The following is a 57,671-nucleotide window of genomic DNA, read 5'->3' as shown; positions in this document are numbered from 1 at the left end:
GCGGGGCGAGGCGAGGCAGCCAGGTGCGCTCCTTCACGGCGTCCGGCACGCCCGACTCCAGCCGCGGCAGGCGGACGGAGAGGTGGTCCCCGAGCCGGTAGACCGCGTTGACGGTGCCCGAGGACGGGTGGCGCCGCACCGGCAGCCCGGCCCACTCGGGGAACTGCGCCGCGATCAGCCTCCGGACGAGGCCGGCGTCGGTCGGCGTCTCGCCGGCGTGCAGCGTGCCACCGGTCGCCGTGTCATCAGCCAATGTGCCGCCGGTCACTGTGTCGTCCGCCACCGTGCGGCCGGTCACCGCGCCCTCGGCGCCTTCAGTACGGTCGTCGCAGCCGTTCACGGCGGCGTCCATGCCGTTCATGGGGTCCATGCCGTCCATGCCCGAAGGCAACCAGTTCCCCGCCGCGTCCACCACCGAGTTACGGCACGGGACCCGCCCCGGTGGCCGCGGCCCTCCGCGGCGAGGGAGGGCCGCCGCCCTCCGGCAGCAGCCGCCCCCGACAGCCGCCGCCCTCCGACAGCGGCCCCGCTCCGGCCGTACCGCTCAGTAGTGGATCGCGCCCTTCGCCCCACCGCCCGCGGACACCGCGTCGCCGTTGATCGCGACGCTGAGCGGGCTCGCGAGGAAGGCGACCACCGACGCCACCTCCTCCGGCTCCACCAGGCGACCTATGGAGACGGACTCCGCGAACTGCCGCTCCACGTCCGCAGGGCTGAGCCCGGCCGCCGCCGCCCGTTCCTCGACGGCCTGGAGCATGGATTCGGTGCGCGTGGCTCCGGGATGCACCACCGTCACGTTGATCCCCTGGGGGCCGAGCTCGTCGGCCAGGTTCTTGGTCATGGCGGCGACGGCGACGTTGCGGATCGAGCCCGTCACGGAGCCCGAGTGGCGTGCGGCGAGTCCGGCTATGTTGACCACCCGTCCCCAGCCCCGCTCGGCCATCCCCGGGGTGAGGGCCCGGATGCAGCGCAGGTAGCCGCGGACCTTGACGTTGAGCTGCTCCTCCAGGTGGTCTTCCCCGGACACCGCGGTCATGATGGCCGCCGCGTTGTTGACCAGGATGTCCACGCCGCCGAGCCCGCCGAACGCGGCCTCGGCCATCGCGGAGACGGAGGCGTCGTCACCGGTGTCGGCCGCTATGCCGATCACCTGTGCACCCGTCTCCGCGCTCAGCCGGTCCGCCTGCTCCTTGACGCCCTGGGCGTTCCGCGCCACCAGGGCCACGGCCGCGCCCTCCGCGGCGAGCGCACGGCCCACCGCGAACCCGATGCCCCGGCTTCCGCCGGTGACGACGGCACGCCGTCCGGCCAGTCCCAGATCCATGTTCTCCCCTTATTGCCTCGTGTGGGTGATATCAGCAAACCATTCCGCCTCGGCGGCGCAGGCACCGGGTGCGAACCGGAGCGCGGTCTCCCACCCGTCGCCGTGCTGTTCCCGCGGCCCGCGCGAGCTGAGAGACTCCGTTGCCATTCCAGCCGAGGCCCCCGGGCCCGCCGGCGCCCGCGTCGCGCTACGCGCGTCACCGAAGCGGTCGTCGTCCCGGAGGCCCGACCCCGAAGGGAGCACATCAGTGCAGAGACCCACCGCCTGGCGCCTCTTACTCGCCACGGCACTCCTGCCGGCCGCCCTGCTGGCCTGGCCCTCGAACGCGCGGGCCGCGGCGGACGCGATCACGCCCGCCGTCTTCAACGACCCGGCCGGCACGGACACCGACCAGAGCCGGATACGCGACTACGTCCTCGGGCTGATCGACGACACCGCCGCCGGTGCCGAGATACGCGTGTCGATGTACGGGTTCACGGACGACCCGGTCGCCGACGCGCTGGTGGCCGCGGCGGCGCGCGGCGTCGCGGTGAAGGTCGTCGTGGACCACTACACGCTGGGCCTGGACGGCACCGAGTACCCGACGCTCCAGCAGGGCCTCGGCACGGACCGGTCGAAGCCGTCCTGGGTGCTGGCCTGTCCCGCCGGCCGGGCCTGCATCGCCGACCGCGGCGGTATCAACCACAACAAGTTCTTCCTGTTCTCGCAGGTGGACGGCGAGAGCAACGTGGTCGTGCAGACCTCGGCGAACATGACGAGCACCCAGCGCACCGACCTCTTCAACAACGCGGTGACGCTGTCCGACGCGACCCTGTACGCCAGCTACGTGGCGTACTTCGGCGACCTGGTGAAGTACGGCACCGCCGCGAACGGCCTCACGGACTACTACAAGTCCACCACCAGCGGCCCCTACAAGGACTACTTCTTCCCGCGCCACGAGAAGTCCGGCACGACGCCCACGACCGACCCGAGCACGGACACCGTCAAGCTGATCCTGGACAACGTGGGGTGCGCGGGCGGCACGCAGATACGGGTCGCGATGTTCGCCTTCACGCGGACGCAGGTGGCGCAGAAGCTCGTCGACCTGCAGAGCGCGGGCTGCACCGTCAGGCTGGCCTTCGACGGGCACACCGACCCGAACGGCACGCCGCACCTGCCGCCGAGCGTGGAGAAGATCGTCTCCGGGAGGCTCGCGCAGCGCGTCGAGTGCGACGACGGTCCCACCGGGATCGGGGTGCACTCCAAGTACCTGCTGGTGAACGGCACGTACGACGGCAAGAGCGGCCGGAAGATCGTCTTCACCGGCAGCCACAACTACACCTACGGCGCGCTGCGGGACAACGACGAGACGTTGCTGAAGGTGGACGATGCGGCGATCTATGACGCGTACGAGGCGAACCACGTGCACCTGATGGACTACTGCACGGGGTCCTGACGGACCCGTCCGACCGAAACCCCGGTACCGCCCGGTTCCGTGACGGTTTTCCCGCGCCCCTTTTCGGCTCCGCCGCGGTCGGGCTGTGCCACGAAAGGGGCGCGGGGAACTGCGCGAGCAAGTCCCACCGGCCGGTGGCCGGGAACGAGACCGCAAGGGGCACGACGCGCCCCTACGGGGCGCAGCCCGAGCAGGGCAACGCCCCGCCGCGGCGGAGCCGAACAGCGGGGCGCAGCCCGGAGAACCGGGGAAGGGGTCAGCCGACCAGAACGTTCACCAGGCGCCCGGGTACCACGATGATCCGCTTGACGGTACGGTCGCCGACCGCTTCCCGGATGACCGCGGTCTCCTGGACCGCCACCCTGATGTCGTCCTCGGACGCATCCGCCGGCACGCTGACGCGCCCCCGCGTCTTCGCGTTGACCTGGACGATCATCTCGACTGTCTCCGTCTGGAGCAGCGACTCGTCGGCGACCGGCCAGGACTCCTTCCAGACCTGCCTGCCCGTCAGCCGGTGGTAGACCTCGCTGGACAGGTGGGGCGCGAACGGCAGCAGCAGGGACGCCAGCGTGCTCACCGCCTCCGTGACGGTCTCCCTGCGGATGCCGTCCTGGAGCGCCTTGCTGCAGTCGTTGGAGAGCGTCATCAGCGCGGCGATGGCGGTGTTGAAGGCGTACTTGCCCGACATGTCGTCGGTGACCTTGGTGATCGCCCAGGCCGTGCGCCGGCGCAGCGCGAGGTCGCGCTCCGGGTCCTCGGCCTTGCCGATCACCTCGGCGCCGGTGCCGGTGATCTCGTCCGTGTACCGCCACACGCGCCGGAAGAAGCGGTGCACGCCCTCCAGGCCCTCGTCCGACCAGTCGCCGCCCTGGTCGGGCGGGCCCATGAACAGGACGTAGCAGCGGGCGGTGTCGGAGCCGTACTTCTCGATGATGGTCCGGGGCGAGACGACGTTGCCCTTGGACTTGGACATCTTCGCGCCGTCTTTGGTGATCATGCCCTGCGTGAACAGCTTCGCGAAGGGCTCCTGGACGGGCAGGTGGCCGAAGTCGGCCAGCGCCTTCACCAGGAAGCGCGAGTACAGCAGGTGCAGGATCGCGTGCTCGACGCCGCCGATGTACTGGTCCACCGGGGCCCAGGCCTGCATGGACTCCTGGCTGAAGGGCGCCGAGTCGTTGTCCGGGTCGCAGTAGCGCAGGTAGTACCAGGACGAGTCGACGAAGGTGTCCATCGTGTCGGTCTCGCGCCGGCCCTCGCCGCCGCACCGGGGGCAGGTGGTGCGCACCCAGTCCTCGGCGGCGGCCAGCGGGGACTTGCCCTTGGGGGCGTAGTCCTCGATGTCCGGCAGGTGGACCGGCAGCTCCCCCTCGGGCACCGGCACCAGACCGCAGCCGTCGCAGTAGACGATCGGGATGGGACAGCCCCAGTACCGCTGCCGGGACAGCAGCCAGTCGCGCAGCTTGTAGCTGACGACGGACTCGCCCTGGCCCAGGTCGGCCAGCCGCCCGGTGATCCGGGTGGCCGCCTCGCCGCTGGGCGCTCCGTCGAACTCGCCGGAGTGGATCGCCGTGCCGCGCCCGCTGAAGGGCAGCTCGGGCGTGCTGCCGTCGTCCAGCGCGACCACCGGCTGGATGGGCAGGTCGATGGCCTTGGCCAGCGCGAAGTCACGCTCGTCGTGCGCCGGGACGCCCATGATGGCGCCGGTGCCGTACTCCATCAGCACGTAGTCGGTGACGACGATCGGGATCTTCTGATCGGTCAGCGGGTGGATGGCGTACCGGCCGGTGTGGACGCCGGTCTTGGGGCGGTCCTCGTTGCCGCGCTCGGCGTTGCTGGCGCGGCGGGCCGTGTTCACGTACTCGCGGACCGCGGCTTCCTGCGCGGTGCCCGCCGTCAGCTTGTCCAGGTCCGGGTGCTCGGGGGACAGGGCCAGGAACGTGACGCCGTACAGGGTGTCCGGGCGGGTGGTGAAGACCCGGATCTCCTGCGGCTGCTCGGCCACCTTGAAGGTGACGCCCGCACCCTCGGAGCGGCCGATCCACGCGCGCTGCATGCTCTTGATGTGGTCAGGCCAGTCCAGCTGGTCCAGGTCGCGCAGCAGCCGCTCGGCGTAGTCCGTGATCCGGAAGAACCACTGCTCCAGCTGCTTCAGCTCGACCAGGCTGCCGCAGCGCTCGCAGTGGCCGTCGATGACCTGCTCGTTCGCCAGGACCGTGGCGTCCTTCGGGCACCAGTTGACGGCCGAGCGCTTGCGGTAGGCCAGGTTGTTCTTGAACAGCTGGAGGAAGATCCACTGCGTCCACCGGTAGTACTCCGGCTTGTGCGTGCTGATCTCGCGCGACCAGTCGATGGACATGCCCCACTGCTGGAACTGCTCGCGGAACGACGCGATCGACTCGTCGGTGGAGATCCGCGGGTGCTTGTGCGTGCGGATCGCGTGGTTCTCCGCGGGCAGCCCGAAGGCGTCGAATCCCATCGGGTGCAGTACGTAATATCCCTGGCGGCGCAGGAAGTGGGCGACGGCGTCCCCGACCGAGTAGTTCTTGAGGTGCCCCACATGGGGTTCCCCGCTGGTGTAGGGGAGCATCTCAAGGACGTAGGCCCGCTTGTCGGCGGGCTGGGAGTTCGAGACCTCCCAGCTGCGCTCTTCCTGCCAGACCTGCTGCCAACGCCTCTCGATCGCACGGGGATCGAATGGCGTCGATGGAGTGACCTCGGTCATGGGGTTCCTAGGGTGAACTAATCCGGGCTGATCGTCATGATGAGGAATGTATTCTATCACAGCGACAGGAAGATCGTTTCCATTAATAATGGCGCAAATGCCCAGGTGGGAAGCGTTCTTGTCGCATATCTTATTCCCCGGATTTCGTGAGGGCCGTTCCGGGTCGCGATATTCCGGTACCGAATATCGTGCGCCGTTCTTTTCTATTCCCGTGGCCATTGCCGCGGCCCCTGCGCCGGGGTGGACGGAGAGGGTTCGCGAGCGTGACCGGATGGCTACGGCGTGTGGAGAAAAGGCGGCCCCGCCCTCCGTTGCGAGGGCGGGGCCGCCGGGTCGGGCCTCGTGCGGGCTAGGAAGCCGTGTGGTGGGTGGGCCGGGAGGAGACGGCGTGGCCCGGGAGGACACTGCGGGGCGCGTGCGCGGCACCGCTCACGGCCGGGGCGCCCTTGGCGAGCGCCTTGGGGGCGAGCGCCTCGGGGGCGAGCACCTTGGGAGCGGACATCAGCTGGGGCGTGCCGGCGGGCACCCAGACCGTGGTGGTCCACGCGCTGCCCGCCGCGATGGCCGAGCTGATGGAGGTGCGCTCGGCGACCGAGTACGAGTCGTTGCCGCCGAAGGTCTGGACGGCCTGGACGCTGGAGGACTCGCTGTCCAGGTACGCCTCGGTGCCCGGGGAGAGCTCGGCGATCGTAGACCACAGGGCGGGGCCGTAGACCCCGCTGGCGGCGTTGCCGGTGACGGCGTTCTGCCAGCTCCAGGTGGACTCCACGAGGGCGGTGCTGGGCGCGTTCCACCAGAAGTGGGCCATGTTGACCGCGGTGGTCTCGGTGCTGGAGCCGCTGACGTCCCAGAAGTACCAGGGCTTCTGCAGCGGCGTGTTCTCCAGCGCCTTCCTGGCGTTGGTGCCGACGGAGACGAGGTTGGTCTTCTCCGGGTCCAGGGCGTTCATGTAGTTCTGCACGGTGCTGGGGATGCTGGTGCCCCGGGTCAGCAGGACGACGCCGGTGCCGCGGTAGCCCAGTGCGGCGGCTGCCGTGGAGGCGGTGACCGGGTCGTGGAACTCCGTGCCGTCGGCGAGGAAGATCCAGCTCGGGGTCGCGGTGATCTGCTTGGCGACCCGTGCGGAGACCCCGGCGAGGTCGGTGCCGCCCAGGCGCAGCGGCGTGTAGCCGAGGGCCTTCACCTGGCTCTCCACGGCGCTGCTGAGGAGGTTGGTGCCGCCGGTCAGGTAGACGGTGCCGCCCTTGGGCAGGGACCGCTTCAGCTCGGTGACCGCCGAGGAGTCGAGCGCGGTGGCCGACGTCATCAGCACCGGCGCCTGCTTCTCGGAGGCGAGCGAGACGGCCGGGGCCGCGTAGGTGGCGTTGGTCTTGTTGACCAGAACGGCCGACTTGGCCGGGACCAGGCCGTCGACGTGCGTGCCGCCCACCGTGTCGAAGGTCCAGCGGGACGCGGCGTCGTCGATGCCGATGGCGCCGGTGCCGTAGACGCGCACGAGCACGTTCTGGCGCAGCGGCTGCCAGGCCGGCTTGCTGCCGGTGGTGGAGAGCGTGGTGGTGGAGCCGTCGGACAGGTCGAGGACCTTCGCGGTGGTGCTGCCGGACGCCGGGTCGATCTCGTCGTACGCGATCCGGCCGCCCTCGGGGTCGAAGGACAGGTCCCTGTGGTCCACGGCGTCCGTGGTCACCTGCTTGACGTCGCTGCCGTCGGCGGCCGCGGTGAAGATCTGCAGCCGCCCGTCCACGACCCGCGTGAAGGCGAGCGTGGCCCCGTCGCCGGAGTACGACGGGTACGAGCCGTCGGAGATCAGCTCCTTGGACGTGTCGCTCGCGGGGTCGTACGTCCAGATGTCCCCTCCGGCGGAGCCGCCGCAGGGGTCGGTGCGCACGAAGGCGAGGGTGCCGTCGGGAGCGGCGGCGGGGCTGGAGTCGCAGGCGGACGACGGGCGCTGGTTCCGCCCCGACAGCAGCGGCTCGGAGGCGAACGCGCCGTCCGAGGGGCCGTAGTAGAGCTCGTCGGCCGTGCTGGAGACGACGTAGTGGCCGCCCAGCCAGAAGGTGGCGTCCTTCCAGGAGCCGCCGGGGACGCCGCCGTCCGGGGCGGGCAGGTCGATGCGCGAGGTGTCGCCCGTGGCCCGGCCGGTCATGAGCTGGCCCGGCCAGCCGGACAGCAGCCGGCTGCCGTCCGGCGCCCAGTTCGGCGCCAGGCCGGCGGAGTCGGTGAGGCCGGAGACGGTTTGCGGGTCGGTGCCGTCCGCATTGACCGTCACGACTCCGTCGGAGCCGTCGTAGAGCGCGATCCGGCCGCCGGTGACGTCGCCGGCCGCCTGCGCGCCCGGGGCTGTGACGGCTATGACGCCTGCCGTCAACGAGACGGCCGAGGTGAGCGCCGCGAGGCCGCGGCGCATGCGTGATCTCAAGGAAGTACCCCCACTGATGGTGTGTGATCGGCCGCCGAGCAGGCCGGGCCACGAGCCGCCCCCGTCGCATCGTGTTCGTGTGTCCACGGCGTCCCCTACGCCACACACGAGGAGGGCGGATGCCCTCCCTGGACCGCTCGGCAGCAGGGCGCAACTGTACCCGGAAGTAGGGTGACCTGTGAGGACATCAGGAGAAGATGGTGATGTTCGGTGGGTGCGTGAGGATGTTTCGTGCCTGACGCGTGAATCGGGTGATGTTCGAATCGGGTGACCATCTGGGGATGGGTCGCCCACGCGTGGGGTTGCAGGGGCCCGCGGGCACGCGAAGGCCGCGGCGGCTCCCCCTCCGCGCCGCCGCGGCCTCTGTCTTGCGTGGTGCGCCTGGCTCTCGTGCCCAGGTGCTCAGGTGGCTCGATGCCTGCGTTCTCAGGCGTTCCCGCCGGAGCGGAACTCGTCGAGCGGCTTGGCGGGGTCGCTCGGCGCCTGCTCCGCGTCGGCCTGGGCGGTGGCCCCCGCCTCGGGAGCGAGGGGCATGTGGTGGTCGAGCGGCTTGACGGGCCCGCCGTCGACGGCCCCTTCCGGAGCGATGGGCATGTGGTGGTCCAGCGGCTTGACCGGCCCGCCGTCGACGGCCCCTTCGGGGGCTATCGGCATGTGGTGGTCGAGCGGCTTCACCGGTCCGCCGTCGACGGCCGCGGTCGGCGGTGCGGGCATGTGGTGGTCGGACGGGTCGACCGTCTGGCCGGCGGCGACGGTGGGCGCCGGTGCCGGCATGTGGTGGTCGAGCGGCTGGACCGTTTCCTCGGCGGCGGCTGTGGCCGGCGGTGCGGGCATGTGGTGGTCGAGCGGCGTGACCGTTTCCTGGTCCTGCTGCGGCGTCACTGTCCCGAGCTTGTCATCGGCGCTCATCGGAACTCCTGAACTCGCAAGGATGGGGCGAGAAGCAGACACCCGGCGACTCCCCCGAGGGCCGCCGAGTGGATGCTCCGGGTTGTTCACCCTAGAGGTGAGGCCCCGGCGACCCGTCCGCCCCCCGACGCGACGGATCGACAGCAATGAGCGTGCCGTGTCGCGATAAACAAACGATGAACGAAACCGGGGAGCTGACGCGTGTGGCTCCGGCGGTCCCCGCCCACGCGCCTGCGAGGCGCACACCTGCCTGCGAGGCGCACGCGCCTACGAGGCGGACACCGCGCTCAGCAGGGAGCGGGCCTCGGACGCCTCCGGCGAACCGAGTTTGTCATAACTGCTGTAGATCGACAGGGCTTCTCGCAGACACGCTTCGGCGCGCAGGCTCTGGCTGATCCCCATCAGCGCCTTGCCCAGCACCGTCAGCATCATGCCGCGGCGCCACTGGCCGCCGAGTCCGCGCAGCGCCAGGGCCTGTTCGGCGTGCTCCGCCGCGCGCGCCGGACGCTCCGCGGCGAGGTGGGCCTCGGCGATCCGGGAGTGGGCCATGCCCTCCCACAGCCGCTGCCGGCTCTCGCGGAACGTGCCGAGCGAGTCGACGAGCTGCACCAGTGCCTCGTCGGGCCGTCCGGCCTGGGTGAGCGCGATTCCCAGCGCGTACTTGGCGTTGGCGAGCCGGAAGGTCGCGCCCAGGCTCGCGTAGATCTGCACGCTCTGCGAGGAGAGTTCGACGGCGGCCTCGGTGTCGTCGAGCGAGAGGTGGGCGCGGGAGAGGTTGGACAGGGCGCTCGCCTCTCCCGAGCGGTTGAGGTCGGCGCGGAAGACCTCGACGGCGTTGCGCAGGTGCGCCAGCGCGATCTCGTTGTGGTGCATGTGGAGGGCGATGATGCCGCTCTGGTTCGACACCCGGGCGATCACCAGGGCGTCCCCGGTGGCGGTACCGGCCTTGAGGGCGATCTGAGCCTCGTCCTCGGCCTTCTGGAACCGCCCGGTGAGGGTGAACACGAGCGCCAGGCACGTGCGGGCCCGGCCCTCCGCCCAGGCGTCGCCGGCCAGGTGGGCCGCCTCGCTGACCGCGACGGCGGCCACCTCGTAGCGGCGGTGGTTGGCGCCGGACTCAGCCAGGTCGTTGGACGCCATCAGCAGGTCCGCGGCGCGCCGCAGGGTGGGGCCCGTGGCGCACTGCTGCGCGCAGGCCAGCAGGCAGTCCGACTCGGCGAACAGCCAGTCGAGCGCGGCGGCGCGGCTGGGGAACGTGAGCCCCGGGTACTCGGTGCGCTCCATGTGGTCCACCAGCCGGTCGCCCGGCCGCTCGATGGCGTACACGCCCGCGGCCGTCACCAGGTAGAAGTCCAGCAGCCGGCAGAGGGCGGCGTTCCGCTCGGCGGACTGCTCGTCGCGTTCGGCGCAGGAGCGCGCGTAGAGGCGGACGAGGTCGTGGAAGCGGTAGCGGCCGGGGGCGGCGGACTCCAGCAGGGACGTGTCGACGAGGGACTCCAGGACGTCCTCGGCGCGGGAGACCGGCAGGTCGAGGACGGCCGCCGCGGCGGCGAGGGAGATGTCCGGCACGTCGGCGAGGCCGAGGAGGCGGAAGGCGCGTGCCTGGGCGGGGTCGAGCTGGCCGTAGCCGAGTTCGAAGGTGGCCTTCACGGCGAGGTCGCCGGCCTGGAGCTCGTCGAGCCTGCGGCGCTCGTCGGCGAGCTTGGCGGCCAGCAGCGTGACGGTCCAGGTGCGGCGGGCGGCGAGTCTGGAGGCCGCGATGCGGATGGCAAGAGGCAGGAACCCGCACGCGGCGGCGACGTCCAGGGCGGCCTTGCGTTCGGAGGCGACCCGCTCCGCGCCCACGATCTTGGTGAAGAGCTGGAGGGCCTCCTTCGGCGACATCACGTCCAGGTCGACGAGATGGGCACCGGCCAGGTCCACCATGCGCACCCGGGAGGTCACCAGCGTGGCGCAGCCCTCCGTGCCGGGCAGCAGCGGCCGGACCTGCGCCGCGTCATGGGCGTTGTCCAGGAGGACCAGCACCCTGCGGCCGTCCAGCACCGACCGGTACAGCGCCGCACGCTCCTGAAGGGAGTCGGGGATGCTCGCGTCCGCCACGCCGAGCGCGCGGAGGAAGGCGCCGAGCACCACCTCCGGGTCGGCGGCCCGGGGGCTGGTGCCCTGGAGGTCCACGTAGAGCTGGCCGTCCGGGAAGGAGCTTCGGGCGGCGTGCGCGACGTGCACGGCCAGCGTGGTCTTGCCGACGCCGCCGATGCCGGCCAGCGCGGAGACCGCCATGACCCGGCCCTCGGCCGTGATCAGCACGTCGGTCAGCTCGGAGACGAAGGAGGCGCGGCCGGTGAAGTCCGGCACGGTCGCCGGGAGCTGGGCGGGCCGCACCGGCGCCGCGGCCGGCTCCTCGGGCGCGGCGGACGGCTCCGCGAGGCCCGGGTCGGCGCGCAGGATGCGCTGCTGGAGCTCCTGGAGGCCCGCCCGCGGGTCGACGCCCAGCTCCTCGGCGAGCATCCGGCGGGTGTCGGCGAAGACGGCCAGCGCCTCGGCCTGCCGGCCGCTGCGGTACAGCGCCAGCATCAAAAGCTCCCGCAGCCGCTCGCGCAGCGGGTGAGCGGCCGTCAGCGCCGTCAGCTCCGAGACGGCCTCCGCGTGCCGGCCCTGCTCCAGGTCCATGTCCAGGCGGCACTCCAGCAGTTGGAGCTGCCACTCCGCCAGGCGGACGCGCTGGTTCTCCGCGTAGGGGCCGGGCAGGTTCGCCAGCGGCTCGCCCTCCCAGAGCGCCAGCGCCTCGCCCACGAGGTCCCGCGCGGCGGTGAGGTCGCCCGCGTCGCGGGACTTCTCGGCCCGCGTCCACAGCTCCTCGGCCCGTGCCAGGTCCAGCGCCTCGGCGGTGACCCGGATGGCGTAGCCGCCCGCCTCGCTGACCAGCACGCCAGGACCGAGGATCTTCCGCAGCCGGGAGGCGTAGGTGCGCAGCGCGGCCAGCGCCTGGGACGGCGACTCGGTGCCCCAGAGCGCGTCGATCAGCTCGGGGGCGGTGGCGGTACGGCCCTCCCGCATCAGCAGCGCCGCGAGCAGGGCGCGTTGCTGGGGCGAGCCCATGGGCAGGGCCTCGTCGCCGCGCCAGGCGCGCACCGGACCGAGCACACTGAAGCGCAGCACCGGCTGCGCGGGGTCGTGCCCCGCGGCCGGAAGCCGCTGCTCCGGTACTCGCGGTACACCGCTCATCGCTGCCCCCTGCTCCAGTTGGATCGCCTCCGTCAGTTTGCCTTGTTCATGGCAGATGCGTCAGGTCTGCGGGTGACCCCTCACAGGGTCCTCGCACGTGGGTGTGTGTTCTCGCCATGGATACGGGGAACGAGACAGGGCCCCGGAAGGCGCCCGGTGGGGTGCGTTCCGGATTCCGCTTGGTTACGGGGGAGATCGTGGGCCGGGATCCGGCGCCGGCCCCGGGTCCGCACGGTGCGAGCCCCGGCGGTGGGGCGGGCCGCGCCAGGTGTCCCGGCTGGGGTGCGGCGTCCGCTTTGTGCCGTGGGGCGGGTGTGCGGGGAGGGGGCAGCGCGTCCTGCGGGTGTCCGGTGGGCGGCTGATGCGGCGGCGGGCGGGCGGCGGGGTGCCGGTGGCGGGGTGCGGCGGAGAGTGCGGCTTCGGGACGGGGAGTAGCGGCGCCGCTCTTGCGGCGGGGCGCCGCGGGTGGCCGGACGGGGTGCTGCGGCGTACCGGTTTCGGGGCATCTGCGGGATACGTGGGGGAGTGTGGCGGTGGGTCGGCGGTGGCCGAATACAACCGGAGGGTACATTCCGGATCGCGCTCGGCGGGTCCGGTGCGGCCGGTGCGGCCTGCCGGGCGGCGGTAACGGTGGCTGGCTGTCGGGCATGTGGGGTCACGGCCTTCCGTGCGGCGGTCATGGGGCGCCCGGGGCTCGGCGGGGCCTGGGCGGGCCTGGGCGGGGTCTGGGCGGGCCATGGCAGGGCCGATCACCTTAACGCGTACGGGGGCGGGCGCAAGCGGGGAGTCGGCCACTCCGGTGGGGTAAGTCCCTTGCGGGAAAGGGGAGTTCGAGGGCGGTTGGGGGGTGGGGGGTTCGCTGGAAAGGGGTACGCCTGCGGCTGGGCTCAGCCGGGGTGGGGTGGGGTGGGGTGCGGTGCGGTGGGGGTGGGTGGGGTGCGGTGCGCTTGCGGCTTGGGTTGGCTGAGGGCGCCTTTTGTTCTTGGGGTGCGGTGAGTTGGCGGGTGCTGCTTTCGTCGCGGTTGCGCGCGCAGTTCCCCGCGCCCCTTGGTGGGGCGCCCCTTACAGGGGGGCGCCCCGGTTCCCTCAGGGGCGCGGGGAACTGCGCGACCAGCCGGCCACCCGCCGATGGTCCGGACACGACCTGCGCCACTTCCCTGGACGGTGGTACGCCATCCGTTTCGTCGTGGGGCGGGGCCGCGGGCGGATATCCGTCCTCGGTCCCGCGTCCTCCGCCAGCAGAAGGCTCCCCTGGGCCTGACGCAGGACACTGCGGGCGGACATCCCCCCACGTCCCCTCACGTCGCATCGGCGGCCAACGGCCGGTGGGGGTTTGCGTCTCCTACGCGGACGGCGCGAAGGGGGCACGTCTCGTCGGCGAGTACGGCCGGTGGGGGCTCGCGCCCCGTACGCGAAGGGGGTACGTCTCGTCGGCGGGTGCGGCCGAGTGGGGGTACGCGTTCCTGCGCGGAGGGGGCGAAGGGGGCACGTCTCGTACGCGGCAGCGGCCCGGTGGGGGTACGTGCTCCTGGGAGGGGCCTGCCGACCGTTCGCCAGGCCCCTCCTCCTCACTTGCCGAGGAAGATCGGGTTCGTGAGCGCCGTGAACGCGCCGGGCAGCCCGGCCGTCGTCGCCGGGTGGCGAACCTCCGCTCGGACGTACGCCGCGTACGAGGCGGTGGTGTGGTACTCCACGGTCGCCGTGCCGGAGTCGGGCAGGGCGGGCCCGCTGAAGAGGGTGCCCTGGTCCGTGACGATGTGCGTGGTGCGGCCGGGCGCGCCCTTGACCTCCAGGCGGACGGTGACGGGCGCGTCCGGGGCGACGGCCAGCCGCTCGCCGATGCCGGCGTGCTCGCCCCGGCTCCCGGACGCCGTGAAGGCCACCTCCACCTGCGACGACTCCGCGATGTAGCTGCGGCCGGCCCGGATGCCGTCGAGGACGGCCCCCCGGGTGAGGTCGTCGGCGAGCACCACGGTCTGCGGCAGGCCCACGACGTCGGGGTCGCGGTGCGCGTCGCTGTTGCCCATCGCGGGCAGCCAGTCGCGGCGTCCCGAGCGGGCGCCCGCGACCAGGGTGTTGTCCCAGTCGGCGAGCTGGACCTCGTCGTCGGCGGTGTACGGGCCGTTCCACACCTCGACGGCGTCCGCCTCGTTCAGGCCGAACTTCCAGTTGCAGCCGATGCAGGTGGCGTGCGGGTGGGCGGGCACGACGATGCCGCCGCTCCCCCGGATCTCGCGCGCGAAGGCGGCGAAGCGGTTGTCGCGGGCGCGGTAGCGCCAGTCGACGAAAGTGCCCGGGTCGGTGCTGAGCGCGAGGACGTGGCCGTTGCGGGTCGTGACCTCCTCGCCGAGCAGGATCAGCAGGTCGTCGCCCGCCTGGTCCGCCCAGTGCGGGTGCGAGGAACTGGTGTTGTGGTCCGAGGTGTTGATGAAGTCCAGCCCGGCCTGGCGGGCGAGGGCCGCGATCTCGGCGGGCGTGCGGCGGCCGTCGGAGTGCCAGGAGTGCAGGTGGCAGTCGCCGCGGTACCACGCACGGCCGCGGCCCTTGGCGCGCTCCGGCGGGTACACCGGCTTGGGCGCGGGATCGGGGGCGCCGCGGGTGAGGGTGATGGTGATCTCGTACGGCAGCCCGTCCGGGGCGACGGTGTAGGGGCCCAGCGCGATGTGCCAGGTGCCGGGGCGCACGGGGCCGGGCAGGTAGCCGGGGGTGGCGTCGTCCTGGCGTACGAAGAACTCGGTGCGGGCGCCGCCCGACCAGCCGCGGAAGCCGTTGCCGCCGAGGGCGGTGCCGCGCTCGTCGAAGAGGCCGATGTCGAGGGCGTTGCCCTGGGTGCCGGCCGGCACGCTCGGCTTCTCGTAGCTGTACGCGACGTGCAGCTCGCGGACGCCCGCCGGCACCTCCACGGGGACGTACACGAAGTCGGGGGAGCCGGGCGGCAGGGTGCCGCTGACGGTCTTGCTCTGCCCCGACGCCCCGGGCTGCTCGTCGGCGCCGCTCGCGAAGTTCACGGTGCCCAAGGTAATCGCGGCGGCGGCGGACGAGAGGAACAGGGCGCGCCGGCCGAGGTGCGTGCCTTCGGTGCGGGGTGCTGTGGTCTCGTCGGGTCTGGCGTGGTCCTCGCACATGTGTGTGCCCCCCATAAGGGTCGGTACGGCGTGGATGTGGATGGTGTCGTCGACTCTCGTATTGAGCCGTTAACTCGGGAGGAAGGGAAGGCGAGCGGCACGTGCCGCACACACGGCCCCTCGCTCCGCCCCGCCTGTTCACGGTCGCCGGTGGTTCTTTGCGCAGTTCCCCGCGCCCCTTGTCGCGTGCTGCGCGCCCCTGGCGGGGTGCGGCCGCGGGTCGGTGCGCAGCTGACGGTCTCGTCGTGGCTGGTCGCGCGGTTCCCCGCGCCCCTTGAAGGCGGGGCTGCGCCCCGATAGGGGCGCGGCGCTGTGTTGATATGCGGCTCCGCCGCGTGGGCGCGAGCAATCGGGTCGTGCGCGCAGGTGGTCGACAGGCTGAACCACCGCGGCGGGGGAGCCAGGCCGAAGACCCGCTGGGCGCGAAGCCGTCAGGCGCGAACACGCCGGGCACCGGGGAAGCAGGGATGCCGGGGTGCCGCGGCACCGGGGCGCCGGAGGCGCGAGCGCGCCGGGGTGACCGGAGCAAAAACGCCGCGGCCCTCCGCAGGAAGCCGCGGACCGTTCGACAGAGGGCGGAAGGCCGATCGTATGCTCGGTTCATGACCGATGACCGTCTTGTGCCCCCCACCGCACCCACCGCGACAGCGATGCGCCGAGCGCTCAGGCGGGCGCGGAACGGCGTCGCGCTCGACGTCACCGAGGCCGCCGTCCTGCTCCAGGCCCGTGGCGAGGACCTGCGGGAACTCACCACCAGCGCCGCCCGCGTACGGGACGCCGGGCTCGCCGCGGCCGGGCGCCCCGGCACGCTCACGTACTCGAGGAAAGTCTTCATCCCCCTCACCCGCCTCTGCCGCGACCGCTGCCACTACTGCACGTTCGTCACCGTCCCCGGCAAGCTCCGCGGCGCCGGGCACGGCATGTTCCTCTCCCCGGACGAGGTCCTGGACATCGCCCGCCGCGGTGCGGAGATGGGCTGCAAGGAAGCGCTGTTCACCCTCGGCGACAAGCCCGAGGACCGCTGGCCGGAGGCCCGCGAGTGGCTCGACGCGCACGGCTATGACGACACCCTCGCCTACGTGCGCGCCATGTCCGTGCGGGTGCTGGAGGAGACCGGCCTGCTGCCGCACCTCAACCCCGGCGTGCTGAGCTGGACCGACTTCCAGCGGCTGAAGCCCGTCGCCCCCTCCATGGGCATGATGCTGGAGACCACCGCCACCCGGCTCTGGTCCGAGCCCGGCGGCCCGCACCACGGCTCCCCCGACAAGGAGCCCGCCGTGCGCCTGCGCGTGCTGCACGACGCGGGGCGCTCCAATGTGCCGTTCACCACCGGCATCCTCATCGGCATCGGGGAGAGCGTGGAGGAGCGCGCCGACGCCCTCTTCGAGATCCGGCGCGTGCAGCGCGCCTACCACGGCGTGCAGGAAGTCATCGTGCAGAACTTCCGCGCCAAGCCCGACACCGCCATGCGCGGCATGCCCGACGCCGAGCTCGCGGAGCTGGCCGCGTGCGTGGCCGTCGCCCGGCTCATCCTCGGCCCCGACGCCCGTATCCAGGCCCCGCCGAACCTGGTGGACGGCGAGTACGCGCTGCTCATCGACGCGGGCATCGACGACTGGGGCGGCGTCTCGCCGCTCACCCCCGACCACGTGAACCCCGAGCGCCCCTGGCCGCAGATCGACGAGCTGGCCGCCCGCACCGCCGAGTCCGGCTTCACGCTGCGCGAACGCCTCACGATCTACCCCGAGTTCATCACCCGCGGCGAGCCCTGGCTCGACCCCCGGCTGCTGCCGCACGTCACCGCGCTCGCGGACCCGGCGACCGGCCTCGCGAACGAGTCCGCGCGCCCCGCCGGCCTGCCCTGGCAGGAGCCCGAGGACGGCTTCACCGCCGCCGGCCGCACCGACCTGCACCGCACCATTGACACCGAGGGCCGCACCGCGGACCGCCGCGACGACTTCGACGAGGTGTACGGCGACTGGGCCGAGCTGCGCGAGGCTGCCGCGCCCGGGATGGCCCCCGAGCGCATCGACGGCGACGTCCGCACCGCGCTGCGGCAGGCCGCCGACGACCCCACGCTGCTCACCGACGAGCAGGCCCTCGCCCTGCTGCACGCCGACGGGCCCGCGCTGGACGCGCTCTGCACGGTCGCCGACGACCTGCGCCGCTCCGTCGTCGGCGACGACGTCACCTACATCGTCACCAGGAACATCAACTTCACCAACGTCTGCTACACCGGCTGCCGGTTCTGCGCCTTCGCCCAGCGCCGCACCGACGCCGACGCGTACACGCTCTCCCTGGAGCAGGTCGCCGACCGCGCCGCGCAGGCCTGGGACGTCGGCGCGGTCGAGGTCTGCATGCAGGGCGGCATCCACCCCGACCTGCCCGGCACCGCCTACTTCGACCTGGCGCGCGCGGTGAAGGAGCGGGTGCCCGGCATGCACGTGCACGCGTTCTCGCCGATGGAGGTCGTCAACGGCGCCGCCCGCACCGGCATGTCCGTACGGGACTGGCTCACCGCCGCCCGCGACGCCGGCCTCGGCTCGCTGCCCGGCACGGCCGCCGAGATCCTCGACGACGAGGTCCGCTGGATCCTCACCAAGGGCAAGCTGCCGGCGGCCACCTGGATCGACGTGATCGGCACGGCCCACGAGGTCGGCCTGCGCACCTCCAGCACGATGATGTACGGGCACGTGGACCAGCCCCGCCACTGGCTCGGCCACCTGCGCACCCTGGCCGGCATGCAGCGCAGCGCGCTGGAGAAGGGCGTGGAGGGCTTCACCGAGTTCGTCACGCTCCCCTTCATCCACACCAACGCCCCCGTCTACCTCGCCGGCATCGCACGCCCCGGCCCCACCCTCCGCGACAACCGCGCCGTCACCGCCATGGCCCGCCTCCTCCTGCACCCCTACATCCCCAACATCCAGACGAGCTGGGTCAAACTGGGCACCGAGGGTGCGGCCGAGATGCTCCGCTCCGGCGCGAACGACCTGGGCGGCACCCTGATGGAGGAGACCATCTCCCGGATGGCGGGCTCCCAGTACGGCTCGTACCGCTCGGTGCGCGACCTGGTCGCCATCGCGGAGGCGGCGGGGCGGCCGGCGCGGCCGAGGACGACGCTGTACGGGGAGGTGCCCGAGGAACGCCGGCGGGCGGCTACCCATTCGGACGGCCACCTGCCCGAGCTGCTGCCGGTCCTGACGGACTGAGGGCAACCCCGGTTCCGGAAAAGGGGCGCGGGGAACTGCGCGAGCAACCACGATCCACCTGCGGCGGGCCGCCGGGCCGAGCTTGTCGCGGCGTCGGTTTTTGACCACCGGCCGGTGGGGGCTTCTCGCGCAGTTCCCCGCGCCCCTGAAGGGGCGCTGACCCTTGCGGTTTCGTTGTCGGCGACCGGCCGGTGGGGGTTTCTCGCCCAGTTCCCCGCGCCCCTGCCGGGGCGCCGTCCCACCGCAGCGGAGCTGCGTATCGGGCACGGCCCCCGCCCACCTGCCCGGCGCTGAGGCAGGATGGTTGCGGGCCCGAGCCGCAAAGGGCCGCGTGGGGAGGGGACATGACGCGCCGTGGGCCGTCGATGCACGAGCTCATCCGGCGCCGCCGGCGTGCCGGGTTCATCGGCCGTCAGGACGAACTCGCCGCGTTCCGGGGCAACTTCGACCTCCCCCCGGAGGACGACCGGCACCGCTTCCTCTTCCACGTGCACGGTGCCGCGGGCGTCGGCAAGACGTTCCTCGTGCGGGAGATGGAGCAGGCCGCGCGCGAGCGGGGCGCCCTCACCGCCTACCTCGACGAGTCCGTGGGCAGCGTGCCCGAGGCGCTGGCCGCCGTCGGCGCGGACCTCGCCCGGCAGGGCCGGCCGCTGAAGGCGCTGGAGAAGCGGCTCGCCGCGTACCGGCAGAAGCGGCAGGAGGCCGAGTCCCTGTCCCTGCGGGAGGCCGCCGAGGACGGCGCGCCGGGAGGGCGCCCCTCGGCGGGCAGCATGGCGGTGGCACGGGCGGGCCTGACGGGCCTCGGCTTGGTGCCGGTGGTCGGGGCCTTCGCCGGAGCGCTCGACCCGGCCGAGGTCGCCGAGAGCGCGGACCGGCTGCGCGCAGCGCTCGGCGCCCGCTTCCACGACCAGGGCGACGTCCAGCTCGTCCTGGCACCCGAACGCGCCCTCACCCCCGTCCTCGTCGACGAGCTCTCCGAGGCCGACGCCCCCTGGATCGTCCTCTTCTTCGACACCTACGAGCGGACGGGCCCGTTCCTCGACGGCTGGCTGCGCGAGCTGATGACGACGGACCGGTACGGCGCGCTGCCCGCGCACGTGGTCGTGGTGCTGGCGGGCCAGCGGCCGTTCGACGCGGTCCGCTGGGGCGGCTGGGCCGACTTCGTGGCCGACCTGCCGCTGGAGGCGTTCAGCGAGGCGGAGGCGCGGGGGCTGCTCGCGGCCAAGGGCATCACGGACGAGACGGTGGTCGACGAGGTGCTACGGCTCTCCGGGCGCCTGCCGCTGCTGGTCTCCATGCTCGCCGAGGGCCGCCCGGGCAGCGCCGAGGACGTCGGCGACCCGAGCACCACCGCCGTCGAACGCTTCCTGAAGTGGGAGCCCGACCCGGTGCGCAGGTCCGCGGCCCTCGCGTGCGCGCTGCCGCGCCGGCTCGACGAGGACGTGTTCCGCGCCGCCGTCGACGAGGCGGCGGCCGGGCTCTACGCGTGGCTGTGCCGCCTGCCGTTCGTGAGCGAGCGCGGCAGCCGGGTCCGGTACCACGACGTCGTGCGGGAGCCGATGCTCCGGCTCCAGCGGCAGCGGTCCCAGCGCGAGTTCGCGGGGCGCCACGCGCGGCTCGCCGAGGCGTTCGGGCGGTGGCGGGCCGAGGCGGCGGCGGGCGTGGATGTCCACAGGCTGTGGACCCACGAGCCGTGGCGCGCCTACCGGCTGGAGGAGACGTACCACCTGCTGTGTGCCCGGCCTGTCACCGAGCTGCCGGCGGCTCTCAAGGACACCGTCGAGGCGTGTGGCCAGGGTGCCCCGGTGGGCCGGCTGTGGGCGCGGATGCTCGCGGACGCGGGCCAGGACGTGGACGACGGTGCGCTGCGGCGGTGGGGTGAGGAGCTGACCGCGGCCCTGGCGCCTGGCGAGGACGTCGGCAGGGCCGGTGCCACGGACACCGGAGGCGGTGTGCTCGCGGCGCTCGACGTGCTGCTCGCCCGGCCCGGCCTCGAAGCGGCCGGCAGGGCGCTGGCGCACGCGGCACGCGGGTGGGAGCTGTTCGCCGCGGACGATCCCGACAGGGCGCTCGCGGAGTACGACCGCGCGATCGAACTCGACGCCGGACTCGTCAGCGCGTACGAGGGCCGGAGCTTCCTCCACCTCCAGCGGGGCGCGGACCAGGCCGCTCTGGACGACATCGACCGGGCATGCGCCCTGGATCCCGAGGACCCCGACCACTTCGTGTCGCGCGGCGAGATCATGCGCATCATCGGGTCCTTCGGCGAGGCCGTCGAGGACTTCGGCCGCGCCATCGCCCTGGATCCGACGGACGCCCGTGCCTATGCGTCACGAGGGGTGTGCCAGGGCAAGCTCGGCCGTGCCGACGAGGAGATGGCCGACCTCGACCAGGCACTCGCCCTCGACGGGGAGTATCTGTGGGCGCTGGTCCGCCGGAGCCGAGCGTACGGAAGACGGGGCGAGTGGGAGGCCGCGTTCGCGGATCTCGACCGGGCGGCACTGCTGGACGCCGACTCGGCATGGATCGCCTCGGAGCGAGCGGACGCATACCGCCACGCGAAGCGCTACGAGGACGCCCTCACCGAGCTGAACCGTGCCCTGTCCCTCGATCCGGACCACGTCTCGGCTCTTGCCGGCCGTGGAGACGTCCACGCGGAGCTCGGCCACCACGAGGAGGCGATCGCCGATCTCAGCAGCGCTCTTGAAGCGTCCCCGCACTACGTCTTCGCACTGATACGCAGGGCCCTGGTCCGCGATCGGCTGGGCGACGAGGAAGGCGCGTTCGACGACCTCGACCGTGCCGTGGTGGCAGAACCGGCAAGCCCGACGCCCCTATGGACACGGGGACTCGGGCACCACAGGGCGGGGCGGTACGGCGAGGCGCTCGCCGACTTCGACCGGGCACTCACGGCCGACCCGGACTACGTCCGAGCACTGGAGGCCCGGGGCCGAACGCTCCGTTTCCTCGGGGAGTTCCGGTCGGCCCTGCGGGACATGGACAGGGCTCTGGAGCTGGACCCCGGCAACGGCGGGGTCCTGGTCGAACGCGTCCTCATCGGCTGGGAGACGGGGAGGATCACACCCGCGCTGGCGGATCTGGACCGGCTCTCGGGTGCCGAGGACGACCGGCTACCGGTCCTCGCCGCGGGTGTGCTGCTGGCGGCGGGCCGCGGCGACGAGGCGCTGCGACGGCTGGCGCACGCTCCCAGCGGCGCGGAGCCGGACATGCTGCGCTCGGAGGCGCACCGGCGCGCCGGCCGGTGGGCGGCGGCACGCCACTTCGCGGTGCGCGCATGTGCCACGGATCCCCTCGGCGGCGCGCATCTGCTCGCCCGGGCCGTGGCGGAATCGGAGGGCCCGGCCCCGGCGGCGGTGCTCTGGAGACGGGTGCAGGCGATGGCCGGGGTGGACGCCGACGACTTCCGCGGGACGTGGACGGAGGCGGTGGCGAGCTACGCCCTCGGCGACTGGGCTCGCGCGGACCGCTGCCTGGGCCTGGCAGCTTTCGACGACTTCGTCCTCGACTGGTACCAGCTCGACGGCATCACCCACGGCCTGGCCTCCCTCCTCCGTTCCCCCGGCGCCGACCGCCCCCGCCTCCTCCCGCGCCTGATCCACGTCGCCGGGGCCCGCGACGCCTTCCAGGCGCGGTACGCGCAGGACCCGCCGGACTGACCGCCGAGCAGCCCGAGGGGAATCACCGGGAACCGCCCCGACAGCCGGATTCCTGTCAGCTTCGCCACACCCGCCGAACCCCATGAGCCGACGCACCCCGGTCGATTACAGTGCAGCGAGGGTCGCCCTCACCGGTGACCTCCAGAGCACGGATTCCGGGCGCCGCAGGGCGCCGGGGCGTCGGCGGGGCGAGGTCGGTGAGAAGGAGGCTCGGTGAACCCTGGGGCGAGCGCTGTCTGGGGCCGCGCTGAGCAGCAGGATTTCCGCAGCCGGGTCCGGGGCACGCTGCTCGGCCTCGCCGTCGGTGACGCGCTCGGCGCGCCCGTCGCGTCGCTGACCCTGGAGGAGATCCGCGCGGCGCACGGCGCGGAGGGCCTCACCGACCTCGCCCCGGCCCACGGCAGGCGCGGCGCGATCACCGCGGGCACGCAGCTCGCGATGTTCACGGTGGACGGCCTGATCCGGGCGCAGGTGCGCCGTGACACCGGAGCCTGGCACCCGCCCACCGACCTGCACCGCGCCTACCGCCGCTGGCTCGCCACCCAGCACGAGTGGGGCCCGGACGAGCGCCGCAAGGAAGACGGCTGGCTGGCCCGCGAGGAGTGGCTGTACGTGCGCAGGAACCCGCCCGGGGCCTGCCTGCTCGGCCTCGGCGACGAGACGATGGGCACCCTGGACGTGCCGCGGAACCCCGGCGAGCGGGGCGCGGAGGCCGCCGTGCGCGGGGCACCGTTCGGACTGCTGGTGGGCTGGGAGCCGCAGCTCGTGGTGCAGCTCTCGGTCGAGTGCGCCGCCCAGACGCACGGCCACCCGGTCGCGTACCTGACCGCCGGCGCGCAGGCGGTGATCGTCCATGCGCTGGCGCGCGGCGAGGGCCTGGACGGCGCCGTGCAGCGGACGCTGGCGCTGCTGGCCGCGCGCCCCGGGCACGAGGACGTGACGAACGCGCTGCAACGCGCCCTCGGTGCGGTGCGCCAGGGCATGCCGACGCCCGGCCGGGTGGAGGAGCTGGCCGCGGAGGGCTCGGCGGAGGGCCTGCTCGCGGCGGCCGTGTACTGCGCCCTGGTCGGCGAGGACATCCGGCACGGGCTGCGCCTCGCGGTCAACCACGGCTCGGACTCCGCGGCGTGCGGGGCGCTGGCGGGCGCGCTGCTCGGGGCGCTGCACGGGGAGACGGCGCTGCCGCCCGCGTGGGTGGCCGAGCTGGAGGGCCGCGCGGTCCTCCTCGAACTCGCCGACGACTTCGCCATGGAGATGACCCAGGGCCCCGCCCTGCACGGCCCGGCCCTCGCGTCCACCGCGTGGCTGGCCCGGTACCCCCGCTAGCCGTACCGAGCCCGGGGGGCGCGCCTGTCGTCTCCCTGCCTCAGGCCCGCGTCAGCCAGTCCAGGTCAGCCGGTCCGCGTCAGCCAGTCCAGGTCAGCCGGTCCGCGTCAGCCAGTCCCTGTAGTGCGTGGGCGCGACGCGTGCGCCGTCGCCGGTGATGAGGACGTCGCCCTGCACGGCGCCGAACATCCCGGCGCTGTCGTCGGTGGTCACCGAGCGCTCGTCGCCCTTGGCCGTCAGGGTGATCCGGCCCAGTTCGTCCAGCGGGTACGTGTCGGGGCCGATGACGTCGAGCGTGCCGTTCAGCGGGGGGCCGGCGGCGACGTCGGACACGGCCGCGGCCACGTCGGCCGCCGCGATCGGCTGGACGGGGGTGCGGGGCAGGCGGACGGTGCCGCCGTCGGTGGTCCACGACATGACGGAGTCCATGAACTCCATGAACTGCGTGGCGCGGACGATCGAGTACGGGATGTGGCCGGCCTTGAGGATCTCCTCCTGGAGCGTCTTGGCACGGTAGTAGTCCAGCTCGGGCACCTGGTCGACGTGGACGATGGACAGGATGACGAAGTGCCCCGTGCCCGCCCGCCGGGCCGCGGCCAGGAGCGTGTCCATCGACGTCTGGAAGAACGCCGGGGAGGCGTCGTCGAAGGTCGGGGAGTTGGTCAGGTTGACGAGCACGTCGGCGCCCTCCAGCGCCGCGTCCACACCCTCGCCGGTGAGGACGTCGACCCCGGTGGACAGCGAGTGGGGTACCGCCTCCTGCCCGGCCGCGTTCAGGTTCCGCACGACCTGCGAGCCGATGAGCCCGGTTCCGCCGATGACTGCGATGCGCATGAGACCGCCCGCCTCCTGTCTGTGGCGCGTGCCATATGGCCCCTATGGATTTTATGACTGATTGGCGCGGTTCGCCTGTCGGTGCTCGGGACACGGACGTGGACGTGGACGTGGACGTGGACCTGGACCCGAGCCCGGGTCCGGGCCTGGACCCGAGCCCGAGACCCGTCCCGGACCGTGCCACGCCGGCGTGCCGCCGAGCCGGCGCCGGCACATGACGGAGCGCGGGCCCGGAGTGGGCCCGCGCTCGATCAGGTGGCACGGGATGTGTGGCGCCGGGTGCGGGGCCGCGCCGACCTGAAGGCGCGGCCCCCGGCGTCAGGCCGCCGGAGTCGTACCCGATCCGGTGGCCGAAGGGCCGGTGCCCGCGCCGGTGACCGCGGCGACGGCGACCGAGTACGCCGTGCCGGGCCGCAGCCCGCCGACCACCCGGAACATCCCCTTCGCCGTGGGCTGGCCGACCAGGGTGTCACGCCCGGTGACGTCGATGACCCGGTCGCCGGGCGGCCCTGTGAGCGTGATCCGGTACCCGATCACCGGGGAGTCGCCGACGGCCGTGGGCGGCGTCCACGCCACCGTCGCCGCCGTCGCCTGGGCCTTCAGCTTCACGCCGGTCGGCGCCGCGGGCAGGGCGGTCGACGCGCGGGGCGCGAGCGGGGCCGAGGGCAGCGACGCCGCGCCTGTCCCGACTGAGTTGAGGGCCGTCACCACGACCCTGTACTGCACCCCGTCGGTGAGCCCCGTCAGCCGGACCAGTGCGGACGTCTTGAAGCCGGCCGCGGAGACCCGCGCGGTGCTCGCCGCGTGCCCGGCCGGGTCGAACGCCGTCGCCTGGTACGCCGTCACCGGCGCGCCCCCGTCCACGAAGGACGGGTTGAAGGTGACGAGCATCGTCCCGGAGGGCCCGGTGGCCGTGGCGACCCGGGTGGGCGCCACCGGAGCCGTGGGCGCCCCGAACCGCTTCCCGAGGAGCCCCCGGTAGGCCGGTTCGAGCCCGGCGCCCGCCACCACGTCCTTCGGCGCGTCCGACGGGGACGTGATGATGTGGTTGCCCTTGGTCACGACCCCCTTGTTGTCGCCGTCCCGGTCGCCCTGCTCCCACCAGTTGCCCGAGATCAGCGTCGGGTCGTTGTTGCCGAGGTCGTCGCGGTAGTCGACGTGGGTGCTGAAGACGTTGGCGTAGGACGCGTCGTACAGGACGTTGCCGGAGACGGTCTCGTAGGTGCAGCCGTTGTCGGTGTAGACGTTCTTGCCGAGGCCGAACTGCCCGTGGATGACGTTGCCGGTGACCTTCTCGCCGTCGGCCATCGACGTGCCGGTGAGCCCTTGCGTGTAGATGCCGCCGCCGTCGTCGAGGCCCTGCATGTAGTCGGTGATCAGGTTGTCGCTGACGGTGTTGTCATGGCTGTTGTTGGGCGTCGCCGGCGAGCCGATCTTGTCCGGCCAGCCGCCCCAGCCCATGGAGATCGCCGAGTAGCCGACGTGGTCGATCTGGTTGTGGGAGATCAGGTTGTGCTGGGTGTAGCCGTTGACGATGCCCACCCCGCCCGCGTACTCCCGGGGCAGCGCGTAGAGGTGGTTGTCGGTCACCGTGACGTGGTGGGTGACGTCGGCGCCTTCCGCGAGGGGCTTGTCGACGCCGCCGATCTCCATGCCGTTGCCGGAGATGTCGGTGAAGACGCTGCCGCGCACGGTGGCGTTCTGCGTGCCGTCGCCCAGTTCGAGGCCCGCGGCGCCGAGGTGCACGAAGGCGTCGCCGCTGAAGTCGATGTCGTGCCCGTACGCGACCGCGACGTTCCCGGGCTCCTTGGTCCAGTCGCCGAACGGGCACTTCCCGCCCTCGGTGAACCCGCACAGCCCCTCGTCGGCCCAGCCGGTCGGCCCGGAGATGGTGTAGCCGGCCTGGATCTCGGAGAAGCCCTCCGGCGAGGACGGCTCCAGCCAGGTGGCGTACGAGAACTGCACCCCGCGGAAGGCGATGTCGTGCAGCGGGGCGTCGGCGGTCCCGCGCCCGTCGACCAGCTTCTGGAGCGCCGGCGCCTCCACGTCCGCGTGCCGCAGGTCCTCGCCCTTGCGCGGCATGTAGTAGACGGTGTCCGAGGCGCGGTCGAGATACCACTCGCCGGGGGTGTCGAGGAGTTCGCGCGCGTTCTCCATGTACGTGACGTGCGCGCTGTTGGTGAGCGCCCCCGGGCCGACCATGCTGACGGTGCGGCCGGGGATGTCCGGGAACTCCACCCGCTTGTTCGAGTTGTCCCAGCAGGGCTGGACCATCGTCACGGTGGTGCCCGAGGCGGCGGCGACGTCGCAGCGCGGCTGGGTCCACTGGCCGAGGCCGTCCCGCTGGAAGTTCCAGAGCGCCTCGCCGCTGGTGTACACGAACTCGGCGCCCTTGTTGTCCGGCCAGGACGCGAGGGTGTCACTGGACGCGGTGTAGCCGGAGTCGGTCTTGGTGAGGGTCACCGGCACCTCGCCCGCCGCACGCACGGCGCGCGCCCCGTCGACGTAGAGCTGCCGGGTGTCGTCGAGGCCGCGCGGCGCCGGCGCGGACCACGTCCCCTTGTGCCCCGGCACCTCGCGCCAGCCGGTGACCTGCTTGCCGCCGCTGATGACGGTGCCGGCGGTGCCCTGCCAGACCACGCGGTGGCCGTTCGACCCGGAGTCCCGGGCGTCGAGCGCGAGCGGCTCGGACTCCCGGTAGGTACCCGAGGCCAGATGCACCGTCAGATCCCGGCGCAGATCCTCGTTCCGCTCCCGGACCAGCTGCTGGGCACGCTGGAGGGTACGGAGGGGGTGGTGGGCGTCGCCCTTGGCGTGGTCGTCGCCGCTCGGCGCGACGTAGACGTCCGCGGCGCCCGCGGACCCGGATGCGGCGGACGCGGTGGATGCGGCTGTTCCGGCGGCCAACGCACCGCCCGCCAACGCGAGGGCCGCCGCGAGGGCGGGCAGAACCGATTTCCTACGCACGTTCGTCGTCCTCCCGGTTGGTGTGGATGTACGGGGTACGGGGCGCCCCGAGAGGGGCGCGCGGCTGTGTCGGTATGCGGCTCCGCCGCGTGGGCGCGAGAAGCCCCACCGGCAGTTGGTGGAGACGAGACAGCAAGGGGCAGGGCCTGATCAGGGGCGCGGGGAACTGCGCGACCAGCCCCCACGGGCCGGTGGCTGACAACGAGACCGCAGGGGGCAGGGCCTGATCAGGGGCGCCGGGAACTGCGCGAGACGTGCCACCGGCCGGTGGTCGACAACGAGACCGCAAGGGGCTGGGCCAGTGGCCCTCCGCGGGCGCGTCGTGGCTGGTCGCGCCGTTCCCCGCGCCCCTTTCGGGGCGCGACCTCACCGGCAAGCACCCCGGGGCTCACTGGGCCGGAAGGCCCCACCGCGGAGCCGAAGCATTCGGCGCAACCCCCCGCACCACCCCCGAGGGCCGCGTGCCGCGCGGAAACACCCACGCTTCCTCCCCCCGCCGCACCCCCACCCGCAACGTCCCCCCACCGAGGTCCTCGAAGTCCAGCTCACGCCCCCGCCCGTCCCGCACCTCGACGGGCCCGTCGATATCCGTCCGCACCACGCAAGGGGCCCCGGCCTCGCTGAACAACCGCACCCACCGCGTGGCACCCCCCTCGCGCGCCGCGCTCAGCAGGAACGCGCCCTGCGTGCGGAAGTCGTGCACGGTCACGTCCCGCCAGCCGGCGGGCACCGCCGGGAAGACCCGGATGACCCCGCCCCAGCTCTGGCAGACCATGTCGTGCAGCGACTGGGACGCCGACAGCGGCGTCTCGATGACCGGACCCGACTCCTTGTAGAGGGTGTTCGGCTGGACGTACAGCCGCAGCAGGTCGGAGAGGTAGCCGGCGGCACGGTCGCCGTCGAGCATCTGCGCCGAGAAGGAGGCCGCACCGGTGTAGCTGTAGCCCTGGAGGGCGCCGGTGAAGCTGATCCAGTGCTCCAGCGAGGTGCTGATCAGGTCGCGGTTCTCCGGCTGCTCCCAGTTGACCAGGTACAACGGGTAGACGGAGAGCATGTGCGAGTAGTGCCGGTGGGACATCGCGAACGGCTGCCCCGCGCCGATCATGAACCCGTTCTCGTCGGTCGGTGCCGGCACGAGCCGCGCCAGCACGTCCTGCCAGCGCGGCGCGAGCGGGTCGTCGATGCCGAGGGTCCGTGCGGAGTCCAGCAGCGTGGTGCAGCCCCACCGGATCAGCGCCAGGTCGTAGTTGGTGTCGGGGGTGTCGACGCCGTACTCCGGCGAGAACGTCTTCGGCAGGTGCAGCTTGCCGTCGCTGCCCGGCGCGAGGAAGTGCAGGTAGTAGTTGATCGCCTGGCGCAGCAGCGGGAAGACGACGTCGCGCAGGATCGACTCGTCCATGGTGTGCCGGTAGGACAGCCAGACGTTGTGCAGCGCCCACGTCAGGTTGCCGACCTCGGGCGTGGGCGGGTCCTGGCCGGGGATGCCGCCGCCGGTGCCGCCGGGCCCCGCGTCCGTGCCGTGGCTGAGGGTGATGTCGTTCGAGCGGGCGATGACGAGGGAGTCGGAGCGGTAGGCCGGTGCGGTCTGGGCCTTGATGTTGTCCCGGAACTCGCTGAGCGAGCGGGTGACGGCGTCGAGTTCGAGGTGGTTGGAGCCGTGGATGAGCCAGTACTCCAACTGGACGTTGAGGTTCCACCAGGACGCGGGCCAGGGGGTGGGTTCCAGCCAGGGGCCGGTGGTGGCCATCACCGGGGCGTCGCGGCGGGCCGCGGAGGCGACCTTGTAGAGCTGGATCCAGTAGAAGCTCTGGAGCCGGGCGTCGGGGATGGAGAGGAAGCTCTTCCGGTAGTAGGCGTGCCACCAGGAGCGGTGGCCGGCGGCGAGGGCGGTCAGCGGCAGCAGCGCCGACGCGCGGACCGAGGCGCGGGCCGCGGCGGTGGCGCCGGTGCCGGGGAAGGAGTGCGCGACGGTGGCGTACAGGGTGCGCGCGTGGCCGCGGGTCACCTCGCGCCAGGCGGTGACGTGCTGACCGCCGCTCAGCAGCGACTGCACCGACGTGCTCGTGCCGCCTTCCTCGCCGACGGTGGCGGGCGGGTTGCCCGTGTAGCCCTCGGGCAGCGGCTTGAACGCGGCGCGCGGGCTGATGGCGTCCGCGGGGTGGAAGACCCAGCGGTGGTCGCGCTCGCCGTCGCTGGGGGTGGTCTCGACGGCGAGCACCTGGCGGGTGGCGTGGATGAGGACGCGCAGCCGCAGGGTGCCGGCGTCGGTGGTGATGGTGCCGGTGAGCTCGCTGTTCCACAGGTCGAGGCGCCAGTCGACGGCGGTGATGGTGCCGACGGGCTCCAGCGTGAAGTAGCCGATGGGCAGCCGCGCGAGACCGAAGATGGAGCCGAACTCGGGCCGGTGGTCCTGGACCTCGCTGTGCTGGACGTTGAACCGGACGGCGTTCGCGCCGGGTTCGGCGTAGATGCCGGAGCCGAGGAACCCGTTGCCGAGGAACGGCCCCTCCTCCCAGGTGGCCGGAAGCTTCTGCCACACCAGGTCCGAGTCGGCGAGGATGCTCGCCCAGGTCCGATCACCCCCGGTCCGCACCTCCGGCGCCCAGCCCGCCCCACCGCCCCCGGCCGCGCCCCCGCCCCCGGTCGCCGCCGCGGCCGACACCGTCCCAACGGCCGACGCCCCCACGGCAGCACCGGCCACCGCGGTGCCCAGAACCGCACGCCGCGACACATCTCGTCTGCTCTCCATGGCGCCTCACGCCCCCTGAGGTTCGTTCGCGTATCTGAATATAGATCCGATGTATAACCCCCGGGGACGCTAGACCCGGCCGTAGGGCAAGTCAATGAGTAGCGCAACCCGTGATCCGGCAACCAAGTCATCGGACCACTAGAAGCATCACCCACCTGCGCGAACAACGAGAACGCTGCCCAACCATGACAATCCCCGCAGAGAGCCACGACACCCAGGGGCACGTGGATAGGGGCGCGGGGGACTGCGCGAACGACCAGGACGGCAGCCGCAGAGAACCGGGGCGCTCAGGGGTACTTGGATAGGGGTGCGGGGGACTGCGCGAACGACCAGGACGGCAGCCGCAGAGAACCGGGGCGCTCAGGGGTACTTGGATAGGGGTGCGGGGGACTGCGCGAACGACCAGGACGGCAGCCGCAGAGAACCGGGGCGCTCAGGGGTACTTGGCTAGGGGCGCGGGGAACTGCGCAAAAAACCACGACGATGCCCGCAGATGGTCATGGCAGGCAAGGCCACCTGGCCAGGGGCGCGGGGAACTGCGCAGAAAACCACGACGCACCCGCACCCAACCACCACGGCCCCCCAGACCCAGGGGCCCCGGGGGCAGGGCGAACGAAGAAGCCCGCCCGCCCCGGAAAAGGGCGGGCGGGCGGGAAAGTGGAGCGACGAGGCCCCGCCTCAGTCAAAACCCCTAGTCGGAAACCCCAGCCGGAGCCGCCGCCGCAACCCCGGGCCCCCCGACATCGGGCCCGTCCGTATTGATCCGGTCGAGAATCGCATCCCGCTCGACCGTCACCTCCGGCTTGATCCACCCGATCACCGTGTACAGCACCAGCGACGTAGCCACCGGCGTGGCCGTCTGGATCTGCGTGCTCAGCCCGTCGAGCCCGTAGTTGGTCAGCCAGAACGCGAACAGGCCGAGCGCCCAGGACACCAGCGCGGCCGTCGGCCCGGACCGCCGCCAGGGCCTCAGCATGCCGAGCATGAACGGGATGGCGATCGGCCCCATCAGACCGGCCACCCACTTGATCACCACGCCGATGATGCTGCCGAACGTCGGCGAGGACACCTGCGTGGCGACCGCCATGGACAGCGCCAGGAACGCGATCGTGGTCCACCGTGCGGTGATCAGCCCGACCCGGTGGGTCCAGTTGCGGGCACGCTCGTTGAACGCCGGGAGGATGTCCCGGGTGAAGACGGCCGAGATGGCGTTGGCGTCGGACGAGCACATGGCCATGGTGTGCGAGAAGAACCCGACGACGACCAGGCCGAGCAGCCCGTGCGGCAGCAGGCGCTCGGTGAGCAGCGCGTACGAGTCGGACGCGTCCGGCTTCTTCGCGTGGACGAGCAGCGGCGAGGCCCACATCGGGAAGAACAGCACCGCCGGCCACACCAGCCACAGCGCCGCCGACAGCGCCGCGGACCGCGAGGCGGCGGCCGCGCTGCGGGTGGCCATGTACCGCTGGGCCTGGTTCCACATGCCGCCGTTGTACTCGAACGTCTTGATGAAGACGAACGCGAGGAAGAACGTCACGGTGTAGGGGCCCGTGGTGGGGTGCGAGTGGCTGGCGGGCAGCTTGTCCCAGATGGTCCAGAGGCTGGAGAAGCCGCCCAGCTCGGACATGACGGCCACCAGCATCGTGATGCCGGCGATGAACTGGATGATGAACTGCCCCATCTCCGTGAGCGCGTCGGCCCACAGCCCGCCGATCGTGCAGTAGATCGCGGTGACCACGCCGGTGATCAGGATGCCCTGGTTGAGGGTGAGCCCGGTGAAGACGGAGAGCAGCGTCGCGATGGCGGCCCACTTGGCGCCCACGTCGACGATCTTCAGCAGGCCGCCGGATATCGCGAGCGCCTGCTGGGTCGACACGTTGTAACGGTCCTTCAGGAACTCCAGCGGCGAGGCGACCCCGAGCCGGGAGCGCAGCCGGTTGAGCCGCGGCGCGAACGTCTTGATGCCGATCGCGACGCCGACGGCGATCGGGAACGACCACGTGGCGAAGGAGGTGAAGCCGTACTGGTAGGCGATGCCCGCGTATCCCGTGAACATGACGGCGCTGTAGCCGGACATGTGGTGCGAGATTCCGGACATCCACCAGGGCATCCTGCCGCCCGCGGTGAAGAAGTCGCTGACGTCGCTGACGCGCTTGTGCGACCACCAGCCGATGGCCGCCATCACGCCGAAGTAGGCGATGAGCACCGCCCAGTCGAATCCGTTCATGCCCCCTCCTGGGGTCCGCCTTGTGAACTTCCACGTACCGGTGCGCTCTTCGCCAGCACTCCCCACGGTGCGGGGCGTGGGCCGGGCCCCCAGGTCGGACAACCGTTGCGGGAGGGGACTTCGGGGATTGAACCGTCGGATCCGGGCCCTGGTCAAGACCTGTAGAGGTCACGGATATGAACGGAGGTCAGAAAGCAGAACGATTTTACCGTCTCTTGACCCATTCGCCGGTTGTCGTGGCCGCTCCGGCGAATCCACCATGAGCGAGCACTTCGTCAGACATACCCAAGAGTTGCCCGCCAACGAGACGGCCGCCCAGGGATGCGGGTCCCGGGCGGCCGGTGGTGCGGGCGGGCGTGCACACCCGGGGGGTGGTGTGTGCACGTATGGGGACATGGCCGAGCCCCCTCGGCCGGGACGGCGAACCAGTCGAGAGGGCTCATGGCGTGGTGCACGGACGGGGCCTGCCCGCCCGCGGTGTTCAGCCGAGGTGGAAGGCGCCCCGGGTCACTTCAGATACGAAGGCGGTCCAGGACAGCGGCGCGAACGCGAGCGCACGCCCTTCCGGCACCTTGGAGTCCCGCACCGCGATCGCGTGCGAAACCGGCGACTTGACCTCGACGCATGCGCCGTTCCCCGTGGAATACGAGGACTTGGTCCACGTGGACGTAGCGCCCTGCTTGATTGCCATGATTGCTCCGGTTCAACCAGTCGTGATGGAACTGGCACGCCGCGCTCGGCGGCGCCCCGTCGGCGCCGGGGCGTCGACGGTGATCGACGCTACTCGTCCCGCTTGGGCGCTGAACGAGGCGTTCACTCGACCGGATGGCATATTCCAACGCTGCTTCCGCCGCCACCAATACAGGTGTACCGTGCGGCACCTTCCAGCGAAGTGAACGCGGCCTTCCGGCTTTCTCCATCACCACGGCATTTCCGGAAGGCGTAGTTCCTCATCGGTGTGCCTTCAGCGCGTCATCGGTGTCCCTGAACCGGCATCAACGTGCGTAGTCCTTGGCGATCTTCGAAATGAAATCGCGCGACTGTTCCACGTTCAGGGCCTGGGCCCGCAGGTGTTCGTACATCACGCTGTATTTCTGGACGTCACCCGACTTCTCCAGATAGAGGTCGCTGGTGACACCCTCGATATAGACCACGCTGGAATCGCTGGCGTCCGGGAATTCCAGAATCGCGTACTGGCCGTTGATTCCCGGATGCGCCCCCATCTCGAACGGGATGACCTGCACGGTCACATGCGGGAGCTGGGACTGCTCGACGAGGTGGTCGAGCTGATCGCGCATCAGGCCCGGACCGCCGACGACCCGGCGCAGCGCCGCCTCGTCCATCACCGTCCACAGCCGCAGCGGGGTCTCCGACGCGTAGACCCGGTCCTGGCGGCGCATGCGGACCTGCACCCGCTTGTCGACGTCGGCCGCCGGCGTCTCGGGCAGCGCGCCCCTGATCAGCGCCTCGGCGTAGTTCCTGGTCTGCAACAGGCCCGGAACGACCTGCGGATCGTAGACGCGCAGCGACGCGGCGTCGGTCTCCAGGCCGATGTAGACGCTGTACGGGATGTCGCCGAAGGAGTGCCACCAGCCCTGCTGGCGGGAGTCCTTGGCCATCTGCATCAGCGATTCGACCACGCGCTGGTCCTCGACGTCGTAGACCCCGCACAGGTCGCGGACGTCGCGCTGGCTGATGCTGCGGCGGCCGTTCTCCAGCCGGCTGATCTTCGACTGCGAGACCAGCAGCCGCTCGGCGACCTCCTCGGCGGTCATGCCCTTCAGCTCACGCAGTCTGCGCAGCTCCTGGCCGAGACGGCGTCGTCTTACGGTGGGATTGACATTGGACGCCACGGACGTGCACCTCCGGCTTTCGGCCCCCGGGCCAGCACTTTGCGTATCTGCTGTTGAGCAGATTGCCACCAAGAGGCTCGCCACCGCTGGGAAACGGCGGATATGCAAGAGATATGCGGCAGATATGCCGTAAATATACGGCGCGCACCCAGGGCTTGACGGACAGTTTGTCGCCCGAACGCCCCCGCGCGCAACCGTGTGCCGGGGCCGGGGCCGGGGCCGGGGCCGGGGCCGGGGCCTGGGCCGCTGTCGCCGGGCCCGGGTCCGCCTCGGCCGGCGTCCGCCCGCCCGTCCGGCCTGCCGTCGCCGCACATGGGGCCGCGCGGGGCGCCGGGCCGGAGTCGTCGTCCGTGACGTCCGGCGGCCGGCGCTCCGCGCGGCCCAGCGGCTCCCGGGCCGGGTCCTGGGACTGCGGCTCGGCCGCCGCAGCGCGGTTCCTGAGTCCGTGCCGCGTGCCTCTGCTGGATCGGTGGTTCCGGTACATCGTTGTCAGGCGGTACTTCTGTCGTGCGCGGTCCGTCGGGGGCCGCCCCGGCCGGTTCTGGATCTGGTCGGGATGGTGCCGGCTTCCGCCGGATCGGCCCGGATCCGTCTCGCGCGATCGTGCTGATCTTGCAGGTCCAACTCGTTCCCGCTAGGCCCTGCGCGATCTCGCGCGGTCGTGCGCGGTCCTTCTCCGGGTTGCTCTATCTGGTTGTGCGCTGCCTGGTTACCGGCTGCGCCCTGGCGCTGATGCCCTGGTGTCAATGGACCACGGCGCGTGCCATGGCCCCGTGGCGTGGCTGCGTCGGAACCCTGCCGGGCTCCGCTGCGGGCCGCCCGGACTGTGGCCCGGTGGGGGCCGGACCGCGCCGAGGCTGTGCCGCGACACCGTTCTGGACGTCCATGACGGCGTGCGCCACGAGGCCGCCCATCGGGTCGTGCCTGATGAGGTCCCGGAGCCGGGAGCGTGAGGAACGCCCCTCGTTGCCGGGATAGAGGTGCTTGCCGAGCCCCACCGCGTGGGCCAGGGCGGCGAGCGCCGCGGTCCGCGGGTCCGGCGGTACGCCGGTGCGGATCGCGGAGTCCAGCCGGGACCTGATCTCCCGGCTGATGGCCGTGTCCGTGGCCTGGTAGCGAGTGGTCGGCAGCACCCCGCACATCTGGCCCGCGACGGCGTGCACCATGCCGCACCGCTCCAGGTGTGAGAGATACGTCTGGCGGAGCCCCAACCGGGGCCCGCCGATCCAGTGGACCGCCCGGACCGGGGCGCCGCGCCTTCGCAGCAACTCCAGTGCGCAGTCCAGTGTTGGATCTCCTGTCGGCCGTGGTACCACCACGGCGATACGATCCCCGTCTGGGGCTATTCGTCCGGCCAGCGCGAGCTCCACTAGCTGCGCTCCGGCCAGACCGAGGTCGAGCGACTGCGGCTGCGCTGTGGTACCCGTGGTCGGGTCCAGAGCGAGCAGCAGAAGCTCCTCCGGAATTGTTCTGCGGCTCCTGCCCATCCATGCCTCCCCGCGTGGATGAATGACAGGGTGACCCCTCTCACATTGGTCTGTCGAGAGTGCGTGACCGCTTCGTAAGGGAACCGGTAGGTATGTCGTTCTCGTCTTGCACAGGGGTCAACCCCTCACACGGGACACTGGGACACGGTTCGGACACCGGCTCCCGGGTGGGGTTGACTTGGCGTTGGACGTCATGAGCGCAGAGCTATGGAGGAGGCATCGGTGGCGGGTCAGTCCCCCGACAGGTCGGAGCAGCAGGAGTCGCCCGGGGGCCCGACCGGGGAACCCGAACCCGGCCCTTCCCCCTCGCCCGACGCATCCGACCCCCGGCACGCGGTGGCCCGCGCACGCGTCGACCAGCCGACCGCGGTCTTCCGGACACCGGCCGAGCGCGCTGAGCCCTCGGCGTCCCCTGCGCAGACAATGACGCGGGAGGGTGCCGGATCGGTTGCCCCGCAGCGAAAGGAACCCGAAAGCGGCACCGCGGAGGCGGCGGCGGAAGCCGCGGCGGACGACCGGGGGGCGTCGGGTGACGTGGGTGTTTCCGGTGGTGAGGGTGTTTCCGGTGGTGGGGGCGCTTCCGGCGGTGCGGATGTCTCCGCTGACGCGGATGCCTCAGGGGGTGCGGATGGCCCCGGGGGTGCGGATGTCCCCGGGGGTGCGGATGTCCCTGGGGGTGCCGACGCCTCAGGGGGTTCGGACGTCTTCGGGAGTGCGGACTCCTCCGAGGGTGCGGATGTTTCGCGGGATGCGGGTGAGTCCGGTGCTGCGGATGGATCTGATGTACCCGGTGGTGCGGATCCTGCGGATGTTTCCGGTGAGGCGGATGGCCGGTCCGGCGGCGAGGGTGCCGCGGGTGCGGACGAGGACTCCGGCGCGGGTGCCGGTGCTTCTGCCGAGGAGGGCGACGGCCCGGACGGCGGGAGCGGATCGGCCGACGATGACGACGATGGCAATGACGGTGACGAAGAGGGCGGCGAGGGCTGGGAGGCCCGAGAGCCCGCGGCCACTGACGAGCCTGCGGCCGCGGCCGGCAGCGAGCCCGAGGCCGCTGGTGGGTCTGCGGCCGCGAAGGGGTCCGCGGACAGCGGGGCTCCCGAGGTAACCGGCAGGTCCGAGGCCGCCGACGAGCGCGGGGCGGGGGAGGAGCCGCGCGCCTCCGACGAGCCCGAAGCGACCGGCACGTCTGGCACGTCCGGCACGTCTGGCACGTCCGGTACCACCGAGCACCTCCAAGCTTCCGATGAGCCCGAGGCAGCCGACGCCCCTGAGCCGGCCGACGGATCCGGGGCCTCCGACGAGACCGAGGCCGGGGAGGAGCCGCGGGCCCTCGACAAGCCCGGTGCCTCTGACGGACCTGAGACCTCCGAGGGACCTGAGCCCTCCGAAGAGTCCGAGGCGCCCGGTGAGGGCCCGAGCGGGCCCGGTGCGGGGGGCGTCGATCAGAAGACCGCCGTCTTCCGCGCCCCGAAGGCGCCGCCCGTCGACCGGCCGACGACCGCCCTGAAGTGGAACGGCGGCCGCGGCGCCGCGGCCGAGGATGCCGACGGCGGCGAGGCGGAGACCGGAGCCGAGACCGGAGCCGAGACCGGGGCCGAGACCGGGGCCGAGACCGGAGCCGAGACCGGGGCCGGGGGCGGGGCCGGGGGCGCCGCCGCCAAGGCCTCCCGTACCTCCGTCCCGTCCGGGGCGCCGGACACCGGCAAGGAAGCCCCGAGCGCCCCGTCCAAGCCCGCCACGGAGGCCGCCCGGCCCCCTCTGTCCGTGCCCCTGCCGCCCGCCCGGCCCACCGGCGCGGACTCCGGCGCCCGCGGCACGGACGTGCCCGAGCGCCCCGCCGAGCGGACCAGCAAGTTCGTCGCGCTCAAGCCGCTGGACGAGCCGGCGCCCGCCCCGGGCCGCACCGGCGCGGACCCCGAGGGCACCCCGGGGCTGCGGAACACCAACGAGATGCCGGTACCGCCGCGGCCGCCGCTCGATCTGCTCGCCGAGCTGACGAACACCCCGCCGCCCCGGCAGACCGTGGTCCGCTCCGCGCTGCGCCGGGTCAAGATCTGGACGCCGCTGGTGGTGCTGCTGGCGATCGTCTTCGCGGTCGTACAGGCGGTCAGGCCGCTGCCGAACCCGACGCTCGCGCTCACCGCCGACGACACCTTCGCCTTCGACGGCGGCGGTGCGGCGCTGCCCTGGCCCACCGAGGGACAGGGCTGGATGGACGTCTCGGGCATCGGGACGATGGACCACTTCGGTGCCCAGAAGCCCGTCCCGATCGGCTCGGTGGCCAAGACCATGACCGCCTACCTCGTCCTCAAGGACCATCCGCTGAAGAGCGGCGAGCCAGGACCCAAGATCCGGGTGGACGCGACCGCGGAGAAGGAGGGCGGCCTCAAGTCCGAGGGCGAGTCGGTGGTCGACACCATCCACGAGGGCGACATGCTGACCCTCCAGCAGGCGCTCTCGGCCATCATGATCCCGTCCGCGAACAACGTGGCGCGGCTGCTCGGGCGCTGGGACGCGGGCTCCCAGAATGCCTTCGTCGCGAAGATGAACGCCGCGGCCAAGGACCTCGGCATGAAGCACACGACGTACACCGACCCGTCGGGCCTCAACCCGACCACCGTGAGCACCGCCGAGGACCAGGTGAAGCTCGCGGACGAGCTGGTGAAGATCCCCGCGCTGATGGACATCACCAGGCTGCCCCAGTGGAAGGACCCCTCCGGCCACAACTGGCGGAACTACAACAACCTGGTCCCGTACGACGGCGCCATCGGCATCAAGACCGGCTCCACCACCAAGGCGGGCGGCAACCTGGTCTTCGCGGCGCGCAAGGAGGTCGACGGGCAGACCGTCACCGTCGTCGGCGCGGTGCTCGGCCAGCACCAGGGCCCGTCGATCATCGACACGGTCAACAACGTCAGCAAGCCGGTCATGCTCGCCGCCCGTGACGCGCTGAAGTCCGCGGTGGTCCTGAAGAAGGGCGACGTCGTCGGGTACGTGGACGACGGCCTCGGGGGGCAGACCCCGGTCGTGGCCACGAAGGACGTCACCGCCGTCGGCTGGTCCGGCCTGAAGGTGCACCTCGGCCTGAACGACCCGCAGGGCAAGACCCTGCCGCACGAGGCGAAGGCGGGCACGGAGGTCGGTTCGCTCAGCGTCGGCGGAGCCGCGGCTGGCAGTGGCAGCGGCGGCGGCAAGGGCAGCGCGATCAAGGTGCCGGTGGCGCTCCAGAGGGGCCTCAGCGAGCCGGGGTACGGGGCGAAGTTCACGCGCCTCGGCTAAGCGCGCCTCCGGCGCCGGGTAGCCGGGCTTCCGGGCTTCTGGGCTGCCGGTCCTCCGGGGGCGCCCCTTCGGGGGGCCCGTGCGGGCGGGTTCCGTACGGGCGGGTTCCGTACGGGCGGGTTTGCCCCCTGGGGTCGGTCGCGGTCTGCGAGTTTCGTCGTGGCTTCTCGCGCAGTTCCCCGCGCCCCTTTCGGGCCCCTTCGGGCCCCATCCGGGGCCCCTTGTGTTGCCCCATTGGGGGCTGCCTGCGGCATATGTCGAATGGCGTGGCGCCACCCGCGTTCCCGCCGGGAGGGCGCGTGCTAGCGTCGCGAGATCGGGGTACGTCACCGGACCACCACTGGGAGTTTCCCGAGACGCCACCCATTGGACCCGCCGGGAGAAACAGGGAGAGCCTCAGTGGCCACTGCGGAGCCGACGCGGGCCGACGGCGCCGACGAGACGGGCGCCGGTGGGAGCGTGGGTGCGGGTGCGGGTGCGGGTGCGGACACACGAATACCGCAGTCCCCGGGACAGGACCAGCGGGACGGCCGTGGCGCGCCAGCAGCCCCGGGCGCCCCGGATCCGGCGCGCCCGCGCGACCCTGACCCCGGTTCCGACACCGCCGTTGGCGCCGCCACCGACACCGGTTCCGACACCGCCCCGGCGGGTGCGCGGCCCGTGCCGGACGTGACGCAAGAGCGGCCGGCCGCCGAGGCACCGCGGAAGCGGCCGACGGCGGAAACCCTGGGGGCACCGGAGGCCCGGCCGGCAGCGGCGGGCCCGGAGGCACCGGAGACCGGGCCCGTGCGCGAGCGGAACCCGAGCCGTACCCGGATCCGGATCCGCATCCGGATGTTCGCGCGCCTTCACCCGGTGACCGTGGCCACCGTCCTCGCGGCCCTCGCGCACGTCGTCTGGTTCTTCGTCTTCGCGAACGGCGGTGGCGACCTGGCGGCGCAGGACGCCTGGGCCGAGTTCGTCGGACGGCACCCGGACTCCGCGTACAACCTCGCGTGGTACGGCGGCATGCACCCGGTCTCGTACAGCGCGGTGTCGCCGTACCTGATGTCGGTGCTCGGGGTGCGGACGACGATGATGGTCGCCGGCACTGTCTCGGCCGCGCTGCTCACCATGATCCTGACGCGCAGCCGCGCCGTGCGCAGGCCGCTGCCGCCGGCGCTCATCGGCGTCCTGGGGCTGCTGTGCAACGCCGTCTCGGGACGCGTCACCTTCGGGCTCGGCGCCATGTTCGGGCTCGGCGCCGTCGCCGCCGTGTTCTGCTGGCCGTACCGCTGGCGGCACAAGCGGTGGGCGAAGGCGGCCGTCGCGGCGCCGCTGGCCGGCCTCGCCACGGGAGCCTCGCCGGTGGCCGGGCTCTTCGTGGGCCTGATCGCGGTCGCGCTCTTCCTCCAGCGGCGCCGCCCCGGGGCGTACGCGCTGGGTCTCGCGCCGCTCGCGGTGGTGGCGCTGTCGGCCTGGCTGTTCCCGTTCTCCGGCACCCAGCCCATGACGGTCCTGTCGGCGCTGTGGCCCACGGCGGCCGGCCTCGCCACGTTCTTCCTGGTGCCCGAGCGGTGGGTGACGGTCCGCATCACCAGCGCCGTGTACACGCTCGCGGTGGTGCTCGCCTGGCTGGTCAGCTCGCAGGTCGGCTCGAACATCACGCGGTTGGCGATGCTGTTCAGCGGAGCGGTGCTGTTGGCGGCGCTGCCGTTCACCAGGCCGCGCACCCGCAGGTGGTACGCGATGGTGCTGGCGCTGGTGGGCTTCGTGACGTGGATAGGGATCCACACCGTCGGGGACATCGTGCGCACTCGCCCCGCGGCCTCCTGGGCCCACCAGCTGGCGCCGCTGGTGCACCAGCTCCAGGTGATCAAGGCGGAACGGGGCAGGGTCGAGGTCGTCCCCGCCAGCAGCCACCGGGAGGCGTCCGCGCTCGCGCCGTACGTCAACCTGGCCCGCGGCTGGAACCGCCAGGCCGACATGCAGCGCAACCCGCTCTTCTACGACGACACCCTGAACTCCGCGAACTACCACGAATGGCTGCGGCGCTGGGCGGTCCACTACGTGGTGCTGCCCAAGGAGCAGCCGGACGGCGACGGCGGGCAGCGGGAACGGCAGCTGCTGCGGCGCGGCCAGCCCTACCTCAAGCAGATCTGGGGCGACGCGAACTGGCAGCTCTTCGCCGTCACCGACCCCATGCCGCTCGCCACGCCGCCCGCGGTGGTGGACCGGGCGGAGGAGGGCGAGCTGACGATCAAGGTCAAGCGGGCCGGACGGGTGCTGATCCGGATCCCGTACTCACCCTGGCTGAGCCTCATCGACGAGCACGGAAAGGGCGTGGCGCCGCCCCGGGAGACCGAGGAGTCGAAGCAGCGCCCCGACGGCTCGCTGAAGTCGTTCGAGAACGTCAACGGCTGCCTGATGGAGACCGGGGAGGACGCGTCCGGGGACCGCTGGACCGAACTGCTCGCCCCACACGCCGGCGTCTACCGCCTGGGCGCGCCGTACCAGCTGCCCAGGGGTACGCCGTGTCCGAAGGAGCTGCGGTAGGGCGACGGCTAGGCCGTCACCGGAAAGGCGACCTCTAGGCCGTCACCGGAAAGGCGACGTCGCACACCTCGTCGTCGGGACCCGCCGACGACCAGTCCGTGAAGTAGACCTCGCGGCTCGGCCCGGCGACGCGCAGGCGCTGTCCGGCGATCCACTCCTCCACCGCCTCGAACGCGGCGATGATCTCCGGATACACCACCTGCGCCTTGGTGATCCTGGTGTACGCGAGCCGGTGCGCGCCCTCCTCGCGGGCGCGGGAGCCCCAGCTACGGCCCTGGTCCAGCGCCCAGGCGCGGGCGGCCACCCGATCCCTGACGGGCACGCACGTCTCGACGGGGCCGTCGCTCTCGTCGGTGACCTCGGCGTGGTAGACGACGAACGGCGGTCCCGCCACTCCGCCGCACTCCTCGGCCGCGGCCGTCAGCCGGGTCATGGAGGAACCGATCCAGGCGGGCAACCCGTTCGCGAGGGTGTGCCGCGACTGGCTGATGACGTACTGCGCCGGCACGTCGCGGGTCCTGATCCGGAACTTCTCGTCCAACTCGGAACTCCTGCCCGACAGGCGTCCACGGAGGTACTCGACCAGGATGCGCTGGGCGGCGATGCGTTCCTCGACGCCGCGCCAGTACAGGGCGAGGTGGTGTGCGGCGGTGTCGCCCGGCTCGCGCATCACCTCGGCGATGAGGGCGAGCGGCATGTCCAGCCGGCGCAGCAGTGCGACCAGGCGAGCGTGCTCGACCTGTTCGGCGCGGTAGTAGCGGTAGCCGCTCTCCTCGTCGACGTGGGCGGGGGCGAGCAGCCCGGTGCGGTCGTAGAGGCGCAGCGCTCTGCGGGAGAGGCGGGCACGGGCGGCGAAGGCACCGACGCTGAGCAGCACCCCGGCCCCCTCGACCGCCCCCGCGCCCGGCTCACCCACGCCACCGCCCACGCCACCGTCCCTGTCATCCAGACTCACGCCTACGCCCACGTCCCCATCCTCGGCCACGGGCCACCTGCCACCCGGCACCAGAGACGAAGAACTCTGCCCCAAGGACCGCCACAAGACGAATCCACCCCACAACCGAACACCACACCGGATCTTGGCGGGGAGGGGGGAGGGGGTGAGCGGAGGTTGACCGGGGCCGCGGGAACCACGCCGGGGGAGGCAGTAAGGGGTTGGTCGGGTGGCTGATCGGGGGCGTGGGGAACTGTGCGAGAGGCCGGTGTGGCGGATGGCCGCGGCGAGAGAGCAAGGGGCTGGTCGGGTGGCTGATCGGGGGCGTGGGGAACTGTGCGAGAGGCCGGTGTGGCGGATGGCCGTGGCGAGAGAGCAAGGGGCTGGTCGGGTGGCTGATCGGGGGCGTGGGGAACTGTGCGAGAGGCCGGTGTGGCGGATGGCCGTGGCGAGAGAGCAAGGGGCTGGTCGGGTGGCTGATCGGGGGCGTGGGGAACTGTGCGAGAGGCCGGTGTGGCGGATGGCCGCGGCGAGAGAGCAAGGGGCTGGTCGGGTGGCTGATCGGGGGCGTGGGGAACTGTGCGAGAGGCCGGTGCGGCGGATGACCGCGATGAGACAGCAAGCGGTTGGCCCGCTGGCTGATCAGGGGCGCGGGGAACTGCGCGAAAACCCCGGCCGACGGTCAGCCGGACGCAAGACAGCAAGGGCCGAGAAGGGGCCCCGATAAGGGGCGCGGGGAACTGCGCAGAAAAAGCCCGCCGGCGGTCAGCCGGACGCGGGACAGCAAGGCCCAGAACGGACCACCGCAGGACCGGGCCCCGGGGCGCCCCAACGCCCCGGAAACCCCCCACACGGCTTACTCGGCGAGAGCCTTCTCCACCGCCGCGACAACCTCCCCCGCATCGGGCGTCGTCTGCGGCCCGAACCGCCCCCGCACCACCCCGTCCGCCCCGACGAGAAACTTCTCGAAGTTCCACTGGATATCCCCGGTGTACCCCTCCGAGTCCGCGAACCCCACCAGCCGCTCGTACAGCTGGTGCCGCCCGTCCCCGTTGACGTCGACCTTCTCCGTCATCGGGAACGTCACCCCGTACGTCGCCGAGCAGAACTCCGCGATCTCCTCCGCGGTCCCCGGCTCCTGCCCCTTGAACTGGTTGCAGGGCACCCCCAGCACGCTGAAGCCGCGCCCCGCGAACCGCTCGTGCAGCTTCTCCAGCTCCTCGTACTGCGGGGTCAGACCGCACCGGGACGCCACGTTCACGACCAGCACGACCTTCCCGCGGAACTGCTCCAGCTCCGCGGACCCGCCCAGCAGCGCCCCGATCGGCACGCCGTACACGTCCTGCTCTGCCTGCGCATTCTGCACATCGTCACTCATACCGCGGATGCTAGCGCGCCCCCGGAACGCCCCGAAGGGCCGGGACGAGGACGCCGCCCGGCCCCCGGCGCCCGTCGTCAGCAGGTCTGGTGGCGGCCCGGGAGGGTGCCCAGGAGCCGGGTGAACTGCCGGTAGAGGCTCACGCGGTGCCGCATCTGCTCGGCGTTCCCGCCGTCGCACTCCGCGGTGCCGTTGAGGCTGCGGATGGCCTCGCCGAAGCCCTTGTGGTGGACGATGGCGTCGTGGCCGGTCATGGTGCCGGGGCCGGTCTGGGTGTTCCAGTACCACAGGGCGGTGGCCCAGGCCACGGCCGGATCGCGCTCGACCAGCCAGGGGTCGTTCAGCAGGTCGAGCCCGAGGGCGTCGCCGGCCGCCTTGTAGTTGAAGTTCCAGCTCAGCATGATCGCGCCGCGCCCGTAGTACGCGTCGTGGCCGGCCGGGCAGCCGTACGGCTGGGTGTCGTCGCAGAAGACCGGGTACGAGGCCGGGTTCTGGTTGACCTTGTAGACCAGCGCACCGGTCTCATGGCTGACGTTGGCGAGGAAGGCGGCGGCCTCCTGCCGGCGCACCAGAAGGTTACCTGTGTGCGCGAAGGCCGGGTACGAGCGCGTGGCCTCCAGCAGCCCCGCGTAGGTGAAGAACGGGTCCCGGTCCGGGAACATCCGGTCGAACTGCGCCTCGCTGACGACGAAGCCGGCTCCGTGCGGGCCTTGTGCCTCGTACGGTTCGTGCGCGCCTGCTGGGTACGGGTCGTGCGCGCCCGTGGGGTAGGGGTCGTGCGCGCCCGTGGGGTACGGATCGTGCGCGCCCGTGGGGTATGGCTCGTGCGCTCCGGCGGGGTACGGATCGTGCGCACCGAGCGGCCCGCTGTCCTCGGCCACGGCTACGGCCGCGGTCCCGGTCCCGGCGAGCACCAGGGCCGAGGCGAGCGCCGCCAGCAGGACGGACAGCCTGCTCACCCGCCCCTGCCCCCGTCGCGCCTGCCGTCGCCGTGTCCCATGTCCTGTCACAGGTTGTCGGACAGGTTGTCGCACAGGCCGTCTCACAGGTAGTCGCACCACGCGCGTCGTCACTCCTCGAATCGGGGCCGCCGCGGGCGGAACGCGCGCCGGTGGCCGGCGGCCGTTGGGCGTTCGGTGGGGGAGGGGAGCAGCCGTGAGAATAGGCCCGAGCCGGACTGAGGTCTAGACCATATTCGGAAGTTCCGCCGGGCGGGTACGACTGGGCCAACGGGGGCCGGGTGCGTGGCGCGCCCGCGTGAGCACCTGGGCCTCCTGGACGCCGGTGGCCGGCGTGCTGCACGATGCCGGAGGAACAGGAGGGAGCCGGCCAAGATGATCAACCAGTGGCGCCTGCGTGCCGCCTTCGCCCGCCGGCTCTCGGAGATGTACGGGCAGGAGGTCCCCGCGTACACCACGCTCGTGGACGTCTCCCGCGAGGTCAACGAGGACGTCCTGCGCGCCCGCGGCGCCGACGCCGAGCGCCTCGGTTCCATCGGCCGGGTGACCGCCGAGCGGCACGGCGCCATCCGCGTCGGCACCCCCCGCGAACTCCAGCAGGTCGCCCGCGTCTTCGGCGCCCTCGGCATGCACCCCGTCGGCTTCTACGACCTGCGCGAGGCCGCCGCGAGCGCGGTCCCGGTGGTGTCGACGGCGTTCCGGCCGGTGGACGGCGAGGAGCTGGCCCGCAACCCGTTCCGCGTCTTCACCTCGCTCCTCACCCCCGCCGATCCGCGTTTCTTCGACGAGGAGCTGCGGGCCCGCCTGGAGACGTTCCTCGCGGGACGGGAGCTGTTCCCGCCGGAGCTGCTCGCCCTCGCGGACCGCGCCGAGGCCGCCGGCGAGCTGCCGGACGCGGAGGCCGAGCGCTTCCTGGAACTCGCCGTGGCCGCGTTCGAGCTGTCGCGGGAACCCATCGACCGCGTCTGGTACGAGACGCTGGAGAAGGTGTCCGCGGTCGCCGCGGACATCGGCGGGGTGCGCAGCACCCACATCAACCACCTCACGCCGCGCGTGCTCGACATCGACGAGCTGTACCGCCGGATGACGGCCCGCGGCATCGAGATGATCGACACCATCCAGGGCCCGCCGGGCGGCGGGCTGCCGGGGGCCGTGGGTGTGTCCGGCGCGGGTGCGCAGGCCGGGAGCGCCCCGGACGCCGGTGCGCTCTGGCCGGACGTCCTGCTCCGCCAGACGTCGTTCCGTGCCCTCGCCGAGCCCCGGACGATGCGGGAGCCGGACGGCACGGTGCGCGAGGGCGCGCTGCGGGTGCGCTTCGGCGAGGTCGAGGCGCGCGGCATCGCGCTCACGCGGGCCGGCCGGGAGCGCTACGACACGCTGCTCGCACGGGTCGACGAGAGGCTCGCGCGGGAGCCGTCGGCGGACCGTTCGGCGGTGGCCCGCGCCCTGTGGCCGGACCTGCTGCCGGGCACGGAACACGAACTCGCCGTACAGGACCTCGCGTACTTCACCTACCGGGCCGCCCCCGACCGCCCCCGCGACGGCACCCGCCCGCCCGCGACCATGGCCGACCTGCTCGCGGCGGGCTGGCTGCGCGCCGAGCCGATCGTCTACGAGGACTTCCTGCCGCGCTCGGCGGCGGGCATCTTCCAGTCCAACCTCAGCGGCAAGGGCCGCAGGGACGACGACCAGACGGGCGCCGCCTACGACAGCGCCTGGCTCTCCGCCGCCCTCGACCGGGACGTCCTCGACCCCTACGCCCTCTACGCGGACCAGCAGGGCCGGTCGCTGAAGCGGGCGGCGGAGGAACTGGGAGCACCGGTTCCGGTCCCGGCGCCGGGGACGACGGGCTGATCCTGATCGCTGGGGCAGGGTCCTGCTGACGGTCCTGCCGACGGGGGACATCCGCCCTGGCCGCCGAGAGGCCGCAAGGGGGCCCGAGCACGTACCGTTCCAGTGCAGGTGGGCACACTTGCCGCCGCAGAACCCGGCCCCGTACACACCCCCGTACCCGTCGCCCTCCGCACCCGAAGGAGCCCCCCATGACCAGCAGCACCGGAAGCACCGGCACCGTGCAGGCCCCCGAGACCCTGCCGACCACGGAGGAGTTGCGGGAGCGGGCGCGCGCAAGCCTGGAGCGGATCGGGGTGACCCTCCCGGGCCGGGCGGCGGAGGGGAAGGACGGAACAACCGTGGAGCAGCCCCCGCGGAAGCTCAGCGCCCGAACCCCCCTCACCGGCGAGGACCTCTTCCCCCTGGCCGCCGCCGCCCCCGCCGACACGGAGGAGGCGGTGGAGGCGGCCCGGGAGGCGTTCCTCACGTGGCGGAGCACGCCGGCGCCGCGCCGAGGCGAGCTGGTCCGCCGCTTCGGGGAACTGCTGCGCGCCCACAAGGACGACCTCGCGGACCTCGTCACCATCGAGGTGGGCAAGATCCGCTCGGAGGCGCTGGGCGAGGTCCAGGAGATGATCGACATCTGCGACTTCGCGGTGGGCCTGTCGCGCCAGCTGTACGGCCGCACGATGGCGTCGGAGCGGCCGGGCCACCGGCTGGCGGAGACCTGGCACCCGCTGGGCGTGGTCGGGGTGATCTCGGCGTTCAACTTCCCGGTGGCGGTCTGGTCGTGGAACACGGCCGTGGCGCTGGTGTGCGGTGACACGGTGGTCTGGAAGCCGTCGGAGCTGACCCCGCTGACCGCGCTGGGGAGCGCGCGCCTGCTGGCGAGGGCGGCGGAGGAGGTGGGCGCGCCGGCCGACGTGCACAGGCTGCTGCTGGGCGGCAGGGAGGTTGGCGAGGCGCTGGTGGACGACGCGAGGGTGGCGCTGGTCAGCGCGACGGGCTCGACGCGGATGGGACGCGAGGTGGGCCCGCGGGTGGCGGCGAGGTTCGGTCGCAGCCTGCTGGAGCTGGGCGGGAACAACGCGGCGGTGGTGGCACCGTCGGCGGACCTGGACCTGGCGGTGCAGGGCATCGTCTTCGCGGCGGCGGGCACGGCGGGCCAGCGCTGCACGACGCTGCGGCGCGTGATCGCGCACAGGGACATCGCGGAGCCGTTGATCGAGCGTCTGACGGCGGCGTACGGCAAGCTGCCGATCGGCAACCCGTTCGACGAGAAGACGCTGGTGGGCCCGCTGATCACGGCAGGCGCACTGGAGAAGATGCAGGACGCGCTGGCGCGCGTGCAGGCGCAGGGCGGCAAGATCCTGGCGGGCGGCAACCGCCGCCTGACGGACCCGGCACCCGCGGCGGCCTACGTGGAGCCGGTCATCGTCCGCGTGGACGAACAGACGGAGGTGGTCCGCGAGGAGACCTTCGCCCCCATCCTCTACGTCCTCACCTACGACACCCTGGACGAGGCCATCGCGCTCCACAACGCGGTCCCCCAGGGCCTCTCGTCCAGCATCTTCACCCGCGACCAGCAGGAGGCAGAACGCTTCCTCTCCACCGAGGGCTCGGACTGCGGCATCGCGAACGTCAACATCGGCACCTCGGGCGCGGAAATCGGCGGAGCATTCGGCGGCGAGAAGGAAACGGGCGGCGGCCGAGAGTCGGGCTCGGACGCATGGCGGGCATACATGCGCCGCGCGACGAACACCATCAACTACTCCACAGAACTCTCCCTGGCCCAGAACGTGAGCTTCCTGTAGAGGGCGGGGGCTTGGGGCGGGCGGGAAGCTTCGGTGCCGGTGCCGGTGCCGGTGCCGGTGCCGGTGCCGGTGCCGGGACCAGGGCCGGCGCCGACCGCTCCAGCCGGCCGTGAAGCCCCTCGCCACCGTCCTCCACCGCCTCGGGCCCCGCCCGCATCCGCTACGCTGTCAGTGGCCGTCGACAGCGACGGTCACGACCTTGCTGGACGCGTCCGAATGCACACGCAAAGTATTCAACGCACTCCAAGCAGGGCCTGCCTTCGTAGCTCAGGGGATAGAGCACCGCTCTCCTAAAGCGGGTGTCGCAGGTTCGAATCCTGCCGGGGGCACCGTGTTTGACCAGGCATCGGGCCCCGCTTCATGACCGAAGCGGGGCCCTTTGAAGATCAACTGGGAGTGGATTGAGAGATCAACTTCCCTAGCGGTGTTTCACCAGGTCAACACGCCCCCAGATCGTCTTCCACTCTAGTGCGCCTTGAGTGGGCCGGTCGCTCGCTGCCGGACGAGGAGTCGTCGTGATCCTGCCCGCCTGCGTCGGGCTCATTATCTTGGTCGTCGGCATGCCGCTCCGGCTGTCGGCGGTGCCCGCGTCGTGGAGGGGTAGAACTGGCGGGGGCAAGGCGCTGAAAAGGGGCCTCCGCGCCGTTGAGGCAGCGTCCGGGACCCAGTCCAGCCGTGTGCGAGCCCAAATGTCTCCGCTATATCCATATACGGTCGGGAAGGCTGCCTCGTCGCCGGTGACCGAGGCTCCTGCCGTGAACCGCGACCTGCAGTCGACCTGAGGGAAGACCGTGACCACCATCGCCGTAACGGGGCACATGGATCTCACCGATGCCAGTACCGCCCTCGTACGCAGCGCCCTCCACGAGACGCTCAAGCCGTACGCCGAAGGTCTGGTCGGTGTCTCGTGTATCGCCAAGGGGGCCGACTCCCTGTTCGCCGAGGTTGTCTTGGAACTCGGCGGACGTCTCGTCGCGATCATCCCCTCGAAGGACTACCGGCAGAGCAAGGTGAAGCCGGACCATGCCGCGACTTTCGACCGGCTCATCGAGTCCGCCGACGACGTCGTCGTCCTGGACCACGAGATGGCGAGCCGATCGGCATACGAAGACGCCAACCGCACCCTTCTCCAGCGTGCCGATCGTCTCGTCGCCGTCTGGAACGGCCAGCCCCCGACGGGGAAAGGCGGCGGCACGGCGGACACGGTCGTCGACGCCCGCGAGGCAGGGATACCAGTTGACGTGGTCTGGCCAGATGGGGCAAACCGCCGAGGTTGAGAGCGGGTACCGCACATGTGATGGAAGGTCCCCAGTTACCGCCTGAGCGCCATGTCTACGGTCCCTTCAGTAGACATGATCTAAACGGTCATGATCTGACCCTCTCCCGCGCACCGGCCAGACGCCCAGTCAAGCGGCGTCAAGCATCAGGTGAGGCCGCGGTGTCAATCATTAACCGAGACGGGGCAACCGAGACCGAGCGGGGCAGTCGAGACCGAGACAGGACCACCGAGACCGAGAGTGCCGAGTTGCAGGTCTCTCTACGGCTTCAAGTGCGGTTCGCTCTGCTCGCCGCGCGCGGTCCGGGCCCCCGGCCGGGCCTGCGCCCCCGTCCCCACCCCGCTCCAGTCCGGCCGGCGCCCGTGCCGCGTTGAGCAGGCGATCGGCGAACCCCAGGATGCCCTCGGCGGGGGCGCTCAGGCTCCGGGATGGCCATGACTCCGCGTGCGTCTGGCGGTCCGGGGCGACGCGCTTCGTGGGAGCGAGCTCTGAGGCGGGAAGTGAGGTGCAAGAGTGCTGAGGTCGGCGCCGTTACCACCGCCAGTCCACGGACCAGGTGGGGTCTGCACGGCAATCCCCACCACGGCCCACCTGCCGCGCTCCCTCTCGGTCATCATCGAAGACCGGCCCGGATGCACCCCGCATCGTTTACCTCGACGTTTCCGCGCGTTCACATTCAGCCAAGTTTACGGCCCCTCCTTCACTCTCTCGTCACGCTGCGATGTAGAGCAAACGCGCAGGCATGGGGGCGAGGAGGTACCGCTGCTAGGTGGACTCGCCCATGGGCACGTGAGATCGATTTTCCGTCGCGCCCTGATGAATGGTTGTCGATCGCGTACGCCTCTCCTCTACAGTGCTCACGCACCGTGACTGGTCTAGGCCAGTGCTGCGCATTGAGGAGATGGCGAGGCCGCGCCATGTGTCCGGTTCATCGCTCTCGAACTGCCTTCGCATGAGCTCTACCAGGATTTCCGGAGGGAATAGAGAAATGAAGCACGGTAGACGCGTATCCATGGTTCTCGGCACGGCAGCGGTGATCACTCTCGCCCTGGCTCCCACCGCCGAAGCCAATTGGACCAGCTCCATTACCGCTGCCAGCCCGGGCTTCGAGTCCCGGCGTTGGCAGGATGAGCTGTACTCGCAGATTACGTTCCACGACTGCCGTACGGACGCCACGACGCACTCCACGGACGTGCAAATCTGGAGAGACAGAACCGCTTTGCCCGATCTCTCCTACGACAACAAGACGTACACCGCCTGTTTCAGCGGGAGCGTCAGCAACGGCGAGTGGACCGACCTGCCAGCCGGCATAGAGGATTATTATTTTGAGATTATGAAGATCGGCGGATCGGGTGTGGCCGGTCCTGTGCTCACCGTGGGTTCGCTCACCGTGGATACCACCAAGGTCGACGGCACTGGCTGAGCTTCAGCTTCGAGGGTGCCCCGCCAGGGCGCCCTGCGCAGTCGACGACTGGTTCGGTGAGATTCTGTGAAATTCACTACCGCCCTGCGTGGCGGATGCATGCGGTGGGCCGCGCCTATCGTCCTCCTGCTCACACTTTTCTACTACGTGGTGGGAGAATCAGCCCCCCTCTCAAGTTATTACCATTACGCGCCTACCATCGTCGCCCAACCGTTGGATTCGCTGTACGCGTTGGCGTATGCGGTGGCAGCGGCTCTTGCCTGCTGGGAGAGCGGGGGCCTGAAGAACGCACGCATATGGGAGCTGGCTCCGGCGCGTTCTCGTTACCGGATTGCGGCCAATGTGCTGGCCCCTGTGATTGCGCTCTCCTGGCTCGTTCTGCTGCTTCCTCCAGCGATCTCACTTGCACGGTCAGCGACCACGCCCACCCTCGACAGCCTGCGGCTACCTTGCGCCGCCATGGTGCTCTGTGTCGTCCATGCCGTCGTCGGATTCGCCGTCGGCTGCAGGATCCCCCGGATCATCGCCACACCGATCGTGGCTGTGGCCGACTGGATCATCGTGGCCTTCACCGTGGCAGTGCAGCCGTACTGGCCTCGGCATGTCTCCGGGCAGTTCGGCATCTTCGGCATCGGCGAGGTGCCAAGACTGGTCACCGTTGTGGTGCCCGTGCTGTTCGCGGGTGGGTTTGCCATCGGACTTGTGATCCTCTGGCTGCCATACGGATGGCGGATGCTGCGAGTCGTGGTTGCGGCCGCGGTCGCCGTGGGTGGTGTCTTCGGGGCCTACCACACGGCCGAGGGCTGGCGGGCCACTCCACCGATGACCGGGGGGCACGTGACCATGACGTGCGCGGGCAGCGCGCCGCGCATGTGCGTACCGGAGTACAACGCACGCTATCTGCCGCAGCTCCAGCGCGACACCGCAAGCGCACTACGCGTCCTGTATGACGCCGGGGCTGTTCCGGCACCGCCCCGGCTGATCACCGACAGCTACACCTACGCCCGTACAGGGAAACCCTCGACATCGACCGGCTGGCGCATGATCCTCACCGGCCCGGTACGGAGCGGTGATGCCGTATACCAGATCGTGGTGCGTTCCCTGCATTTCCGCTGTGCCCAGGTCGACACCCGTACCGCCCACTCCGTCTGGCTGTGGGCAGCCATGAAAACCGGTCAGGAGCAGCAGTACCGAAAGTACCGGAAGCGAGAGGACCAAGACCTTCGAGCTCAGGAGCTGGAAGAGCAGGTGCACGCTGACGTGGCCCGTGTGCTGGGCCAGCCGAAAGCCGAACAGGCCGCATGGGTCAGACGGTCGCTCGACACATGCGGGGCGAAGTCGCGGTGAGGTGGTGGTTCAAGGCCCGACGGGGGCACGTTCTGCTGCCGCTCGCCCTGGTCGTCTTCGCCGCCGCCCTCTTCGCGGTGCAGGACGTCACCGTGATCCTGCCCGCGCTCGCCGGCAACACCCAGATCGCACTCTCCGTGTTCGTCCCCGTCCCTCTGCTCGCCGTCCTCATGACGGTCCTGGAATCCCGGCTTCCTGCCGCCGAGGCCTCCGCGGTCCGGTCCGTGAACCGGCTCGACTGCCTACTCATCACCGCGGTTCTGGCTGCGGGGGTACTGTGCGGCTTTCTCGTCTCAGCCGTGCAGGGCACGGCAACGGCCGCCTGCGCCGGCCGTAACGCGGCCTTCCTGGCCGGGCTCATGCTGCTGGGGCGGGCGTGGGCCGGTCAGGCGGCGGTCATGATTCCGGTGGGCTGGCTGTTCTTGGTCTCGCTCACCGGGTTCCACGCCAACGTGCCGCACACCTGGACCATTGTCGCCCTGCCCGCGGACAACTCCTTCGCGGCAACCGTCTCCCTGGTGGCGCTCGCCGTCGGCCTCGCCGCCCAGATCCGCACGTCGAGGAAGACAGCGTGACACTCGAACTCAGCAACTGCACCTACGGCTACCGGCGCTGGAGAAGCCCCGTGCTGCGGGACTTCTGCTACACCCTGCCGGACGGCCTCACCGTCCTGCTCGGCCCCAACGGCGCCGGCAAGTCCACCGTGCTGAAGCTCGCCGCCTCGGTGACCCGGCCGCAGAAGGGACGCGTCACCCTGGATGGCGCGCCGGCCGGCACCGCGGCATATCGGCGGGCCGTCGCCTGGATGCCGCAGGACATCGTGCCCATGCCCACGCTCACCGCGCGCGAGTACGTCGCCTACATCGGCTGGCTCAAGGGGATGAACCGCACCGACGCCTGGAAACAGGCCCGCAGAGCCCTCACCCGCGTGGACCTGGCCGAGCAGACCGACACCCGCACGAGCCGGCTCTCCGGCGGCCAGCTGCGACGCGTCGGCGTCGCCGGGGCACTCGTGCACGGCGCGCGCATCCTCCTGCTGGACGAGCCCACCGCCGGCATGGACCCCTACCAGCGCCGCGTCTTCCGCGACATCCTGCGCGGCCTGACCGGCGACGTGCGGGTGCTGCTGTCCACGCACGACGTCGCCGACCTCGCCGAGGAGGCCGACCACGTCACCGTCGTGTACGCCGGGACGGTCCTCCACCACGGGAACACCAGCACGTTTCTGACCCACACCCCACCCGGCACTCTCGCGGGACGTGCCGCCGAGGCGGCCTACACCGAACTGCTCCGGAGCCGGGGCGTCGCTGCCTGACAGGCTGACCACCCGGATACGGGAGACGATGCCTCACGTCGCAACTGCCTGCGTGATCCATAGGGAGGGTCCAATGGCTCCTGAAAGTGGCGTAGGTCGGGATCGTAGGCGCAGGAACGTGCGAGCCCGATCATGGCGTCGGAGGTGTCGTGCCGGATCCGTGCCGGATCAGTTGATCTTGTCGTTGTTCTCGTCGGGGTCGGTTGAGGGGCGGATGCCGCACCAGCCAGAGGCCACCGGCTGATGTCGGTGGCCTCCTGCTGTTACCGCCAGGGGCCCACCTCGACACGTCCACCGGTTACGAACTGCTCAATCGGATAGCGGAATCCTGCATCCGAAGGGATGTGGCATGCTCTCGTCAGGTTGTTCGGTAAGGGCCGCGATGACGGGAGGAAGCAGGTGAAGACGGCACCCAGCTCGGTCGAGTGGACGCTCAAGCCCGGTGATCGGATCGAACGTAAGGAACTGCACAATCGATTCGGGGGCCGGACCCAAGGGGGGATCGGCCCGTCCGCCAAGACACCCAATGTCTTCGTCTTCACGGATCCCGTCGCGGGCGAGAAGCACGGCTACTACGACGACTGGATGCCGGACGGCTGCTTCCACTACAGCGGCGAAGGGCAGTACGGCGATCAGCGAATGGTGTCCGGCAACGCCAGCATCCTGAACCACAAGGCAGAGGGGCGGGCGCTTCGCGTCTTCCAGGGCGCCCGCGGAACCGTCACCTACCGCGGCGAGTTCGTCGTTGACTCAGAGAACCCCTGGTACACGGCCGACGCACCAGAGACCAGTGATGGTCCCCCACGGAAGGTCATCGTCTTCTGCCTCAGGCCGGTTGACACCGAGCCGGAGCAACCCAGCACTAGGCTCGGCCGCCTGCTCAACGCTCAGCCCAACCAGGTCGACGAGATGCCGTTGGAACGGAACGAGACGGAGGCAACCTTCGTCAATCCCAACCGCGAGGTGTACGAAGCCGACCGGAGGGAGGCCCGTCTGGTGAAGGCGTTCGCCGAACATCTCGCTCAAGAGGGTCACCCGGCCAGTCGGCATAGGATCCTGCCGCCCGGCGAGACGCGTCCGCTCTTCACCGATCTGCACTGCCAGGACCTTGGTCTTCTGACCGAAGCCAAGGGCAGCGTCACCCGGGAGAACGTGCGCATGGCCATCGGCCAGCTCGCCGACTATGGGAGGTTCGTTGAGCACTCAGTGCGCGGCATTCTCCTTCCGTCGAAGCCGCGCGAAGACCTCCTGGCCCTTGCCCAATCCCAGGGATGCGCGCTGATCTGGCCGGAGGGCAAGGGATACGCCAGCACCAACCCTGAGGCCCTGCCCTAGTTCCCCGGCCAGCTTCCCATTCCTATCGCCTACTTGGTTGTGGCGGGTCGTCCGCAACAGGCGGTCCCTGCGGTGACGTTGTGCCACGCGCCCGCCTGTGCCCTGCCGTCTCCTGGAACCACGGACCCCGCCGGACCGCCGGCTGGACGCGCGCCCGCGGAACCCGCAGGTGTTGCCGTGTGCGGCCGTAGGTGTTGCCGTGTCACGAGCTGTCGACAGCGGGGTAATGGGCTTCCCACAGGCGGCCACCTGCGGTTCTCCGTAGGGCAGAGTCGTCACCAGCGGGGTCGTGAGGCCTCGGAATGTCCGGTGACTTTCCCCTGTGAGGTTTTGATGCGTCGTCTGCAGCCCCTTTCGCTTGCCGTTGCCACCCTGAGCGCCGGGCTTCTCCTCACCGCCTGTGGGGGCGGGGAGAGTGCTGACAACGCATCGAGCGTGTCGAACGCGTCGAGCGGAGACGGTGCCTCCTCGGGATCGTCCACGACCGCGGACTCCGGCAACTCGGCCTCGGCCGGCGGTTCCTCCGACTCGTCCCAGGGCTCCTCCACCGGGTCCGGCGCAGCGGCCGCAAGCGATCGCTGCCACACCGGCGACCTCTCCTTCGCCGTCGCGCCCGGCAGCGGTGCGCAGTCGGTCGGTTCGGCGGGGGGAGTGGTCATAAAGATGACCAACAACGGCTCCGGCGCCTGCACGATGAACGGCTACCCGGGCGTCGACCTGGTCGGGGGCGGCAAGACGTGGTCGCTGAGCCGTCAGACGTCCGTCTCCCCGCACGCCGTCACCGTCAAGCCGGGCGGCAGCACCAGCTTCACCATCACCTACCTGCCGTTCACCGAGGGCTCCGGTCAGAAGCTGGACGTGAAGACCGTCGTCGTCACCCCGCCCAACGAGACCACGTCGGCGAAGGTCGCATGGGACTTCCAGCCGGTGCTCCTCCAGGACGGTGCCACGCACCCGGGTACGTTCGTCGGTCCTGTCGGCGGCAAGTGAGCCGCCTGGGCAGAACCCTCCCTTGACGGTGGGGTGTCGGTCCCTCGAACCGGGCGCACCCGCGTGTCGTTCGGCACCGGAGGGACGCCACCCGTGAGCGCCCGCCTCCCGCCTCCCTTGTGCCCGCCCGGGCCCGGCGGCCCCGGAGCCCCCCGTGCCCGACAACTCGCACCCCGTCAGGCGCGCGAGAGGGTAGAACGTACGTAGACGCCAGGGGGACACGGACGTTGGGGAGGCGTGGTGGATCCGACGGAGTGCGGGCACGCTGAAGAGGCGGCGGCGGTCGGTATGCACGGAACGCTCAGGGCATGACGGTGGCCGGGCAGGACGCCGCCCAGGCAGCGGGGGCGGGGGGACCCGGGCCCGCGGACCTGGATCGGGCCGTGCTGCGCATCTTCGACGCTCAGGGCGAGCCGGTGGGCGTCGGGCTCCTCGTCACCGAGGATCAGGCACTGACCTGCGCCCACGTGGTCTCGGCCGCACTCGGCATCCCGGACGGCCGGGTGCCCGACGAGGCTTCCCGAGTCCAGGTGGACCTTCCGCTGGTGCCCGGCCGGGGTGACGGCATGGCGCAGGGCACGACCAGCGCCCGTGTCGAGGTGTGGGGCCCCGACGCGGGCCGCGGTGCTGAGGACATGGCCGTCCTGCGGCTTTCGGTCCCGCCGCCAGAGGGGCGACCGGTCCGGCTGGTCACGGGCCGGGATCTGTGGAGCCATTCCGCGCGCGCGTTCGGGTTTCCGGACGGGCGCCCGGCCGGGGTGTGGCACGCTGGCCTGCTGCGTGCCGGCCAGGCGGACGGGTGGGTACAACTGGACCTCGCCGCGAACGGCTACCGCGTTTCCCGGGGCTTCAGTGGCAGCCCTGTCTGGGACGACGAGCTCTGCGGGGTCGTCGGCATCGTCGTGGTCGCCGAATCCGGTGAGCCGCCCGCCAGTTATCTGATACCCACCGGTGCGCTGGCCAGCGCCTGGGCGCCGCTGCGCGAGCTCGCCCTTCCGCCCTCGCCGTTCCGTGGCCTGGCGGCCTTCCGGGAGACCGACGCGGCCGTGTTCCACGGGAGGGCGGAGGAGACCGGGGAACTCGCCCGCCTGGTGGCCACCCGGTCCTGGACCTGCCTGGTCGGACCGTCCGGCTCCGGCAAGTCCTCACTCGCGATGGCCGGGGTCATACCTGGACTGCGATCCGACGGGTACGCGGTGGCAGTCCTGCGACCGGGCACCGGGCCCGACCCGCTGTCCGCGCTCGCCGCCGCGCTCCTGCCACTGCTCGAACCCGGCACCGCCGAGGGCGAAGAGGGCTCTCGTATCGGGAGCGAGCAGGGCCTTCGCATCGAGAGCGAGCGGCGCGCACGTATCGACAGGGAGCAAGGCCCCCGCGCCGAGAGCGAACCCCGCCCCCACATCCAGGCCCTGACCACACTCCTCGCAACGCACTCCCTGGCCGACGTCGTCCCCGGCGTCCTGCGGATCACCGGCGCAGACCGCCTCCTCATCGTCGTCGACCAGTTCGAGGAACTGCTCACGGCGGAGCCGGCCGCACTCGACCGGTTCGCCCGCGTCCTGTTCGACGCCGGCTCGCTCCCGGCCGACGTGCACGTACTCACCACGCTGCGGGCCGACTTCCTCCAGGCCGCGCTCGACCACCCCAGGATCGGGGCGGTACTGCCCCGCAACCCCTACGTCCTGCGCCCCATGGGAGCCCGGCAACTGCGCGAGGTGGTGACGGCGGCCGTCGCCGGCGTGCCGTCCGTGTCCTACCAAGCCGGCC

33 protein-coding genes and 1 tRNA gene (2 of these 34 only partly in view) are annotated in these 57,671 nt (G+C 71.7%); 17 read left to right on the top strand and 17 right to left on the bottom strand.

Annotated features, from left to right (window positions below; all coding sequences use genetic code 11):
* A protein-coding gene (locus tag Sm713_RS26175) for an aminoglycoside phosphotransferase family protein (protein WP_374196123.1) crosses the window boundary here: on the bottom strand, positions 1-223 show its start. Its footprint begins 704 nt before the window's first position; the window shows 223 of its 927 coding nt (coding positions 1-223); its start codon is at positions 221-223; the stop codon falls past the left edge of the window.
* A gap of 321 nt (positions 224-544) precedes the next feature.
* Positions 545-1,324 carry an SDR family NAD(P)-dependent oxidoreductase gene (locus Sm713_RS26170; protein ID WP_212912536.1) on the bottom strand — a complete coding sequence of 260 codons (780 nt, stop codon included), beginning with the start codon at positions 1,322-1,324 and terminating at the stop codon, positions 545-547.
* A gap of 247 nt (positions 1,325-1,571) precedes the next feature.
* On the opposite strand from Sm713_RS26170, the gene Sm713_RS26165 reads away from it, so the two are divergent.
* On the top strand, positions 1,572-2,759 hold the full coding sequence (locus Sm713_RS26165; RefSeq protein WP_212912535.1) for a phospholipase D-like domain-containing protein: 1,188 nt from the start codon (positions 1,572-1,574) through the stop codon (positions 2,757-2,759).
* A 256-nt stretch (positions 2,760-3,015) separates the two neighbouring features.
* Here the strand turns inward: Sm713_RS26165 and leuS are convergent, their stop codons facing one another.
* The 5 genes from leuS to Sm713_RS26140 all read right to left on the bottom strand — a co-directional run bounded on the left by leuS (position 3,016) and on the right by Sm713_RS26140 (position 15,159).
* Positions 3,016-5,481, bottom strand: a complete 2,466-nt coding sequence (gene leuS / locus Sm713_RS26160) for a leucine--tRNA ligase (protein WP_212912534.1) — start codon at positions 5,479-5,481, stop codon at positions 3,016-3,018.
* Between the two features lie 349 nt (positions 5,482-5,830).
* Positions 5,831-7,900: a cell wall-binding repeat-containing protein gene (locus Sm713_RS26155; protein ID WP_212912533.1), complete on the bottom strand. Its 2,070-nt coding sequence runs from the start codon at positions 7,898-7,900 to the stop codon at positions 5,831-5,833.
* A gap of 426 nt (positions 7,901-8,326) precedes the next feature.
* Complete coding sequence (locus Sm713_RS26150) at positions 8,327-8,809, bottom strand: hypothetical protein (protein ID WP_212912532.1); 483 nt, start codon at positions 8,807-8,809, stop codon at positions 8,327-8,329.
* 267 nt (positions 8,810-9,076) lie between these two features.
* Positions 9,077-12,034 carry an AfsR/SARP family transcriptional regulator gene (locus tag Sm713_RS26145; RefSeq protein WP_212912531.1) on the bottom strand — a complete coding sequence of 986 codons (2,958 nt, stop codon included), beginning with the start codon at positions 12,032-12,034 and terminating at the stop codon, positions 9,077-9,079.
* A 1,568-nt stretch (positions 12,035-13,602) separates the two neighbouring features.
* Complete coding sequence (locus Sm713_RS26140; protein WP_212912530.1) at positions 13,603-15,159, bottom strand: CehA/McbA family metallohydrolase; 1,557 nt, start codon at positions 15,157-15,159, stop codon at positions 13,603-13,605.
* 602 nt (positions 15,160-15,761) lie between these two features.
* On the opposite strand from Sm713_RS26140, the gene Sm713_RS26135 reads away from it, so the two are divergent.
* The 3 genes from Sm713_RS26135 (at position 15,762) to Sm713_RS26125 (ending at position 23,371) form a co-directional block, all read left to right on the top strand.
* Entirely contained in the window at positions 15,762-18,368 is a 2,607-nt protein-coding gene (locus Sm713_RS26135) for a bifunctional FO biosynthesis protein CofGH (RefSeq protein WP_212912529.1), read from the top strand.
* A gap of 344 nt (positions 18,369-18,712) precedes the next feature.
* Positions 18,713-22,045: a tetratricopeptide repeat protein gene (locus tag Sm713_RS26130; RefSeq protein ID WP_212912528.1), complete on the top strand. Its 3,333-nt coding sequence runs from the start codon at positions 18,713-18,715 to the stop codon at positions 22,043-22,045.
* A 213-nt stretch (positions 22,046-22,258) separates the two neighbouring features.
* Positions 22,259-23,371, top strand: coding sequence for an ADP-ribosylglycohydrolase family protein (locus Sm713_RS26125; RefSeq protein ID WP_212912527.1), 1,113 nt, complete (start codon positions 22,259-22,261; stop codon positions 23,369-23,371).
* Positions 23,372-23,464: 93 nt separating this feature from the next.
* On the opposite strand, the gene Sm713_RS26120 is transcribed toward Sm713_RS26125, so the two are convergent.
* From Sm713_RS26120 to Sm713_RS26090, 7 genes are all read right to left on the bottom strand, one after another.
* Complete coding sequence (locus Sm713_RS26120; protein ID WP_212912526.1) at positions 23,465-24,205, bottom strand: SDR family oxidoreductase; 741 nt, start codon at positions 24,203-24,205, stop codon at positions 23,465-23,467.
* 318 nt (positions 24,206-24,523) lie between these two features.
* Entirely contained in the window at positions 24,524-27,172 is a 2,649-nt protein-coding gene (locus Sm713_RS26115) for a fibronectin type III domain-containing protein (protein ID WP_212912525.1), read from the bottom strand.
* A gap of 388 nt (positions 27,173-27,560) precedes the next feature.
* Entirely contained in the window at positions 27,561-29,921 is a 2,361-nt protein-coding gene (locus Sm713_RS26110) for a Tat pathway signal sequence domain protein (RefSeq protein WP_212912524.1), read from the bottom strand.
* A gap of 691 nt (positions 29,922-30,612) precedes the next feature.
* Complete coding sequence (locus Sm713_RS26105; RefSeq protein WP_212912523.1) at positions 30,613-32,145, bottom strand: sodium:solute symporter family protein; 1,533 nt, start codon at positions 32,143-32,145, stop codon at positions 30,613-30,615.
* A 481-nt stretch (positions 32,146-32,626) separates the two neighbouring features.
* Positions 32,627-32,836: a DUF397 domain-containing protein gene (locus Sm713_RS26100; protein WP_212912522.1), complete on the bottom strand. Its 210-nt coding sequence runs from the start codon at positions 32,834-32,836 to the stop codon at positions 32,627-32,629.
* A gap of 304 nt (positions 32,837-33,140) precedes the next feature.
* Complete coding sequence (locus tag Sm713_RS26095) at positions 33,141-33,998, bottom strand: helix-turn-helix transcriptional regulator (RefSeq protein WP_212912521.1); 858 nt, start codon at positions 33,996-33,998, stop codon at positions 33,141-33,143.
* A gap of 743 nt (positions 33,999-34,741) precedes the next feature.
* Positions 34,742-35,485 carry a GPP34 family phosphoprotein gene (locus Sm713_RS26090; RefSeq protein ID WP_212912520.1) on the bottom strand — a complete coding sequence of 248 codons (744 nt, stop codon included), beginning with the start codon at positions 35,483-35,485 and terminating at the stop codon, positions 34,742-34,744.
* A 534-nt stretch (positions 35,486-36,019) separates the two neighbouring features.
* Between Sm713_RS26090 and Sm713_RS26085 the strand changes: the two genes are divergently transcribed.
* Together Sm713_RS26085 and Sm713_RS26080 are read left to right on the top strand one after the other, a co-directional pair.
* Entirely contained in the window at positions 36,020-38,764 is a 2,745-nt protein-coding gene (locus Sm713_RS26085) for a D-alanyl-D-alanine carboxypeptidase (protein ID WP_308293193.1), read from the top strand.
* Between the two features lie 834 nt (positions 38,765-39,598).
* Positions 39,599-41,299, top strand: coding sequence for an MFS transporter (locus Sm713_RS26080; protein WP_212914839.1), 1,701 nt, complete (start codon positions 39,599-39,601; stop codon positions 41,297-41,299).
* Positions 41,300-41,333: 34 nt separating this feature from the next.
* Here Sm713_RS26080 and Sm713_RS26075 read toward each other — a convergent pair whose 3' ends face one another.
* The 3 genes from Sm713_RS26075 to Sm713_RS26065 form a co-directional block, all read right to left on the bottom strand.
* A complete protein-coding gene (locus Sm713_RS26075; RefSeq protein ID WP_249416994.1) occupies positions 41,334-42,215 on the bottom strand; it encodes a MerR family transcriptional regulator in 882 nt (293 codons plus the stop codon).
* Between the two features lie 874 nt (positions 42,216-43,089).
* Positions 43,090-43,611, bottom strand: a complete 522-nt coding sequence (locus Sm713_RS26070; RefSeq protein WP_212912518.1) for a glutathione peroxidase — start codon at positions 43,609-43,611, stop codon at positions 43,090-43,092.
* Between the two features lie 77 nt (positions 43,612-43,688).
* Positions 43,689-44,570, bottom strand: coding sequence for a chitinase (locus Sm713_RS26065; protein ID WP_212912517.1), 882 nt, complete (start codon positions 44,568-44,570; stop codon positions 43,689-43,691).
* A gap of 375 nt (positions 44,571-44,945) precedes the next feature.
* Here Sm713_RS26065 and Sm713_RS26060 point away from each other — a divergent pair, with 375 nt between their 5' ends.
* From Sm713_RS26060 to Sm713_RS26010, 11 genes are all read left to right on the top strand, one after another.
* Positions 44,946-46,424: a VOC family protein gene (locus Sm713_RS26060; protein WP_212912516.1), complete on the top strand. Its 1,479-nt coding sequence runs from the start codon at positions 44,946-44,948 to the stop codon at positions 46,422-46,424.
* A 188-nt stretch (positions 46,425-46,612) separates the two neighbouring features.
* Positions 46,613-48,217, top strand: a complete 1,605-nt coding sequence (locus Sm713_RS26055; protein WP_212912515.1) for an aldehyde dehydrogenase family protein — start codon at positions 46,613-46,615, stop codon at positions 48,215-48,217.
* A 256-nt stretch (positions 48,218-48,473) separates the two neighbouring features.
* A tRNA-Arg gene (locus tag Sm713_RS26050) sits at positions 48,474-48,546 on the top strand.
* A gap of 462 nt (positions 48,547-49,008) precedes the next feature.
* Positions 49,009-49,494, top strand: a complete 486-nt coding sequence (locus Sm713_RS26045) for a hypothetical protein (protein ID WP_212912514.1) — start codon at positions 49,009-49,011, stop codon at positions 49,492-49,494.
* 1,012 nt (positions 49,495-50,506) lie between these two features.
* Complete coding sequence (locus Sm713_RS26040) at positions 50,507-50,917, top strand: hypothetical protein (protein WP_212912513.1); 411 nt, start codon at positions 50,507-50,509, stop codon at positions 50,915-50,917.
* Positions 50,918-51,130: 213 nt separating this feature from the next.
* Positions 51,131-52,264, top strand: a complete 1,134-nt coding sequence (locus tag Sm713_RS26035; RefSeq protein ID WP_212912512.1) for a hypothetical protein — start codon at positions 51,131-51,133, stop codon at positions 52,262-52,264.
* Positions 52,243-52,839, top strand: coding sequence for a hypothetical protein (locus tag Sm713_RS26030; protein WP_212912511.1), 597 nt, complete (start codon positions 52,243-52,245; stop codon positions 52,837-52,839). The genes Sm713_RS26035 and Sm713_RS26030 overlap by 22 nt, the downstream gene beginning before the upstream one ends.
* On the top strand, positions 52,836-53,579 hold the full coding sequence (locus tag Sm713_RS26025) for an ATP-binding cassette domain-containing protein (RefSeq protein ID WP_212912510.1): 744 nt from the start codon (positions 52,836-52,838) through the stop codon (positions 53,577-53,579). The genes Sm713_RS26030 and Sm713_RS26025 overlap by 4 nt, the downstream gene beginning before the upstream one ends.
* A 399-nt stretch (positions 53,580-53,978) precedes the next feature.
* Positions 53,979-54,914 (top strand): restriction endonuclease, encoded by a 936-nt coding sequence (locus Sm713_RS26020; protein ID WP_249416695.1) that lies wholly within the window; start codon positions 53,979-53,981, stop codon positions 54,912-54,914.
* 435 nt (positions 54,915-55,349) lie between these two features.
* Positions 55,350-55,904 (top strand): DUF4232 domain-containing protein, encoded by a 555-nt coding sequence (locus Sm713_RS26015; protein ID WP_212912508.1) that lies wholly within the window; start codon positions 55,350-55,352, stop codon positions 55,902-55,904.
* 308 nt (positions 55,905-56,212) lie between these two features.
* A protein-coding gene (locus tag Sm713_RS26010) for a serine protease (protein ID WP_212912507.1) crosses the window boundary here: on the top strand, positions 56,213-57,671 show its beginning. It continues 3,170 nt past the right edge of the window; 1,459 of the gene's 4,629 nt are visible here — the first part of the coding sequence; it begins with the start codon at positions 56,213-56,215; its stop codon lies beyond the right edge, outside the window.

The sequence above is a fragment of the Streptomyces sp. TS71-3 genome (assembly GCF_018327685.1).
Classification (GTDB): Bacteria; Actinomycetota; Actinomycetes; order Streptomycetales; family Streptomycetaceae; genus Streptomyces.
The sequence above is the reverse complement of the archived record's forward strand: the minus strand, read 5'-3'. Positions and strand labels throughout refer to the sequence as shown.

Excerpts from the sequence above, each read along its gene's own strand:
- Sm713_RS26130 (WP_212912528.1), top strand. The coding sequence starts at position 18,713 with ATGACGCGCCGTGGGCCGTCGATGCACGAGCTCATCCGGCGCCGCCGG.
- Sm713_RS26070 (WP_212912518.1), bottom strand. The coding sequence starts at position 43,611 with ATGAGTGACGATGTGCAGAATGCGCAGGCAGAGCAGGACGTGTACGGC.
- Sm713_RS26150 (WP_212912532.1), bottom strand. The coding sequence starts at position 8,809 with ATGAGCGCCGATGACAAGCTCGGGACAGTGACGCCGCAGCAGGACCAG.
- Sm713_RS26055 (WP_212912515.1), top strand. The coding sequence starts at position 46,613 with ATGACCAGCAGCACCGGAAGCACCGGCACCGTGCAGGCCCCCGAGACC.
- Sm713_RS26135 (WP_212912529.1), top strand. The coding sequence starts at position 15,762 with ATGACCGATGACCGTCTTGTGCCCCCCACCGCACCCACCGCGACAGCG.
- Sm713_RS26100 (WP_212912522.1), bottom strand. The coding sequence starts at position 32,836 with ATGGCAATCAAGCAGGGCGCTACGTCCACGTGGACCAAGTCCTCGTAT.
- Sm713_RS26060 (WP_212912516.1), top strand. The coding sequence starts at position 44,946 with ATGATCAACCAGTGGCGCCTGCGTGCCGCCTTCGCCCGCCGGCTCTCG.
- Sm713_RS26090 (WP_212912520.1), bottom strand. The coding sequence starts at position 35,485 with ATGGGCAGGAGCCGCAGAACAATTCCGGAGGAGCTTCTGCTGCTCGCT.
- Sm713_RS26170 (WP_212912536.1), bottom strand. The coding sequence starts at position 1,324 with ATGGATCTGGGACTGGCCGGACGGCGTGCCGTCGTCACCGGCGGAAGC.
- Sm713_RS26080 (WP_212914839.1), top strand. The coding sequence starts at position 39,599 with ATGTTCGCGCGCCTTCACCCGGTGACCGTGGCCACCGTCCTCGCGGCC.
- Sm713_RS26140 (WP_212912530.1), bottom strand. The coding sequence starts at position 15,159 with ATGTGCGAGGACCACGCCAGACCCGACGAGACCACAGCACCCCGCACC.
- Sm713_RS26030 (WP_212912511.1), top strand. The coding sequence starts at position 52,243 with ATGCGGGGCGAAGTCGCGGTGAGGTGGTGGTTCAAGGCCCGACGGGGG.
- leuS (WP_212912534.1), bottom strand. The coding sequence starts at position 5,481 with ATGACCGAGGTCACTCCATCGACGCCATTCGATCCCCGTGCGATCGAG.
- Sm713_RS26105 (WP_212912523.1), bottom strand. The coding sequence starts at position 32,145 with ATGAACGGATTCGACTGGGCGGTGCTCATCGCCTACTTCGGCGTGATG.
- Sm713_RS26040 (WP_212912513.1), top strand. The coding sequence starts at position 50,507 with ATGGTTCTCGGCACGGCAGCGGTGATCACTCTCGCCCTGGCTCCCACC.
- Sm713_RS26120 (WP_212912526.1), bottom strand. The coding sequence starts at position 24,205 with ATGCGCATCGCAGTCATCGGCGGAACCGGGCTCATCGGCTCGCAGGTC.
- Sm713_RS26145 (WP_212912531.1), bottom strand. The coding sequence starts at position 12,034 with ATGAGCGGTGTACCGCGAGTACCGGAGCAGCGGCTTCCGGCCGCGGGG.
- Sm713_RS26110 (WP_212912524.1), bottom strand. The coding sequence starts at position 29,921 with ATGGAGAGCAGACGAGATGTGTCGCGGCGTGCGGTTCTGGGCACCGCG.